Here is a 54,593-nt window from a genome sequence, read left to right on the forward strand (position 1 = left end):
CCGTACATCTGGCGCTTGACGAGCTTCAGGCGGTTGACATGCCCTTCGGTCTGGCCGTTCGACCAGGGCTCGGTGACGGCAGCGCGCACGGCGGCGAGATCCCTGGCGATGCCGCGGGCGAAGGACGCGATCAGGCTGGGTTTTGCGTCGCAGAGCCACGGATCGAGGTCAGCCTCGGCCTTGCGCTGGATGATGGACTGGAAGCGGTCGACCAGGGTTCGCGCTTCGGCCAGGGCTGGCGCGCCTTCCTCGATCGCGGCGACTGTGAGAGTCTCGGCCTTCGTGAGATGGTCGCGCTTCAGCGTCATGAGATGGGCGAYGGTACGGGCAGACGGTGGTCTGCGAAGCKCAGCGCTCGTCATGCGTTCCGACCGGCGTCGGCGCGTTGCCCAYTCTCGAACGACGCGTTCTGAACCACTGAAGCCGAGCGCTCGCAGGCGACGCCAGAGTTCTGCGCCGTTACGACAGCCTGCCCCCCACTGCGCGTCGAGAAACGGCAAATGCGGGTCGAGCGAGCCCTGTCGAGTACGGAACATATCCGTGCGCTGGCCTCGCACGATCAGGCGCACCAGCTTGCGGCTGCGGCCCGTTCGACGGACGATCTCCTTGATCGAGGCRCCGTTGGCTACCAACTCCGCGACRATGGCGTTCGTTTCCTCGCGCCGAAGGTAGCCTTCGTACTGGAGATGTTCGGCATAGGTGAGGAGCTTGGGATCCACGACCGTTGCGCCGAGGGCGGTGCGGATCGGCTTCATCGACTTCGATACCGCTTCGAGGAAGCTGCCGCTGGCGTTCTCCATCAGGTGCCAGCGATCAGCGACCTGGATCGCATCGGGCAGTGCCCGCGCTGCCGYTTCTCCGTAGCCGCCACCTCGGTCCCGCGAGACCATGCGAATGCCGGGATGGGTGGCAAGCCACGCTGCGACAGTCGCAATCTCGCGGTCGGGCAGTAGCTTCACGATCCGACGGCGTTCCAGATCGCAGACGATCGTGCCGTAGCGRTGGTTGCGGCGGAAGGCCCAGTCGTCGATGCCTATAATGCGAAGGGGCTCGGCTCGTGCTTGAGCCCGACGTCGCACGACGCGCAGCAGCGTATCGTTGCTGACTGGCAGCATGAGCCGTGCGGCGAAGACAGCGCCGGGTCTTCCGCCAAGGGCGAGACCGAGGTGATGGACGATCCCGTCCATGCGTCCGGTGCGGCGCGAGCGCTCCGGTGCCGCCGCCCCGAAGCGCTCGGCAAAGATCTGTCGCCGACAACCCCGTTCGTCACATCGGAACCGCCGCGTCGCCAACCGAAGCTGGACCGCATGTCCGCCAAGGGGCAGATCAGCGACGCGCCGATGGTAGCGGCTGTGAACCCGATGCGAGAGACCATCGCAAGACGGGCATGCTGCCGATGACGCTCGCGCCGAGGCGGTGACGATCAAGACGCCGTCCGCGAGTTCCTGATGATCGACGGCGAGTCCGGCTGGAACAACGGTTGAGAGCGAAAGGCGGCACGACATGGCAGCGATCTCCAACGTAAATCGCCATTTCCGCCGCCAAACTGCATCAGTTGTGAGTCAGACCCAAACAACGGTTGAGAGCGAAAGGCGGCACGACATGGCAGCGATCTCCAACGTAAATCGCCATTTCCGCCGCCAAACTGCATCAGTTGTGAGTCAGACCCCCTTTTGCACGCCGATCCGGGGTCCCGTTCCAACGCCGTTTGACATCGTGGGGCATCGCGCGCCAGACCACGCCGAAGCGCAGGCCGTTGAACGCCTCGCGCAGGGTGTGCTCGCGCTGGCCAGCATCCTCGCGCAACAAGGTCAGGTAGGGGGCGACCAGCGCCCATTCTTCGTCGCTGACATCAGACGGGTAGGCAGGGCGGGACGGCATCCCGCCAGAACTGGCGCACACATGGGTCCGTAACAGCCTCTAGGCAAGCCAACGAATGTCCATTCATTTCATCGGATCGCTCAAGCGCGGCGGTCCGGGATCGCCAACCGACGAAGCTTATATTCCCGGCTCCGCCTCCTGAACGGACGTCCGCTTAGCCCGACAGGCGCTTGAAAGCGGCCAAACTGTCATCCACCATTCTTCGACATTGGTGTGACGTGAACGAACGACGGCTTTCAGGATCGCCGATCGGCCGGACTAACGACCGATATGGGCGCTCTGCTGCCGTGATGGCGCCGCCGGATCGCCGTAGTCGTTCACGTATGGATTTTGTCGCGTAAACGGTTGTTTGTGCGATTAATGCGTGACAGTTAATAGCTGCGGCAGGCTCGCAGCACTGCGAAAGCGGCTTTGCGCACGCTACAAACGTGACAAGTCAATCAAGTTTTCCCTTGAAGGGCTCCCACTTTCCCGAATGACAACTCATATCCTCATGCTGCCGGTCACACTGTTCCGGATCGACGGCGAGTTCGCCGTCCTGCCGAGCGACGAGCTCGACAGCGCCGATGTCGAGACGCTCGTCGAGTACGATCCCTTCGACTTCGGCCCGGCTCATTGAGCCGGGTCCGCCCTTCCGGGCGCGTGCCGCCGGCGTTCGGACGGCCGCAAGGGAGACTTCGCCGCGGGCCGGACCGGGCCGGGCGGTTCCCGCCAGCCTTGCCTGCCCACGCCCTTGCCCCCGTCCGCTCGCCGCGGCGGGGAGAAGCGGTTTCCGCAATTCTGCGGAAAGGATAGGCTGACAAGAAAGGGGACCGGGCTTGAAGAGCACCGGGAAGTGGACATGGAGAAAAGGGATATCGAAGATCTGCGCGGCCGGGTGGCCTGCGCCGCCGTGCTGGAGAAGGCCGGCTTCGCCATCGATGTGAAGGAAAGCACCCGACGCGCGGTCAAGCATCGGCGCGGATGCGAGATCGTCATCGTCATCCATGACGGGCGCGGCTGGTTCGACCCACTCTCCGACGCCAAGGGCGACCTGTTCTCGCTGGTCATGCATCTCGACGGCGTCGACTTTGCAGAGGCCGTGACGCGGATCGCTGACCTTATCGGCTTCGTTGCGAGCGACCCGGCCTGGAAGCGCCAGTCCCGTACGAGCGATCTGGAGGCCAATGTTCCCGACCGCTGGACGACGCGGCGCAAGCCGTGGACCGGATCGGCCACCTGGCGCTACCTCTCAGAGGTACGGTTTCTCCCGGATGCGATTATCGGCGCCGCGCTCGGCCAGGACGTCCTTCGCGAAGGACCCGCGGGTTCCATGTGGGCGGCGCATACCGACGCGGCGGGCGCCGTGACCGGCTGGGAGGAGCGGGGTCCCGACTGGCGCGGCTTTGCCAGCGGTGGCGCCAAGACGCTCTTTAGGCTCGGCCCAGCGGATGCCGAACGCTTCTGCGTCACGGAGGCGGCGATCGACGCGATGAGCCTGGCGGCGATCGAGGGCTTGCGTGAGGGCACGCTCTATCTCAGCACCGGCGGCGGCTGGTCGCCGGCGACGGAGGCAGCGATCGGCGAACTTGTCGTGCGGGCCGGCGTGCAGCTCGTGGCCGCGACGGATGCCAATAGCCAAGGCGAGACCTTCGCCACCCGCTGCCAGGACATCGCTGAGGCTGCGCATTGCGGCTGGCTGCGATTGCGGCCCTCGGCGGAAGACTGGAACGCGGTGCTTAAGATCAGGGTGATGGAGCGGCGGGAAAGACGGGAGGAAGGGCAAGGCAGAAGGGGAGGGGAAACTCGGCTGCCGCATGCCCGTCGGCCGCGTCAAGGGTGAAGCTTCGCCCGGCTGCGCCGGCCCTTGACCCGACCGGACGGAATGGCGGCCGCGGGGGAGGGGTCCGGAAGGGCTGAAGAGGGATAAGCGATCAGGTGGATCGCTTGGCGCTTGCAGCCCGGACAGGCCGAAGGAGCCGCCCCCGATGCAAAGCCCATCTTCCCGTTCCATCAAGATCTTCCATGGCGTTGCGACGCGCCATGAGATGTACCGCCTGTTCGACCGCCATGCCCAGGACCCGGATACGGAACGCCGTCACTCGGGCGCGCTGCACGCCGGCGAATGGTTCGAGATCGGCGAGGCCGAACACGACCATATGTTCGAGATCCTGCCCCCGCTCTGGATGCGCGGCGACATGTTCGCCATGCGGGAGTTCCTGGTCGGCAACGTCACCAGCGTCTTCTTCACTCTGAGCGTCGACGGCCGCATTCGCTGGTTCCACGGATATTGCGACCTTTCCGACCGAGCCTCGCCGGATCGTATGAAGACCGTCATCGTCGAGCGCGAGACGAGGCCGGTCCGGGCGATGACGCGCGAGGAGCGCCTCGAGCATATCTGGAGCGCCACGCATGACGACTATCGCGGCTATGCCGGCGCGCGGTGGCCGCAGGTGCTGCGCGGAACGCGCACCCTTCTGCTCTATGGCGGCCGCGAGGGCAGTTTCCTCAAGCGTCTCGGTGATCTGACCGAGGCTGAGATCGCCGCCAAGCTACCGGTGCAACTCCGGCATCTACCCGACGCTGTCGCTGCGTGACTCGGTTGCCGTCGCAGTCTCTTCTCCCGCCGGTCTCCGTCCGCCGAACCTGAACCAACCCGTCATCACACGTCGTCGCCTGCCGGTCTCTCCGGTGGAACGACGATGCGCGCCTTCATTCCAGGAGATATTCCATGTCACACGACGATCCCTTCACGCTCGATCTCTTCGGCAGCTCGTCCCTGTCTTCCGGCTTCGATCTTGGCGTCACCGCCTTCGCGCCGGGTCCGGATTTAGCGTCCGACGACGACGATCCGCCACCCGCCACGCCGAGCGCGGCACTCACGCTCCCGGTAAGCCGCCGGACGACGGTTGCCGTCTCACGGGAGCGCGGCGAGAACTTCCACCTCGATGGCGTGCGGGGCCTTGCCCGCTCCTGGAAGGCGCGTGCCCGCGATGCGCTGGCCGCCATACGGCTTGCCGCCGGGATCGAGGGCGCGGCGCGCCCGGCCACCCGAGCGGAACAGGAGAAGCTGATCCGGTTCACCGGGTTCGGCGCCTCGGAGCTTGCGACCCGCATCTTCCGCCGCCCCTGCGAGGATACTTTCGCCAAGGGGTGGGAGGAACTCGGCGCGGAGCTGGAGACGGCCGTCTCGGCCGCGGACTACGCCTCGCTTGTCCGCTGCACGCAGTATGCCCACTTCACGCCGGAGTTCATCGTCCGCGCAATATGGGCCGGGCTCTGGCGGCTGGGATGGCGGGGAGGGCGGGTGCTGGAGCCGGGGATCGGCACGGGCCTGTTTCCGGCTCTGATGCCGCAGGTGCTGCGGTCGGTCAGCCACGTCACCGGCGTCGAGCTCGATCCGGTAACGGTGCGGATCGCCCGGCTTCTCCAGCCCCGCGCCCGCATCCTCGCGGCCGACTTCGCGCGCATCGACCTGCCAGCGACGTTCGATCTCGCGATCGGCAACCCACCCTTCTCGGATCGCACGGTCCGCAGCGACCCGGCCTTCCGCACGCTCGGTCTCCGGCTGCACGACTATTTCATCGTAAAGGCGATCGACCGCCTGAAGCCGGGCGGGCTTGCCGCCTTCGTCACTTCGAGCGGTACGATGGACAAGGCGGATGCGCGCGCCCGCGCGGCGATCGCCGGGCAGGCTGATCTCGTCGGCGCGATCCGCCTGCCCGAGGGCGCGTTCCGGGCGGATGCCGGCACGGATGTCGTGCTGGACATCCTGTTCTTCCGCAAGCGCCGGGAAGGTGAGACCGCCGGCAACGATGCCTGGCTCGATCTCGCCGAGGTCCGCCCCGCATCGGACGAGGAGGGCGCGATCCGCGTGAACCGCTGGTTTGCGCGGCATCCGGATTTCGTGCTTGGCGACCACGCGCTGACGTCGGGACCATTTGGCGAGACCTACACCTGCCAGCCCCGACCGAATGTCGATCTGGCAACCGCTCTCGACGCCGCCATCCTCTCCCTTCCGGACGCTCTTTACGACGGCGAACCCGAACCGATCGATCAGGGCGAAGACGCTGACGTCACCGAGCCCGTCCGTGTCGGCACGGTCGCCGAAGGCGCGACGATCCGCGAGGGCAGCTATCTCGTTGATGTCCGGCACGGCCTGATGCAGATCGTGGACGCCATTCCCGTCGCGGTTCCCACGCGCCGGGGCCGAAGCGGCGACGGCCTGCCGGAAAAGCATGTCCGGATCGTCCAGAAGCTGATCCCGATCCGCGACGCCGTGCGCGAGGTGCTGAAGGCGCAGGAGATGGACCGGCCATGGCGCGACGCGCAGGTCCGTCTTCGTATTGCCTGGAGCGCGTTCGTGCGAACCTTCGGCCCGATCAACCTGACGGTGGTCTCGAGCCACGAGGACGCCGAGACCGGCGAGGTGCGCGAGACGCACCGCCAGCCGAACCTCGCTCCTTTCCGCGACGATCCCGACTGCTGGCTGGTCGCCTCGATCGAGGACTACGACCTCGAGACGAACACGGCAAAGCCCGGACCGATCTTCACCGAGCGGGTGATCGCGCCGCCCGCGCCGCCGGTCATCGCGTCCGCGGCCGATGCGCTTGCCGTGGTGCTGAACGAACGCGGCCATGTCGATCCCGACCATATCGCCGAACTGCTGCATCGACCCGTCGAGGATGTGATCGCGGACCTCGGGAATGCCATCTTCCGCAACCCGTCTGACGGATCCTGGCAGACGGCCGACGCCTATCTCTCTGGACCGGTCCGCGATAGGCTGAAGGCTGCGGAAGCGGCCGCGGCGCTCGATCCAGTCTATGAGCGCAACGTGACTGCCCTCGAGGCCGTGCAGCCTGCGGATCTTCGGCCCTCGGACATCACCGCGCGTCTCGGCGCGCCGTGGATCCCGGCCGCCGATGTCGTCGCCTTCGTCGCCGAGACGATGGGCGCCGATATTCGCATCCACCACATGCCGGAACTTGCGTCCTGGACGGTCGAGGCGCGGCAGCTCGGTTACAGCGCCGCCGGCACGTCCGAATGGGGCACCGACCGCCGACATGCCGGCCAGCTTCTCTCCGACGCGCTGAACTCATCCGTCCCGCAGATCTTCGACATCGTGAAGGACGGCGAAAGCGAGAAGCGGGTGCTGAACGTCGTCGACACGGAGGCGGCGAAGGAGAAGCTCTCGAAGATCAAGACCGCGTTCCAGTCCTGGGTCTGGTCCGATCCCGATCGCACCGACCGGCTGGCCCGGATCTACAACGATCGCTTCAACAATATCGCGCCGCGCGTCTTCGACGGATCGCATCTGCAGATGCCCGGCGTCAGCGGCGCCTTCCAGCTCTACGGCCATCAGAAGCGCGGCATCTGGCGGATCGTGTCGGCGGGCTCGGCCTATCTGGCGCACGCCGTCGGCGCGGGAAAGACGATGACGATGGCCGCCGCCATCATGGAGCAGCGAAGGCTCGGCCTCATCGCCAAGGCGATGCTGGTCGTGCCCGGCCATTGCCTGGCACAGGTCGCCCGCGAGTTCCTGGCGCTCTATCCGAACGCCCGTATCCTCGTTGCCGACGAGACGAATTTTACGAAGGACAAACGGGCGCGGTTCCTCAGCCGGGCCGCGACCGCCACCTGGGATGCGATCGTCATCACCCATTCGGCCTTCCGCTTCATCGCCGTTCCCTCCGCCTTCGAGCAACAGATGATCCAGGACGAGCTTGAGCTCTATGAAAGCCTGATGGCGAAGATCGACAACGAGGACCGCGTCTCGCGCAAACGCCTGGAACGCCTGAAGGAAGGGTTGAAGGAGCGTCTGACCGATCTCGCCACGCGCAAGGACGATCTACTGACCATCGGTGAGATCGGCGTTGACCAGATCGTCGTCGACGAGGCACAGGAGTTTCGGAAGCTCTCCTTCGCGACCAACATGTCGACGCTGAAGGGCGTCGATCCCGGCGGCTCGCAGCGCGCCTGGGACCTGTTCGTCAAATCGCGCTTCGTGGAGACGAAGAATCCCGGCCGGGCGCTGGTGCTCGCCTCCGGCACGCCGATCACCAACACGCTCGGCGAGATGTTCACGGCCCAGAGGCTGATGGACGGGCAGGCGCTCGCCGCGCGCGGCCTGCACGAGTTCGACGCCTGGGCGAGCACGTTCGGCGACACCGCGACGGAACTGGAATTGCAGCCGTCCGGCAAGTACAAGCCCGTCACCCGCTTCAGCCAGTTCGTCAACGTGCCCGAGCTGATCGCCATGTTCCGCTCCTTCGCCGACGTGGTGATGCCGGCGGACCTGCGCCAGTATGTGAAGGTGCCTGCGGTCTCGACAGGTAGCCGTCGGATCGTCACGGCGCAGGCGACACCGGCGTTTCGCGATCACCAGCGCCGGCTCGATGCCCGAATCACCGCTATCGAGGAGCGCGACCGACCGCCGCAACCCGGCGACGATATCCTGCTCTCCGTCATCACCGACGGGCGCCATGCGGCCATCGACCTGCGTCTGGTCGATTCCGACCACGACAATGAGCCGGACAACAAGCTGAACCTGCTCGTTGCCAACACCCTGCGCATCTGGAGGGAAACGGCGGACAACGACTATCTCCGCGCCGACGGCAAGCCCTACGACCTGCCCGGCGCTGCGCAGATGATCTTCTCCGACCTCGGCACGCTCGGCGTCGAGAAGAGCCGGGGCTTCTCCGCCTATCGCTGGATCAGAGACGAGCTCGTCCGCCTCGGCATTCCGGCCGCAGAGATCGCGTTCATGCGGGACTACAAGAAATCCGAGGCCAAGCAGCGGCTGTTCGGTGACGTCAGGGCCGGGAAGGTGCGCGTGCTGATCGGGTCGTCGGAGACGATGGGCACCGGCGTCAACGCGCAACTTCGGCTGAAGGCGCTGCATCATCTCGACGTGCCGTGGCTGCCCTCGCAGATCGAGCAACGGGAGGGTCGCATCATCCGCCAGGGCAACCAGCATGAGGAGATCGACATTTTCGCTTATGCGACGCTCGGATCGATGGATGCGCAGATGTGGCAGAACAACGAGCGGAAGGCCCGCTTCATCGCCGCAGCCTTGTCCGGCGACACGTCGATCCGGCGGCTTGAGGACATGGGCGAGGGGCAGGCCGGCCAGTTCGCCATGGCCAAGGCCATTGCGTCCGGCGACGAACGATTGATGCAGAAAGCCGGGCTGGAAGCCGAGATCGCCCGCCTCGAACGGCTGCGGGTCGCCCATGATGACGACCAGTTCGCCATCCGCCGCCAGATCCGCGATGCGGAACGCGACATCGTACACGCGACCCGGCGCATCGCCGAGATCGGCGAGGATCTCGAGCGGCTGGTTCCAACTGCGGGCGATGCCTTCGCGATGTCCGTCGCCGGCAAGTGCTATACCGAGCGCAAATTTGCCGGACGGGCGCTGATGAAGGAGATCCTAACGCTCGTCCAGCTTCAGGAGGAGCACGCGAGCGTCATCGCGTCGATCGGCGGCTTCGACCTCGTCTTCTCCGGCGAGCGGCTCGGGCGCGACGGCTATCTCTACAAGACGGCGCTACGGCGCACCGGCGGCGACCACGAGGTCGGTCTCGACATCACGATCACGCCGCTTAGTGCGATCTCGCGGCTGGAGCATGCCCTAGCGAACCTCGAGGGCGAACGTGAGGGCCATCGATCCCGGCTTGGCGAGGCCGGGCGGCGGCTGGCATCCTACAGGACCCGCGTTGGCGAGGTATTCGCTTATTCGGCGGAACTGAAGATCAATCGGGAGCAACTTGCCGAGATCAAGACATCGCTGGCCACCGATGTCGATGGGGCGGCCGATGGAAAGCGCTTGCAGCATAGGCCGTAAGCAAGATTGTCTCCCTGCTCAGCGCAATTCCTCCATCAGCTCCGGATGCCGGTCGAGAATGCGGATCAACTGGCTGGTTGGGCCGCTCGGCTCGACCAGGCCGCGCTCGTATTTGTCGAAGGCATTTTCCCCAACTCTCAGCAGGTTGCCCGCTTCCCGCTGCGATAGCTTCAGCTTGGTGCGCACGCGCCGGATCGTCGCCGGCGACGGCAGGCCTTCTATCCGCTCTTTCAGGGAGCGCAAGGCTGCATCGACGACGGCCATGTCATCGCCGACATGGACGCCGTCGTCGCCTTCCGCCGGATAATAACCCGGCAGTGTGACGGTGACGGTCTCACCCTTGTAGGTGACGACGAAGGGCCGCACTGCACGATGCAGGGTCTCACCTGTCTCCGGCGAGACCATCGTCTCCGGCAAAGCCTGTTTTACAGCAACCATGATCATTTCTCCTTGAACGACATGACCGTGAACTCCGTGACGACATCGGCTTGGAACTTTACGTACAGAACCATGCCGCGCGCCGGGACATGATAGACGTCCTGCCAGACGCGATGATCGGCAAACGTTGTCATCGACTTGTAGAACATGCGCCGATCCATGCCGGCGATCGTTTCGACAATGCCGCCTCGATCGAAGCCCAGCGCCAAGGCATCCCGCAGGGCCGACGTCGTCATCGCCAGCGTGGCGACCGATCCGAGCGCCAGTTTTATCGCTTCGTGATCATAAGTGGACGCTGTTTTTCCATGATAAAGCTATGCCACCATAAAGGGGGCAAGGCAAGATAATTCCAAGGTAGAGCCGGAAGACGAAAAGAGAACGAAACATTGCTTACAAACCGTCTTCGCCGCCGCTGATGCGGACGCTTGGGAACCTTTGAACGTGGAGTTCCGGTGCAACGCTGAAGGTTCCAACCGTCTCGGAATCTCGGCCAATTTCTTGAACAGAGGGCGTGTCGGAAATCCCGGGTCTACTCCGCTGCAAGCGCGAGATCGTTCGGCGGAGTGCTTTCGATCCGCGCAAGCGACGCCCTGATCTCCAGCCAGTTCGGCCCGGTGTAGCGCTCCGCCCACACCCTGGCTTCCTGATGGGTTTCGAAGGCCAGCACCTCGTCGTGTCGTGCGGCATACCGCGACAAAGCCTTCGCGAAGTTGATCGGTTCTGGATCGTCCAATCGGGCGCTTGCCCCTACGATGTAGCTGTCCGAACTCCACCACACGAGCGGTGGCAGTTCCTTCGGGAGTTCGACAAGGAGCAATGGTTTCATCGGGATCCTTCGCAACTCCGGCCGATCGATAGAAATTCTGGAGTAATATGTTTCGTTCGGGAAGCCTTGTGTCTCGGCGCCCGGAATGTCCTTCCGAGGTAGGCGGAAGCGTTGAGGGGCCAGAAGAAAAGAAGGAGGGAGCGAAACCTCCTCGCAGACCGGCTTCGCCGCCGCCGCTGACGCTCAACCCTCGTCCTCGCGATCCCGGCCCGTCGTCCGGCGCAGGGTTTTGGCCCTGCTGGTCCGGCCGGGCAGGGATGCTCGGTCTTCAGGTTGCGGCAGCGCGTGCCGCCCTACGGTTCGGGGGATGTCTTCGAGAAGAAGACGAGGAAGGGCCGCCAGAGGGCGGTCCGGAAACCCCGGACAGGAGAGCAAGTCATGCATCTGATAAAGGTCGATCCGCGCGCGCTGAAGGAAAACCCCGATCGCGCCCGTCAGACGAAATCCAACCAGCAGGCCGATGCGCTGATGCTGGCGACCATCAAGGCCGTCGGCATCGTGCAGCCGCCGCTGATTTCGCTGGAAACCGGCGGCGGCAACGGCTACATCATCGATGCCGGTCACCGGCGCGTCAGGATGGCGATTGCCGCGGGCCTCGACGAGATCGAGGTCCTCGTCGCCGAGGCTGCCAACGACAACGGCGCGATGCGCTCGATGGTGGAGAACATCGCCCGCGAGCCGCTGAACCCGGTTGACCAGTGGCGGGCGATCGAACGGCTGGTCGCGCTCGGCTGGACCGAGGAGGCGATCGGCGTGGCGCTGGGCTTCCCGGTGCGCCAGATCCGCAAGCTGCGGCTTCTTGCCAACGTGTTGCCCGCCATGCTCGACCAGATGGCCAAGGGTGACATGCCGGACGAGCGGCAGCTTCGAACGATCGCCGCGGCCTCGCGCGAGGAGCAGGTGGAGGTCTGGAAGAAGCATAAGCCGAAGAAGGACGATCCCCAGGTGACTTGGTGGAGCGTGGCTCAAGGGCTGACGAAGACGCGCATGCTGGCGAAGGATGCCAGCTTCGACGAGGATCTCGCCAAGGCCTACGGTATCGTGTGGCAGGAAGACCTGTTCGCGCCTGCCGATCAGGACAGCCGGTACACGACCGACGTCGAGGCCTTCCTCGGCGCACAGAACGAGTGGATGGCGAACCATCTGCCCAAGCGCGGCACGATCGCCGAGACGACGCAATGGGGCGAGGTGAAGCTGCCGCCCAAGGCCGAGCGCGTCTACGGCAAGCCCACGAAGTCCGATCACAGCGCCTGGTATCTCGACCGTGACGGCAAGGTCCAGTCGGTTGCCTACCGTATGCCCGAGCCGAAGGTGCCGAAGGGCAAGGCGGCGAAGGCCGACGACCATGCTTCGAACGACGAGCCCGTCGTGACGACGAAGCCGCGATCCGACGTGACGCAGAACGGCCGCAGCATGATCGGGGACTTCCAGACCGATGCGCTGCACGAGGCATTGGCCCGCGCGCCGATCGAGGACGACACGCTGATGGCGCTCCTGGTGTTGGCGTTCACGGGCCTGAACGTCTCGGTCCAGTCGGGCTCCGGCGCCATGAGCTATGGCGGCAAGCGCTTCGCCCGCCATGCGGTGCTGCTGATCGGGGAGGACGGCACGCTCGCCTTCGATCCCGACACGTTGCGCATTGCTGTGCGGTCGATGCTGATCGACGTGCTCTCGGCCCGCGTGAACCAGACGAACAGTGGGATCGTCGCGCAGATCGCCGGCGATGCGATCGGTGCGGGTACGTTCCTGCCGAACATGGGGACCGAAGCCTTCCTGTCGTGCCTGTCGCGTGGCGCGCTCGAAGGCGCATGCAAGGACACGCCCGTCCTGCCGCGTGCCCGCGTCCGCGACACGCGCGCGGCTCTGGTGGAGCATTTCGGGGAGGCGTCGTTCGTCCACCCGTCCGCGCTCTTCGTGCCGGACGCGGAGGCGCTGGCCGACTGGATGGCGCGAAACCGTGCGGCGGACGACGGGGAGCACAGGGCGGAGAACGATGCCGACGAACTCTCAAACGATCCGGCCGACTTCGACGGCGGCGACGCTGCGGACGACGCCAGCATCGTCACCGACGACGAACGGGATGGCACGGCGGCATCCGACGAAGGCGAGGCCTTCCGGGAAGCCGCCGAGTAGGCGCGCGTTTCCTTCTTCTTCTTTCCGAACGAATAACCGCCGCCGGCCGCAAGCCGGCGGCGGTTCCGTTTCAACCGTCATCGACAGGAGGACCTCATGTCCGCACAGCACATCCACGACCTCGCGCCGCTCGGCGCGATCATCCGCTACGCCGACGGCACGGCAAGACCGCCCGCGCATCACAGGCGCAAGCTCGCGCTCTGGGAGAAAACCAACAATGTCGGGCGTCTGATCCGCAAACAGCCGGGAGGCCATCGCGGGATCGAGGGGTTTGCGGCGACGTTCACCCTCCACAAGGGCGATTTCGGTCAGGGCGGGGTCATCCTCGTCCGGGTGCACGAAACCTTCGATATCCGCAGCCGCCTGACCTTCACGATCGTCGAACGTCCCCTGATTGGTACGGTGCGCGTTCTTTCCGGCGAAGGCGACGATCGGGAGCTTCTGCATCTCGCCGACGATCTCACCGCGGCGGAGCGGTGGCGTGAGCTCAATGGCTATCGCCAGACGGTGCTCGAGCCGGTCACGGCCGACGAGCGCGCCGCCGATGTTGTCGAGGGGAGGGCTGTGGCATGACCGGCGCAACGTTGGACGCCGCCTCCGACGCCGTCGTTACCTTCGGGCGCACGGCCGACGGGCTGCTGGCCGCCCGCGTCGCGGACGACGCCTTCGGCATGGTTCCCGGCCGGAACGGCGGCTTCTATCTGACCACCGGCTGGCGGCTTTCCGGGGCCATCGAGACGTGGACACGGTCCGACGTCTATGGCCATGGCGGCGATCTCGCCGATGAAGCCGACTTCCGCCTTCATCTCGACCGGCATCTCGAAGATCGCCGCGAGCGCCTGGCGCTCGGTCGACGCGACGTTCGCATACCGGCGAGCACGCCATGGGTCGCGTCGCAGGGCGCCACGATCTATGCCGAGGGCGTGGTCTGCCATTCGACTGCTGGGCATGGCGGCTTTCATCTCTCCGCCGAGCGCAATGGCAAAGTCCCGTCCGTGCTGCGCTCCTCCAGCGGATGGTATGAGCATGACTGCGAATGGGCGATCGTCGCGCTGACCTTCCCGGATCTGTTCACGACCCAGGAGCGGCACCTTGCCGACCGCACGGTGTGCGATCGCTGGCCGGATGCTTGGGAACGCCTCTCGGGACGAACCCTCCAGCCGGGGGAGTCCACGGTGAAGGACCGTCATGCCTTCGAACAGGCGCATGCCGGCGACTGGATCGTGATCTCGGCCATCCGATCGGACCATGCGCCGGGGATGACCGAGGTGATCGCCACGATCGGCGGCAGGCGAACGTCGAACGTCCCCGAGCGTCGGTTTCCCGTTCCGTCGGACGAGTACGGCGGTAGCGGCGGCCGCTTCGGTTTCGTCATCGATGAAGAGCGTCATCGCGTCTATGACGGGCCGTCCGGGTTCGTTGGATGGCAGGGGAGGTGTGCGCCATGATGCGGCACCATCCTCACCCCGGACGGTTCGATCCCGGCGCGCTCGCCCGCATGGAGGAGGCACGCCGGCAGACCCGGCGCCAGCTGGAACCGATCGAACGGCAGATCGTCCGCGCCATGACAGCGGCGATGCCCGCGCTACGCGACAGACGCCGGCGTTCCTGTCGCGACAGGTCGCCCGACCCGGCCGCCTTCATGCAGCGCTATCGTGAGATCCTCGCCGCCATCACGGCCGAGCGGCAACCCGAGATCGATGCTCTGTCGCGCTAGCTCGCCCGGCAGGATCAGGCCATCGAGCATTGGCGAAGTTGCCTGCTGGCAGCGCAGTCCGCCGCGTGAAAGCCGTGCGATATGATCTTCGTCGTTGGCAGCTCTGAGGGAAAAACACCATGCCGGTGCTAACGATCGAGACGGCCTATTGCATTGTGCCAGAGCCGAGGCCGGTCAGCGTCGGGCGGCGGGTGGCCTGTGCTGGCTGTATCGGTGCCCCCATCTTCCGACTTCGCCATCTTGACCGGCAGTGCGGAAGCGCTGCGCACGCCCGGTTGCGGCGGGAAGGCGCCTCCGAGCGAGGCGGGTTGGCGCGAAGGTCAGGTCGACCGGACCTTGATGACCTTTTCCGCGCGCGACTGCCCGAGGCGGCTGGTAGCGTAGAGCAGCGCCGTGACCACGCCTTGGTGTGATCCCTTCTCGATCCCGGCTTCCCATTCCCGACCCATGTCGGTCTCCCCTTCGGTTTGTTGCGGTCTGAACCGGCGGCCGTGGGCTTCAAGGCCGCGTGCCGCGCCGCGGGGCGGCCTGGTCCCGCCGATCTCGCAAAGCGCACCCGCGTCCCGCGCGAGGGCTTGAAGAGCCCTGCTTGGCCGCAAGTCCGCTTCGCTCGCTCAGGCCGAACCCGGACCCTGAAGCCCCCGTCTTCCGCCGGTTCCTGTTGACCGCACCGAAGGGAAGACCGGCAAGGGCCGGAGCCGCTTCGGAAAAACCTCGAAAGGATCACACCATGGCCAAGGCCGCCCGCTCCACCGCTTCCTCCAACGCCCGCGTCGTCCAGCTGCGCAAGGGCACCACCCTCGAGATGGTCCGGCTCGCCTGCCCGGACGCAAACCAGGCCGGCCTCATCTCGGAAAGCTTCGGCCTGCCGCTCCTCGACAGCGATGGCATCCGCGACCTGCACGAGCGCCTGCTGATCGAGACCGCCGAGGCGATGCGGGAGGGCATCAGCGACCGGGCGATGCAGATCCACCTCCAGCGCATCGTCGGCGCCTATGTTGGCTCGGCTCATGGCGCCGGGCAGTTCTACTCCCGCGCCGTCACGGAGGCCCGCGACCTCACCGCCAAGCTTGCGAACGATACGCGCGACGAGGATCTAGACGGTCCCGCCGGCTTCCAGAGCGCCGCCCAGCGCAAGCGCGAGTTCGCCGCCGACATGGCGCTTCAGTCCCACAGCCTGCGCATGGCCGCCGAAGGCGCGGTCGCGGCCTACGAGCAGATCGTCGGCGAGCGCTGGAAGCCCTTCGAGCGCCAGATCGAGAACGCTGGCGCGACCGTCGATCGCAAGGCTGCCGATCTCCAGATGGCGGCTCTCGGCTGAGCCGCCGCGGCGGGGCTTCGGCCCCGCCTTTTCCCAATCCTATCGACGCCTGTGATGCCAACTACCTTCGTCATCTTGGCAATGTGGATTTGATCATCTACATTATCTCGTGAACATATCTACATCGAGGCCGTTATGCCGATCAACGTCAACAATCCCGAGGCGGACGCCCTGACGCGCAAGTTTGCGCAGATGGTGGGCCTCAGCATCACCGAGGCGATCGTCATTGCCATGAAGGAAGCGATCGAGCGCCGCCGCAACAGCGAGACGCCGCTTCAGACGGCCGCGCGGCTGCGGGAGAAGCATGGTGTCGCGCTGACGGAGGAGGCACGCAAGCCGCTCGACAGCCAGGCCTTCGACGAGATGTGGGAGGATCGCTGATGTATGTTGACGCCTGCGCAATCATCGCGCTCCTGTCCGACGAGCCGGAGGCGGAACGGGTGTCCGCGGCGCTGGCGGGCGCCGCCAAGCGCATTACCTCGCCGGTCGCCATCCTCGAAGCTGTTCTCGGCCTCGCTCGTCCCGACAAATTCGGCCTGAGCGTCGAGGCGGTGGAGCCGATCATCCTCGAATTCCTGGAGGCGCGCGGCATTGATATCCGCGATCTCCCGCCGGCCAAGCGCACGGTTGCCCTGTCGCTTTCGGCCGCGCATCGCTATCGCGCCGGGCGGCACGGTCTCAATCTCGGGGACTGCCTGCACTACGCTTGCGCCAAATATTATCGCGTGCCGATCTTGGCGACGGCGGACGAGTTCAGAAAGACCGATCTCGACGTCGTGCCGTAGGCTGCAATTCAGGTATCCTTGCGCCCCGCGGCTCACCGGCTCTCGCCAGTGTCCTCGCCGGGACGTTGACAGGCTCGTGATACGACCCGCGTGCTCCGCATCCTCTTCCAGCGGGGAACGGCACGCTCCTGCAAGACGGACGGAAGCAGCCGCATCCACCGCTTTCCTGCCGGAAGGTCCATCACCGGAACTCTGCGTGTCTTCTGCCGCTTGCCCGGCTCCGACGTTCCAGAGAGGGCGACGGCATCCTCCCTCACCTCCGATACGGGATCGTTCGCGACGAATACGTTATCCGCCTGGACAGATACCGCTGTCGCATCCGTGAGCTCCTTTTCTTCCGGGAGCCGCGGCTCGACCGGTTCGCGAAGGACATCGGGCGTCTGGGAACCCGCAGGCGAGGGTGACAGCACAGGCAGGATCCGCGCCTGTCCGGCTGTTCGCGGCGCAAATAGCCTTTCGGCCATGGCGCGGGCATCGTGATCCGACGATGCGCCAGCTCGTATCCCCGTTTCGGCGCGCGGCTTCGCCGACAAGAGGTCGCCTTCCGTGATCCAGCTTGCCTTTGGCGCCGCTGACCTGTTGAGCAGATGCCGTTTCGACCGCTTCAATTCGACGGTGAAGCCTCCTTTTGCGCGTGACATTCGGTCCTGCAATTCCTCTTCCAGGTGTGGATGGGACGATCGTTTGAGATGCCGCCCTGGACATCGCCGGGCCTGCCACTCCGCGTCCTCGATGGAGCTGGAAGTATGGTCAGCACCAACAGGGGCTGGGCGGATGTAACGACGCCCGGAACCAAGGTGCTTCTCAGCGCGTGGCTCTGAGTGATTCATCTGAACGTAGTCGTTGACTGTCCCTCCAGCAAGTAGGTCTTCAAATGCTGGGCCTGGATCCAAGTAAAATGGGAAGAGGAACAGAACGGAAAAGAAGCCGGACCCGTTTCGCGGCTCCGTCCCGGCGGGCGGTCCTGCCGGGGTCGGGCGCCGGCGCAACGGCTTCGCCGTCCTCCTCTTCGTTCCGGCCCTTCGCGTCCTTCGCTGCGCTCGGCCGCGTTCGGGTGCGCCTTCTCCCTGAACGCCCCGGCTGACGGACCTCCGTGACGGAGCCGCGATCGGCGCGGCATCCAGACGGAGGTTCAGGACATGAAGAAGAAACAGGATGAAGCCGGGCGCGTCGACATCTACGCGCGGATCACCGACCGCATCGTCGCGGATCTGGAAAAGGGCGTCAAACCCTGGATGCAGCCGTGGAGCACGGCGAACGCTTGCCGCCGTATCACCCGGCCGGTGCGCCATAACGGCGAGCCCTATTCGGGCATGAATGTCCTCCTCCTCTGGTCGGAAGCCATCGCCCGCGGGTTCTCGTCCCCGGTCTGGATGACGTTCAAGCAGGCGATCGAGCTCGGCGCTCATGTCCGCAAGGGCGAGAGCGGCGCCACCGTGGTCTTCGCCAGCCGGTTCAAGAGGACGGAAGGCGACGGCGCCGGCGGCGAGGTGGAACGGGACATCCCGTTCATGCGCGCCTACACCGTCTTTAACGTCGAGCAGATCGACGAGCTGCCGGAGCGCTATCATGCACCGGCCCAGCCCGTCCTTGATCCAGTCGCCCGGATCGCACATGCGGACCGCTTCTTCGCCCAGACCGGAGCGGTGATCCGGCACGGCGGCACGAAGGCCTTCTTCGCGCCGGACGCCGACATCATCCAGATGCCGCCCTTCGAAGTCTTCCGAGACGCGGCCTCCTACGTCGCCGTCCTCAGTCATGAGGCAACCCACTGGACGGCACCGGCCCACCGCGTCGGGCGTGATCTCTCGCGCTATCACAAGGATCGCAGCGAACGCGCCCGCGAGGAACTCGTGGCCGAGCTCGGAAGCTGCTTCCTTTGCGCCGATCTCGGCATCGTGCCGGAACTGGAGCCCCGTGAGGATCATGCGAGCTATCTCGACTCCTGGCTGAAGGTCCTGTCCGGCGACAGAAAGGCGATCTTCCAAGCGGCCGCTCATGCGCAGCGTGCCGTTTCCTTCCTGCACGGCCTGCAGCCAGCGGCTCGGGAAGAGCGGGAGGCGGCCTGATGTTTCAGCCTCCGGCTTTGGCCGGGGGAGGGGAGGGCGCCTCCGCGCCTCCATCTCCTAACCTGCGCGTTCTCAGCCTCGGCGCCGGCGTGCAATCGACGACGCTTGCGCTGATGGCGGCCCATGGTGAGATCGGGCCGATGCCCGACTGCGCCATCTTCGCCGATACCGGCTGGGAGCCGAAGGCGGTCTACGACCATCTCGCTTGGCTGATGTCGCCAAACGTCCTGCCGTTTCCGGTCCATATCGTCTCGGCCGTGAACATCCGCTCCAGCCTCATGGAAGCAGCAGGCGGCTAACGCTCGGCGTCGATTCCGGCCTTCACGAAGATCGTGACGCCGGCGGGGACCGAGGTGTCGGTCCTCGACGAAAACGAGGATGGCGACCTAGTCGAGGTTTCCATACGGCGCACGGCAACCGAGACGATCTCCATCGGCATGATCCGCCGCCAATGCACGGGCGATTTCAAGATCGTGCCGATCCGCCGGAAGGTCCGCGAGCTTGCGGGTCTCACGCGCCGGCGCTCGCCCAAGCATCCCGTCGTCGAGCAATGGCTCGGCATTTCGCTGGACGAGGTCGTGCGCATGAAGCCCTCGCGCGAGGCGTGGCAGGTCAACCGATGGCCGCTGATCGAGCGGCGCATGACCCGGCACGATTGCCTGCGCTGGCTCGACCGGCAGGGCTATCCCCGTCCGCCGAAGAGCGCCTGCATCGGGTGCCCGTTTCATTCCGACGCCGTCTGGCGGACGATGCGCGACGAGAATCCCGAAGCCTGGTTCGACGCCGTCGCGGTCGATCGGGCCATCCACACGGGCCTGCGTGGCATCCGTGGCGAGGTCTACCTGCACCGCTCTGCCGTTCCGCTCGACGAGGCGGACCTCTCCACCGCCGCCGACCGCGGGCAGTTCGGTCTCTGGCCGAACGAATGCGAGGGAATGTGCGGTGTCTGATCAAATTTTGCTGAATCACATGAATTACGTATAGTAGGTACTTTCTTGGAGGCCCACAATGAAGCAGTTCACCTTTTCCGACGTGAACCGGGCGTCGGGTGAAATCCTCGAAGCCGCGCTCATCGAACCTGTCGCCCTGACCAAACATGGCAAGGAAAAGCTGGTGATCATGACGGCCGAGCGCTACGGCCAGCTCGTCGGCGATCCGCACACGGTCGCCTATGGATTAAACGACGCTCCTCAATCCGTTTACGACGAACTCATGACCGGTCTGGACGCCCTGCTTGCCGGCGAAGACCGTCATGCTTGAGCCGGCGACATCGTTCGCTTCTACTATCTCTGGAAGCGCCAGGCCGACAAGGACGAGGAATCTGGCCGCAAGGCTCGCCCCGTCTGCGTCGTCGTCCAGACACCGAACCGACCTGGAAAGGTCTTCCTGTTTCCGATCACGTTGCAGCATCCCGATCCTCCACGAGTGAGCCTTGCCATCAGTCCGATGGAGTGCCGCCGCGCCGGGCTCGACTTTCCCTGCTGGATGATCCTGGACGAGTACAATCGTGTCGATCTCGACAAAGCCTTCGATTTCGAGTCCACCGCATCGATCGGCGCGCTGAGCCATGCCTTCCTGAAGACCGTCGCGGCCGCGATCAGACAAGCCGCCGCCAGCCGTCCATATCCAGCGTCAATCGCTCCTGACGACCCCGCCCCGACGGCGAGCCTCACGATGTCAGGCGTTCGGGTGCGGATCTGGAGAGCGAGCGACATCTCTGGTCTCGTTCGCGACCAGGATATGAGAGGCAGAAAACGCGAATCCCGGCGAGCGCGCTTGCGAGGTCAACGCGTTCGAGAGGCTTCCGCGGCTCTGTTTTCTCCCGCTATGTCCGAATTTCGGCGTCAGCGGTGCGATCGATGGGGATCGAGGTCGGCAGTTGTACGACGGGAGCCAGGGCCTGTACCAACGATGGCCGCGACACCGGTGGATTTCAGGCCACCGAGGACAGACGCCACGACCGGCATCCCTCCGGTTCCCATGATCGGCGCGCCCCGGCCCGTCCTCGATGTGTGGGTGTGACCGCGGGGCGACTTCGTCTCGATCGCCTGACCGCAACGGCCTTCTGCGACTTTCTTCCCCTGCTCGCTGCGCTCGCATTCCTCGCGGTCCAAGAAAGCCGATCTCGGCCGTCCTTCATTCCATTCCGGCCCCTTCGGGATGCGGTGGCGATCGCCAGCGGTCTTTTACACCCCATCGAGGTCGCGCAGGGGCGCGGCCCGAGGAAACCAAAAGGATCACGACCATGGCAGTCATCGGCGAATTCACCACCAGCGGCAACACCATTCTGGGCACCGTCCGCACCCTCACCGTCGGCTTCAAGGCCCGCCTCAACCCCATCGACCGGACCTCGCGCGATGCGCCCGACTTCCGGGTCATGAGCGGCACGGCCGAGGTCGGCGCTGCCTGGAAGTCCACCTCCAGCGACGGCGAGCCCTACATCTCGGTCAAGCTGGACGATCCGAGCTTCCCGGCCCCGATCACCGCGGCCCTCTGGCCGAGTGAGACCGACGGCGACTACGCCCTCGTCTGGTCCCGCCAGAAGCGCGACGGCTGACATCGCAAAGGCCTCGCCCGCGAGGGCGGGGCCGCACCTTCACGAGGATCGGCAACTGGAGCATCGACATGACCGAGCTTTCCACATCCACCTGCGCTCCCAAAGCCGAGGACATCACCTGCTGGCCCGACGGCGACGGGGCTCATCTAGGCGAGGTTTGGCGCCGCGCCTTCGATTGGAAATCGGATGATTACGATGTCGTCCTGCTGGAAGACACCGTGCGCCTGCGCGAGCTTGGCATCCTCGACGAGCTAAGCTGACCACTGTCGTCCCATCGTTCAGCGGCGACGACGGTCCACCCCTTTGCCCGCCGAGCGATATGACCGCGAATGCTGAACCCGCATCTGGCCGAGACCATGATCGAGTCCTGAGTGGCGCCGCTTCGCAGCGCGGGGGTGCCGAAGGGTGCCAAACTGGACCTTTCCCTCCCTGATAGAGCGGTAGTGTACGGCTCGGCGTCGCGCCTCAAGGACGCACGGTTCCCCCAAAATGCTGCGCATTTCGGCTCCCCCATGCGCCGGCTCCGCCGGTCGCGTGCCCGCGATCCTTGACCCGCTTCCTTCTCCCACGTCGCCGGACCTCCTTATCAACGAAGGAGCTTCCCATGACCTACGATATCTTCCTCGACATCGCTGAACTGCGCGCCGAACTGGCTTCCTGCTATCTCACCAAGCGCGAGCGTGCCGAGAGCGTGAAGCGCCTCGCGATCCTCATCAAGCAGGCGAAGGAGACGGAGGCGTAAGCCTCCCTTCCCATGTCGGGAACGATGCCGCCGGCGGTTGGACGCGCAGTTGTTTGATCCGCGGGATACAGTCACCGGTGCCTTCCGCCGCACGCGCCCTAGGCGGCATCCCTGTTCCGACCTACAAGCGGAGCGGTCTCCGCCCGCGCTGAGAGGGGGCGGTACCCTCGGCGCTTTTTCTGGAGGAGGAGGTCGAGAAACAGAACGACGGCATCCTTTTCGCGCGCGAAGTGATGCACCATCGTCCGCCCTCTCGACCCGATCCGGCCCCAGCGACGCACGAGGCAGACATCGCCGAACAGCGTCGGTTCGATCGAAAGGGCGTAGTAGCGCGCCATGTTCTTCAATGCGTCCGTACGTTCGATATGGAGGCTGTAGCGCTGAGCGATCATGCCCGAGAGTCCCGCATGTCGGCGCATGCGTCCAACGACAGTTTGGAATCGATGAGGTCGGATCGATTCATCTTCGTGACGAATGTTCGGGTCATCAGGGACTCGCCCCGGTCATTTATGGGGCGAGGGAGATGGCTTGACACGGCCGCACACCGAACCCGCCGATGCCGGCAGTCCGTTCGATGCCGATCCTCTTCCGAAACGGTCAATATGGCTTGGCGCGAACCCAAACGTGTGCTCGACCGACGGCGATCGGTGGAAGGAGACCGTCCCGGTCACAAGTGACGGGCAAAGACCGGAAGCTACGCCATGTTCATTTTCGCAATGGCCACGAGCGAGCGGCGTAGCGCATCGATATCGCTTTCACGAAGGTTTTCGGCGAGCTCCTTCTCCACGGCTTCAACGCGGGCGCGGCAGGCTTGGAGCAGACTGTGTCCCGATGGCGTCAGGTCGATCTGGAGGATACGACCATGCACCTCGTGGGCGCGCCGCTCGATATGGCCGGCACGTTCTAGGTTGGCGATGATGACGCTGGTGGTCTGAGGCGTCAGTATAGCTAGACGGGCGAGGTCGGCGTTCGACTGGCCAGGATAAGCCTTCAACATCGTCATCACAGCGAACTGAGGGGCCGTGATCCCCAAATCTGCGAATTCGCGATCCTGGCGGAGCCTGTAGGCTGCCGCTGCCTGGCGCAGCAGATAGCCGAGATATCCGTCGTCGCCTCGCTTTCCGACTCCAGCTGCGGGCGGAGTGGGATATTCCTCGCTTGAGCTCATTGTCAGTCCTCTGATATATTGTCAGGGGACTGATAATAGATGTTGTGTGGTTAGGAAAGGGTTTGCGATATGCCAAAGACGATCTTTCTGGCGGGCGCGTCCGGCGCCGTCGGGCGTCGGCTCGTGCCGATGCTTCGATCGAAGGGGTGGCGTGTCGTCGGGCTCACGCGCAGTCTTGCGAAGTGCGAAGCGCTTACCGCGTTGGGTGCCGAGCCTGTGGTCGCCGACGTATTCGACGCCGAGGCGCTTCGCAGGGTCGTTGTCGGTGCGGGTCCGACCGTGGTCATCCACCAACTGACCGACCTTCCCCCGAAGCTTGATCCGACGCTCATGGAAGACGCGACGGCTCGCAACGCCCGCATCCGCGAGGAGGGTACACGTAACCTCGTCGCTGCGGCGATCGAGGCTGGAGCCCGGAGGATCGTCGCGCAAAGCGTGGCTTTCGCCTACGCCGATGGGCCGTTGCCACATCGCGAGGACGATGCTCTCGCTCTTCAGGCCGCAGGACGCCAAGGAGTTTCCGCTCGTGGCGTGGCAAGCCTGGAGCGTCAGGTTCTTGACGGACCGCTCGAAGGCTTGGTGCTTCGCTATGGTCGGCTCTATGGATCTGGAACGGGGTTCTATACTGCGGCCGGCACGGCTTCCGTTCATGTCGATGCCGCAGCCTATGCGGCTGTCCTTGCCGCAGAGCGAGGCGAGAACGGCCTCTACAACATCGCGGAGGACGATAGCGTGGTGTCCAGCGAGAAAGCGAAACAGCAATGGGGTTGGTCAGCGGCGTGGCGCTACAAGGAGACGGGAACGTGAATCCTAAGCTTCGTTCTATTGCACGCGCTTTTCCTCGTCGAACGAACGGGTGTCAGATGGAAGCGCCACCGTCGATGACGATATCCTGACCGACGACATAAGCGGCGGCATCGGAGGCCAGCCAGATCGCGGTCGCGGCTATTTCCTGCGGGCGTGCGACGCGCTTCGACGGATTGGTCAGTGCGATCCGTCCGTCCCGTGCGGCTCGATCCTCACCGGGCCGCAGCGACATGGGCGTATCGACGGGACCGGGGCAGAGGCAATTGATCCGAATTCCGAAGGGTAGGGCTTCGACCGCGGCGGTGCGGCTGAGCGAACTGACGGCTGCCTTGGATGCCGCATAGGCACCCATCGCGGGCCGGACGAGCCTGGCGCCGATATTGGAGCCGATATTGACGATCGTGCCCCCGCCGCTCGCCTTCATGGTACGGATCTCGTGCTTCATCGAAAGCCACAGGCCGAACGTGTTGACCGACAGCACGCGCTGGAAGGCATCGGCCTCCATCTCGTCGAGGGCACCGGACGCGATCGTTCCGGCCGCATTCACCGCTACGTCGAGGCGGTCGATACCGTCGAACACACGGGCCATGGCCGCCTCGTCGGTGATATCCGCCACCACGCTGCGTGCGTCTCCGCCCGTGTCACGAACAATTTCTGCCGTATCTTCCAACTCGGCTTTTCGTCGACCGACAAGAAGGAGCTTTGCGCCCTCTCGCGCAAAGGCTGTCGCGATGCTGCGGCCGATGCCGCCACCTACTCCGGTCACAAGGACGAACCGTCTAGGAAAAAGCGACAGGGTCATGCCGTTTCCTTTTCTGTTATGATCGGCACAGAACTACGGCACTGGCGAAGCGCTGTCGAGGATTATATGTCAATCGACACAGAAATGGGTTCCATATGGCAGAGCGAGGGCGACCGCGTCGCTTCGACCGAACCGAGGTCCTGGACCGTGCGCTTATGGCGTTCTGGCGGAATGGTTATGAGGCGACCTCTATGGCGGATTTGGTCGAGGCGATGGGCATCAACTCGCCCAGTATCTACGCCGCCTACGGCTCGAAGGAGGCGCTGTTTTCCGAGGCAGTTCATCGCTATCGCACCCATCATGCCGCCGGCTTGCTTGATGCGCTGAACGGGGCGCCGGATGCAGTGAGCGGCCTGGCGGCCATGTTCGAGGCGGCGATCGATCTCTTCACCCGGCCCGGCCATCCGAAGGGATGTTTCATCGTTGCGGCGGCGGGAGGCAACGCGCCAGAGGCGGCCACGATACAGGCGGAGCTCGCGGGACTGCGCCGGGAGCGAAGCGACGAGATCGCTGCACGGATCGAGCGGGACGGTGCAGAGGGGCGGCTGCGGCCGCGATACCCGGCGCAGCCTCTGGCGGACATGTATGCGGCGATCCTTCAGGGAATCTCCATCGCCGCCCGCGATGGTGTATCGAAGTCGCGGCTGTCCGAGCTCTATAGGCCCTCACTGGTTCTGCTTGGATAGTCTGTTGCGTTCGTCCGAAGCGAAGATGCCGTCGTCGCGGCAAGCACCGCAGAGAAGGGGCGAAACCGGCCGCTTGACGAACAATCGCTACACGGGCAGGTCCGGCATGGCGCCGTCCCTGACATTCCAGACCCAGGATGCCATCCCGCTTTCCTTGGCGAGGGCCTCGCGAGCCTCGCCATAGGCCTCGTCCGCATCGTCGGGCACGATATACATGGCGATCGGCGGTGCGCGGTCGGGACGCAGCACGAGGCTGGCCATCGGCGTGGAGCGCGGCTGGTTGTAGCGCAGGCTTTTCACGAAGCTCGCTCCGCGCAGCGTCAGAGCGCCGAGCAGCGTTAGGTCGTAGCGGCTGTCGAACGGAATCCACCGATCTGTGACCACCATCAGCGCGATCTCCTCGACCCCCGCGATGCCCGCGGCGTCGATGCCGAAGGTAGCCGCCGCGATTAGATGACTGCCTTCCGTCGCATTCCACAGAGACAGTTCCGTTTCGAAGACCCGGTTCATGCGCCGATGAAGGTCGTCCGGCAGCATGAACGGGTATCGCGGCGCGTGTTTCATCGTCATCCGGGCGCCGGCCGCTACCGGAGCGAGTGCTTTCACCTCCCCGATCAACAGCGCCAGGGAGCGGCGCTTGCCCTGCGACCGGACGGCTTGGTTGAGGAACGTGTCGCGGCGTGCGGCGATGTCGGTTTCCTTGTCGGCGTCGAAGAATTCCGGGATGTAGAGCATGTCGGCCAGCCCCTTGCCTTTGGCGGTTTTTCCTTCGGCCGCTTGCATGAGGTACTTTCGGATAACAGCCCAGTTGCGGCGTTTCTCCATAGCCGGACGCCAGCGATTGAACTCCGCCTGGTCCCAGAGAAAATGCAGGAGCGCGCGCAGCGACAGGCGCGAGCCGTTGGTCTTCACGCTGTCGGCCTCGGGCTCACTGCGCGTCGCCTCGGATGCGTTGCGGCCGGTCAGCTTCGTCAAACTGAAGCCGAGCTTCAGCTGCGTCTCGCCGGTCTCCTCGCTTTCGACGATCGCCTTGCCATCGACCTCGCCAAGCCCGGACAGGGCTGCCGGCACCTCGTAGGAGTCGCAGTCGATGCCATGACGGGCGCCGCTCCCCGGCATCCGCTTCAGGATATGACCCTTCCCGCTGCGGGCGACATACATCGGCACACCGTCCGGCTGGCAGAGGCAGAGAGGACGCTCGCCATTGTCGAACGCCGCGCTCAGGTGCTTGGCGAAGTCGCTCGTGTCCGCCGTCACGTCCGATGCGCCGATCCTGATCCGCCTCATCGTCTTGCCTTTCTTGGCGTCATCCCCAACCTGCCGTCCTGCATGTCATGTCTCGAAAGCGTAACGGCTATCGATGGCGGTTCGTGAGGCGTCGTCACGATCCACCACCGTCGCACCATCCGAACCTCGGTCCGTCCCAACGCCGTGCCAGACCTTCCTCGACCAGCATCTCCCCGAGCGAGGTCCCGGAGCGGACAACGGTGCGCAGCTTGCGACCATATCGATCCCGGTCGCGCCTGCCTGATGTCATCGAGAACGGCCCGGCATTCAGCAGGGCGACGAGGCAATCTCGCGCTGCTTCACCGACCTGTCTTTCCGCCGGGCATGCTGGTTCGGAAGTTTCCGGAGCATCGATGTCGGCAATGCGGATCTTCTCGCCCTTGAACCAGAAGGTATCGCCGTCAACCACACAATTGACGCGGACCGGTTCGGCGCAGAGGGAGAACATCGCGGAGCCTGGATCCAATCGCGACCGGATCGGGATCGTCCGGAAATCCTCCTCCCGGCCCACGATTGTCTGAGGTCTTTTGAAACCGTCGTCGTAGGCGATCCACGCGCCACCGAGTGCGACCAAGCTGAACATTGCGAAGGCGACATGCGGGGTTTTCATAATCTTCCTTCCGGATGGAATCTGTTTCTCCCCACCAGCGGTTTCATGTCATTGCGCCGGAACCAGATTGCGCGCCCGCAGCGCAGCGGTCCATGGCCCTGGACGACGACGATCTGCTCGTCCTTACGCATGGACTGGGTGATCTCGTGCGGCATGATCAGGGGCCGGCGCTGGAAGTTGACGCTCTCGGATCTGCTGGATCCCTTGCCGGTGTTCCAGCCGACATTGCGCGAGCGGCCTTCGACTTCCACGGTCATCTCGCCGCATTGCGCCGAGACGTTTCGAGCGGTGTCGAGTGCCTTGATCGCGGCATAGGAAGCGAAGGCGCAGCCGTCGATCCAGGAGGTCGCGCCGTCGCGACCGAAGTGCTTTTCGAGCTGGCCGAACGACTGGTACATCAACATCAGCGTAATGCCGTATTTGCGGCCGCGGTCTCGGGCTTCCTCCAGAATGCGCATGTAGCCGAGGAGGTCGACCTCATCGAGCATGAAGAGCGCGCGGCGCTCGAAGCGACCATCGGCCTGGGTCATCGCGTTGATCAGCGAGCCGATGATGACGCGGCCGATGCCGGGATAGCTGCGCAGGATCGCGGCGGGGATGTTGAGGAAGACGTCGACGTTCTTCGTGATGATGTCGGACGAGTGGAAAGCCGCGCCGCAGACGAGCGCCGCATAGTTCTCGAGCGACAGCCACTGCGTGTCCTTGGAGGCGGTCGAGTAGACGCCAGAGAAGGTCTGCTCGGTCATGTTGGTGAAGACGCCGAGCGTCTCGCGGATGAAGGCGCTTTGCGAGGTTTCCTGGATTTCGCGCAGCATGGCGAGGACGGAGGGCTCCGGCTCGGAGACGATCTGGCGCAGGCTTCGCAACGTGCGCAGTCCGTCATATTCCGGCGAGAGCATGACGTGTGCAAGGAGCCCGGTCAGGAGGTTGTGGGCCTGGTTTTGGAAGTAGGAGCCGGTGGAGGTTTCGATCCGCGAGCTTTCCGAAAGCAGCATATGCGCGACGGCGACGATATCCTCCTCCTTGGTCGTCGACGTTTCGATCCAGTCGAGGACGTTGAAACCCATCACGGGGTTCGCCGGGTCGAGGACCTTGCAGTCGCGCTTGAGGGTGCGGTTTCGGTGTTCCACGACCATCGGCGCGACCTCGGTCGAGGGATCGAGGCAGATGACGGGACCGGTGTAGCGTAGCGCCGTCGGTACGACGTTGCTCGTAGTTTTGAAGCCGCCGGAACCTGCGAAGAACAGCATGTGGGTTGAATCGAAATCCTGGCGGTAGGTAAGGAGCGGTTTCGATCCGCCCTGTCCCCACGTCGCGCGATCTCTGGGATCGAAGGGCACGTCGCGAATGGTCTCGCGATCGACACGGGCGCGTTCGCCGACGACGATCTCGCCATCGGGCGGAAACACGCGGGCGGCCTCGCGCAGGGTCATCCAGTCGGCATCGCCGAAGATGCCGCGACGTGCACGTTTGACCGGGTCGGGAACGACGATGGAGAGACGGGTCGTCAGCGCGACGATCATGAAGCCGGCGATGGTGCCCGCCACCGCGAAGGCATCGAGATAGGGAAGCACGTCCGACCACGGTATGCCGCCCTCGATGACGGATGGAGACAGCCGTCCGAACTCGCGAAGTGCGTAGAAGCCCGCAACGCCCATCCAGCATGTGAGCGTCACCATGGCGACGGGTTTGCGCTTGTGGAGTGGCATCACAAGAACAGTGACGAGGCCGGCGAGGGGAGCGAAGAGAAGGTTCGGCAGGGGCGAGGCTCGCTGGAACCAATAGGAGGCCTGTGGGTCGAATCCGGCCGCCAAGGCCTCCCATCGCGTCGCGGTAGTCGCAAGGGTCGCGGCAGTCACCAGAAGAGGCACCATCGCGGTCGCAGCCATCACCAGCGCTTGCTGCTTCAGCCTCCGCCGCCGCATCACACCCCTTCCTTTCCGGAAGCCTTTTTTTCTTCGTTTCCTGCGGTCTCCGGCCTGTCGGCGTGAAACGCCTTCCGCCCGACAGCAACAAGCCGCCGATGCGCGGCGGTGTCTGTCCCGATGGACGCGGCTTCCATGAGAACACCGAGCAAAAAAGCCCGGTCCGCCTCTCGCAATCCCGCCTTCACGACGAGACCACCGAGGGTGATTTTCTCCCGGGCATCGCGCTTGCGCTCGTCGGTCATCGCGTGGCGGCGCTTGCGTTCGAGCTGCAGAATACGCCGGTCAAGCCGTATCACCGGATGCGGTGGGCGCTTTGGCTCCATCTTTGCGAAACCGCGCGGCCATCTCGGCGAAGGCGGTATCAAGTGCATCGTCGGGAATATCGAGTTCTGCGAGACCGGCCTTGATGGCCGCCCGGGCGAAACGCTCGTTCTCTTTTAAAACGACTTGTCTGCGGCGTTCTCTGAGGCGCTCGATTTCTGCGTCGATTTCGCAAACACTGAATCTTCTGCGTACGGATCGCTTGTCCACGACGAATACTCCCTCTTCAACGCTAGTATAAAAGCATCATATGATGCTATAAAATCAACGTCAATCGGGGGCGTTTGATGTGTCCATTCGGACTCAGAGCCCGTCAGGGCTCATCCCGAGGGCGGCATCGGGCCTTCGGTCCGATCTGTTCGAGGGCGCAATATACGTCGACGTGGCCGACATTCTTGGGAGGTGCGATCGCGTGGCGATCATGTTCGTCAGGGCGCAGGTGATCGGACGAGGAGCGGGACGCAGCGTCGTCTCGGCCGCCGCCTATCGTCATCGTACCCGGATGATGGACGAACGGGTGGGCACGCAGTTTCGCTACGAGGATGGCGCGGCGGAGCTGGTGCACGAGGAACTGGCGCTGCCGGCGGAGAAGCCGGCCTGGTTGTGCAGGGCGATCGACGGACGATCGGTCGGGGGCGCCAGCGAGGCGCTGTGGAATGCGGTTGAGGCGTTCGAGACGCGCGTGGATGCGCAACTGGCCCGCGAGATGATTTTCGCCCTGCCGGAGGAGCTGTCGCGTAAGGAGAACATCGCGCTGGTGCGCGAGTTCATCGAACAGAACCTGACGCGCCAAGGCATGGTCGCCGACTGGGTCTATCACGACAAGGACGGGAATCCACATGTCCATGTGATGACCACGCTACGACCGCTCACGGAGGATGGGTTCGGCGGGAAGAAGGTCGCCGTCATGGGTGAGGACGGCAGTCCGCTGCGTGTGGTCACGCCGGATCGACCGAAAGGCAAGATCGTCTACCGCCTCTGGGCGGGCGACGCCGAGACCATGAAGGGCTGGAAGCTCGCCTGGGCTGAAACGGCCAACCGGCATCTGGCGCTCGCCGGCCACGACATTCGCATCGACGGGCGTTCCTACGAAGAGCAGGGGCTGGAGGGTCTCGCCGGCAGGCATTTCGGTCCAGCGCGTGCCGCGTTGAAGCGCGATGGCCGTCTGACATTCTCCGCGCCCGCCGAAATGGCGCGACGCTTTGCGGTCGCCGATCAGATCGCCGCCGATCCGGGCATCCTCCTGAAGCAGCTCTCGGGCGAGCGCTCGACCTTCGACGAGCGCGATATCGCCCGCGCCCTGCACCGCCATATCGACGATCCCACGACCTTCGCCAATGTCCGCGCCGGGCTGATGGCGTCGAGCGATCTTGTGACCCTGCGCCCAGCCGAGCGGGAGCCTGGAACGGCCAAGGTCCTGGCGCCCGCCGTGTTCACGACGAAGCACATGCTGCGCACCGAGTTCGAGATGGCGCGCTCGGCGGATGCGCTGTCGAAGCGCGGCGGTTTCGCCGTCTCGAACAGGACGGTCGGGCGCGCCATCGCGGAGGTCGAGACGCGCGATTCCGACCGCCCGTTCCGGTTTGATGAGGAACAGGTAGACGCCGTGCGCCATGTCACGGGCAAGGCCGCGATCGCTGCCGTCGTCGGTCTTGCGGGTGCAGGCAAATCGACGCTTCTCGATGCCGCGCGGATCGCCTGGGAGGCCGATGGCCGGCGTGTCATCGGCGCGGCGCTGGCGGGCAAGGCGGCGGAGTCGCTGGAACAGAGTTCGGGTATCGCCTCGCGCACGCTGGCCTCCTGGGAGCGTTCCTGGTCAAACGGCCGCGATCTCCTGGGCAAGGGCGACGTTCTCGTCATCGACGAGGCCGGCATGATCGCATCCGAGCAGATGTCCCGGTTCCTAAAGATCGCCGAGGAGGCGCAGGCGAAGGTCGTTCTCGTCGGCGACGCGATGCAGCTCCAGCCGATCCAGGCGGGCGCCGCCTTCCGCGCCGTGGCGGCGCGTGTCGGGCACGCCGAGCTCAGCGGTGTCCGCCGTCAGCGTGAGGACTGGGCGCGTGAGGCGACACGCGCTTTTGCCCGCGGCGATGTCGAGGACGGGCTCGCCCACTACAGCGCCCGCGGCCATGTCGTCGAAACCGACACGCGCGAGAATGCCGTCGCCCGGATCGTCGCGGACTGGTCGAGCGCCTGGGACGAGGCGAAGGCGAAGGCCGCGCGTGAGGATCGGCCACTGGTGGGCGACGCGCTTCTCGTTCTGGCCCACACCAACGACGACGTGAAGGCGCTCAACGCGGCCATTCGCAACGTGCGGATCGAGCAGGAGGAACTGACTGCGTCTCGCACCTTTGCAACGGAGCGGGGCGCCCGTGACTTCGCCGTCGGCGATCGGATGATCTTTCTGGAGAATGCCCGCTTCGTCGAGCCGATCGTGCAGCATCTGGGCTTGCAGTCCGTTAAGAACGGCATGCTCGGCACGGTGCTGTCGACCGTGAACGACAAACGCGCCGATTTTCTGACCGTGCGGCTCGACAGCGGGCGCGATGTCGCCTTCTCGACAGACACCTATCGCAACATCGACCACGGTTATGCCGCAACGGTTCACAAGAGCCAGGGCGCGACCGTCGATCGCACCTTCGTCCTGGCGACCGGCGGCATGGACAAGCATCTCACCTATGTCGCAATGTCCCGCCATCGCGAGCGCGCCGATCTCTACGCCGCGACGGAGGATTTCCCCGCCGCTGCAGTTCGGGGACGGACACAGCGTCCTGATCATGCCGCCGGCGTTACCGGCATTCTGATCGACACCGGCATGGCAAAGTTCCGCGACGATCCGGACGTGGAGCCATCGCCCTATGCCGATCTGAAGCTCCCTGACGGACGCAGCAATCGTCTGTGGGGCGTCAGCCTTCCGGACGCCCTGGACGGGGAAGGCGTCGATATCGGCGACACCGTCACTCTCACCAAGAATGGCACCGAAACGGTCATGAGGACCGTGCCTATCATCGACGAGGAGACCGGCGTCAAGCGGTTCGAGGAGCGCGCCGTCGAGCGCAATGTCTGGAGCGCCGTTCTCGTCGAGAGGGGATCCGAAGATGTCGATCTTTCCATGGATGCGGACGTCGTCGTCCATCCGAAGATCTTTCGACCGCTCGTCGATCGTCTCGGCCGCTCCGGCGAGAAGACCACAACGCTCGACTTCGAACACGAGGAGACCTACCGAGCTCTGATCCGCGACTATGCCGATCGCCGCGGCGTCGATCAGGTGATCGACCTCGCTCGCCATGTCGAGGACGGCATCCGGGTTCAGGTCAAGCGGTTCAGTGTCGGTTCCGAACAGGTGCCTGGAGCGTCCGCTGTCGTGTCATCGCTCGGGTCGGGATCGTCGGCGTCGGCGTCGGCGACGGCGACGATCGGCGGGCCAGGGGCCAGCGGGGTGGTCGCGGCCGTGTCGGCGAAGGGGAGTCCGGAAGGGGAGGGTGCGGAGATGACGGAGGGTGCCGCCTATCTGCTGGCGCCCGTGATCCGCTTCGAGCAGAGCGTCGAAGACGATGCACGCGCAGCGCAACGCGCGGCATCCGCCTGGAAGGAGCGCGAGGCCGTCCTGCTGCCGCTTCTCGCCCAGCTCTATGTCGAGCCGGAGGCAGCACTCGCCCGTCTGGGCGACAAGGCGACGCGGCCGGAGACCGATCCGCGCGTGTTCGGAGAACGGATCGCTGCCATGCCGGTAATGCTCGGCGCGGTCAGGACGGATGTGGCATCGAAGGAGCGCGCCTCCGTCGTTGCAGACCTTGCGGTTTCGGCAAGGGCGCTCGCGACCGCCTTCCGCGCCGACGAGGGGCGCTTCATCGCCCGCGAAGAGCGCTGGCGCGGCCATATGGCGATCGGCGTGCCGGCGCTGTCCGATGCGACGGTTGCACGGCTTGACGAGATTGAGGCGATCGGCCGGGCCGGGGGCATGGGTGCCTACCGCACGGCCTTCATGTTCGCCACGGAGGATCGCCGTACCGTGCAGGAGATCAAGGCCGTCGCCGAGGCGCTGACCGCCCGCTTCGGTTGGAGCGCCTTCACCGACAAGGCCGACGAAACGTCGAAACGGATCGTTGCCGAACACATGCCCGACATGCCGGAAGCGGACAGGACCAAGCTCGAGCAGCGGTTCACTGCGGTTCGGCGCTTTGCAGCAGAGCAGCATTATGCAGAGAAGCGCGATCCCTCCCGCATCGTGGCGGCGGCCGCGCACGATCCCGTTTCCCATCCTGACGCCGTCGGTCCCGCCGCGCTTCTCCTTCCGGCCGTCACCGCCTTCCCAGCAAGTGCCGAGGAGGAGGCGAGGACCCGTGTGCCAGTGTCCCCGCTCTATCGTGCCGAGCGTGATGCCCTGGCTGCAGTCGCCACGCGCATCTGGCGCGACCCGCAGGCGGCGGTTCTCGCCATTGAGGAGAAAGTGCGCGCAGGCGCCAGCCCCGCGGCGCTCCAGAACGACATGGCTGCGCGCCCGGCGACGTTCGGTGCCTTGCTCGGTTCGGATCGGCTGGTCGACCGGCTGACGGGACAGGGACGGGAGCGTAAGATGGCCGTCGCCGGCGCGAAGTACGAGGCCTGGAAGGCCCGCTCGCTGGCACAGGCCTTTGCGACCGTGGTCACGTCCGAGACCAAGGCCATCGAGTCAGAGCGGAGCCGCATGGGCGTGCCCGTTCCAGGCCTCTCCCGCGACGCCGAGGCCGAGTTGAAACGGCTTGTCGCGCTCGTGTCACGACAGCCCAAAGACTTCGACGGCGCGGTCCTGGCGCTCGCGCCGACGATCAAGGCGGAGTTCGCCGCGGTATCCAAGGCGCTCGACGCTCGTTTCGGCCGAGGTGCCATCGGCCGAAACGAGAAGACCGTGATCGCTATGGTGCCGTCGGCACAACAGGGCGCCTTTAAGACTATCCAGCCGCAGCTCAGGACGATCCAGCGCGCCGTGGCCGCGGACATCGGGCATGCGATCGCGAGCGAACGGAGGCTGCGCGCGATCGACCAGGCGCGGGGCATCGATCGATGACCGGTGATCGACGGCCGACGGCAATAACGGATGCGACCATGAGGACAAGGAGAGACCAATGACGGAACAGGCAGTGGACTTCGACGCGATCGTGCGGGCCGACCTCGCGATCGAGATCATGAACCAGGGGCGGAGCCTCCTATCGGCCCGGCTGCACGACATCGACGACGGCGATCCGGTCGAAACCGAGCGGTTACGGTCGCGCCGGCGTGATCTGCTCGCGCTTCAGCACGGCGTCGTCGTCGGGATGCCCGAGACCGTCGAGCCGCTGATCGCAGAGTGGGGTCCAAGGGTCCGGGACGAGGAGCGGTTCTGGCGGGAGCTCTGAGCGATGTCCGAGCCTCGCGAAACCCACATCCTGACCCCTGCCGAAAACGAGCGCATCTTTCGAGCCGACATCGCGCCGGACTACCTGCCCGGCAATCTCGCACGGGCGGAGCGCCCGACCCTGGTCGTGCTCGGAGGGCAGCCCGGCGCCGGCAAGACCGCGATCCTCACCTCCAGCCAGCGCGAACTGGCCGAGACAGGCCCGGCGGTTCGGATCGTCGGCGACGATCTGCGTGCCTATCATCCGTCCTTTGCGGTCCTGCAGCGCCGTGACGCTGAGACCGCCTCGCAGTTCACCCAAGCCGATGCAGGACGCTGGACGGAGAAGCTTCTGGCGGAAGCGCTCAAGGCACAAGTCCATGTCGTGTTCGAGACGACGATGCGCACGCCGGAGGCCGTGGCGAAGATCATGACGCTCGGTCGCGAGGCCGGCTATCGTGTCGAGGCCCGGACGGTCGCGGTTCATCCGCGGGTCAGCTGGCAGGGCTGCCACACTCGTTTCGAGGAGATGCAGCATGCTGGCGAGCCCGCTCGCATGCCGCAGCGTGAGGTGCATGATGCGGGAGCTGCCGGCGTCGTCGCCAGCCTGACCAGGATCGAGGCCGACAAGCTCGCCGATCGCGTCCAGATCCGACTGCGCACGGGAGACATCGTCTATGACAATGCGCTTGAGGCCGGGCAATGGCGAAAACCCGCCGAGGCTGCCATCGTTATGGAGCGAGAGCGAGAGCGTCTTCTGGCCCAAGGCGCGATCCAGCGCTTCGCCGACGACTGGAGTCATGTGCTCGCCCGTATGGAAGAGCGTGCCGCGCCCGACGAGAAGCGAGCCGCCGTCGAGATCCAAGCGAGGGAGGATGTAGCGCATTTCCGGACGCAGCGGCGCGATGCCGACATGGTGGACGGCAGGACCCGCGGCCGTTTCGTGATGGAACGCGCGCCGGACGCGCTGGCACTGTTCGTCGAACTCTACGACAATGCCGTACGGGATGCCTCGCGTCGTCCGATCGGCAATGTCGAAGCCCACGCGGCAGGTCGGCTGACCCAGAGCTATGCCGCCCCGAAACTCGTCGAGACCTCGCGCGAGCTTGGGCTGCTGCCCGAGGATGGTCGGATTGTCGCGACGCGGGCGCTGGTCCAGGACAAGCGCGCCAGCCGGGAGTTTCCGGCAGCGCATCGCATGCCTGCCGATCTCGCCGTCGAGGCCGGGGACGGCGCTTGGAGCCGTCTCACCGATCTCTTCACCGTTCCACTCAACCGTATCGCCATTGATCGCGACGTGTTCGCCCCGACCGATCGGATGTCGCGGATCGCCAACGTGGCCGACGCCTGGATGGAAGGCGCCGGCATGCGGGCAAGTCTTGCCAGAGGCGCGAACGTCGTCGCATCCGGCGTGATGTCGGCCGGTGAGGCGATGACGCGGATCGTCGAGCCCGGCTACCGCGAGGCTGCCCGCCACGCGCAGGAGAAGCTCGAGCGCAATGTCTCCGTCATGGAACGCGCCGCACTCTCCGCAATGATCGTCGTTGGAGCTGGCCAGTCGGCGCGGGAGGTTCGCGATGATCTCCGCCTGCGGGTGCAGGACATCGCTCATCGTGCGACGGCCAAGGTGATGCTGGGGCAGGCCCTGTCAGAGACCGACTTTCAGGATCGGCTCAATCCGGCCCGGCGGCGGGACGTCAACGACCTCGTGGCAGGTGTCGCCGACAACGAACGCAAGCTTGGCGCCGGGTATCGGCTGAAACCAACCGGGGAGCGCATCCTGACATCCGGCGTGCTCATCCCGGCCCGCGAACTGCCGGATCTTGACGAGCGGGAGATAGGGCAAAAGCTCGACGCATCGGCGCGGCTCGAGAAGAAGCGCGGCGAGATCGAGCGTCTCGCGCGTCTCGTCTACGGGGACACGGCCGTCGCGTCCCTGACGCGGCAGATCGGATCGGCGTCTGAGGGCGCTTTAGCCGCCGAGGACGTGCGTAACGGCAAGCTTGGACCCCTGGCGGGTGAGAGTGGAAGCTGGTTTCGGGCGGAAAGCTTCGCACGCCAGACCGCAAAGGCGCACGCTCCGCACCTGGCGGCCGCCCTTGCGGACTACGGGCAGACGGTGGAATTCGAGCGGCATCAGGTGATTCTAGCCATCGTGAGGAGCAGTACCGCCAGCGCCAGGAGGTAAAGGGATCGTCGGCAGCTCTGGCCAAGATGCTTGAAGCGAGGCCGGACGAACAGTCTCGTCAGCTGCGGGAGAGCCCGGAACTCAGGCGTGAGCTTTCCAGCCTGATGCTCGCTTTAAACCGGCGGCTTTCTCTCGAGGACCGCTCGATATTGCATGCGAGCGACATCGTCCAGATTTCGAAAACCCTCGGGGTGACGCCCGCGCAAGCAGCACAGTTGCGCTGGGTACAAGTTCGCGGCGTCCAGGCGGAACGGATGATCCCGGATCGCTTACGTTTTCGAGGTCCGGAGAACCTTTCGCTTGAACGCTGAATGTTTGTAGATCAGAATTTTGGTAGGACTGTTTTCGCGTCGGAGGTGGTCAAGTATAAAGGTTACGTACTCGACCCGCAGGGCGGCTGCTTCTTGTTCTAGACCCGCGTTAAAGGAAAGGACGATTTTCGGGTATGCTGCCGCCGTTCGATTTGAATGGCGCCAGCGTAGCCGACTGCAGAGTTTTGTCTGTTGAATGGTGAGAGAGACACTTCCAATATTTCGGGAGATTCCCGGTCAGCTGTCGGCGCGTCCACGCCGCTATGCGCAGAACGAGTTCGAGGTGGCGGCTTTCAAAAGAAGCTTCCCGGCCGAGTTGGCGGCCATCCAGGCCAAACTCCCGCAAGGTACCTAGATCGAGCCATGGTGGGCTGATGGTGAGGCCGTCAAGCAATCGATCCGGTGAATCGAGTGTAGGCCGAACCGCATAGGGCAGAAGAATAAATGCATCCGCCGTTGGGCAAAGCACGGCGAGAGGCCTTCCGCCCCACACGACCAGCGCACCATGTGGATCTACATCTTCGGTGCCGTCTGCCGATGAAGGGAAAGGGTGCCGATCTCGTCCTGCCCTACCGCGAACTGAGGTGGACCTGATCGGATCGTGTCCCAGAAAGTGTTGCGGATGGAAATGATCATCTGCTGTTGCCGCTCAGGTTTGCGGTGCGAGCCCAAACTCTGAACCGAGATCGTCATGTTGACCGACGAGGCGACAGTACGTGCGGGCTGCAGGAGAAGCTCCCATGTTGAGGTGTCGCTCGAGACAATCGGTCTGTCATCCATTCGAACGGGCGCAATCGGCACGGGCGGCCGAGGGACCCACGCGCGACGTCATCACGCGGGATCGGCAGGGTCGCCCAGCGAGCCGGCGACAGCGTCCAGCCAGGCGGCAGCCGCCTCCGCGCCCGGGTCGGGGATACCCAGGGCGCGCTCGCCGAGATAGCTGGATCGACCGCGCCGAGGCAAAATTGCGGCCGTGGCCTCGGCACCGGTCCGCGCGGCCTCGACGGCCTCGAAGAAGCTCGCCTCGTCGCTGCCGGAGAAACGGTCGGCGGCGGGCAGCAAGGCATCGAGCATCGTCCGGTCGCCGACCTTCGCGTCGCCGATCTGCGCGATGGCCTGCGCTCCGGCCCGCAGCGCTTCGCTCCAGTCCTGTGCGCGGACGGCCGTGCGTCCTTCGAGCGTGTTGGCCGCCCGCAGAAGTCCCGCCGCGTAGAGCGCGCCGGACGTCCCGCCCACGGTCCGCCGCAGGCTGGCCGAGAGGGCGCGCAGGACGGCGGCGGCCGTCAGGTCGCGGTAGGTGTCGATCTCGGCCAGAATCGCCTGGGCCCCCCGTGCCAGATTGGCGCCGAGATCTCCGTCGCCGACCTTACGGTCGAGGTCGGTCAGTCGGGTCTCCTCGGCGACCAGCCGCTCGGCGGCGGCGCGTATCGCCGAAACGATCCGTGGGTTCGGCGCCGCCATCCGCTGCTCGACCGCTTCCTCGCGCGGGCACTCGATCGTCGGCAGAGCCGCGCTCGGCTTCGTTCCCGTCCCTGGCCAAGCCGGGGCCGAGGCCGGCGCATCCAGGGCCGACAGCAGGCCCGGGTCGAGGCGCATGGCGGAGATGGAGCATCCCGCCATTTCGATCGCGGTGAGGAAGGTTCCCGTCCACATGCGCTCGACCGACGTGCCCCGAGCCGACGCCGCCTTCAAGGCTGCACGCGCGACGAGGTCCATTTCCATGGCGGGGGTTCCGCCGAGATTGTTGGCCAGCAGCGCGACAGTCTCGCCCTCCCGGAGGCCGAGACTGTCCAGGACGCGGTCGACGAGGAGGCCGACGAGATCGTCGACCGGCCGCAGAGCGACGCGTTCCACGCCCGCCTCGCCATGGATGCCCAGCCCGAGTTCGATCTCGTCCTCGCCCAGAGTAAAGCTCGGCTTTCCCGCCGCCGGAACGATGCAGGGGGTGAGCGCGACTCCCATCGTGCCGACCGCATGGGCCGCGCGCTCCGCCTCGGCTTCCACCTCCTCCAACGTGCGTCCCGCCGCCGCCGCCGCGCCCGCGACTTTGTGGACGAGAACGGTCCCGGCAATGCCGCGGCGACCGGCATTGTCGCCCCCTGCCGAGAGCGACACGTCGTCGGCGACGACGACCATCGCCACCGAGAGGCCCTCACTGCGCGCGAGTTCGGCCGCCAAGCCGAAGTTCAGGCGGTCGCCCGTGTAGTTCTTGACGATCAAAAGCGTGCCGCCCGTTCCGGTGACGGCGCGGATCGCCGCGAGCACGGCGTCCGTCGAGGGAGAGGTGAAGACGTCGCCGCAGACGGCCGCCGTCAGCATGCCCTCGCCCACGTAGCCCGCATGGGCGGGTTCGTGGCCGGAACCGCCGCCCGAGACGATCGCCACCTTCCCGGACCTTCGGAGGGCTTCGACGTCGCTTCGCAGAATCACGCGATGGCCGGACAGGACGGCGAGACCTTCGTGGGAGAGCACGATGCCCTCGATCATCTCGTCGACGACGCGGGACGGATCGTTGATCAGCTTCTTCATGGACGCTTCCTATCCGAAGGGCGGTCAGGCTGCGAGGACCGAACGCTCGCTGGTGGGGTCGAAGGCGTGGAGCGACTGCGGGCGGTGGCTGAGGACAAGATCCTGTCCAACCCGGAGCGTAGGGTCCTGCTCGAACTGGGCGATGATCAGATCGTCGCCGACACGAAGCTGGATCATCACCTGGGAGCCGAGCGGCTCGATGAGTTCGACCGTTCCGCGGATTCCCTCCGCGTGGCCGCCTGCAACCGGGGCCAGATGCTCGGGACGCACGCCGACGACCACCTTGCCGCCGCTGCGGCCGGCTAGCGCCTTCCCGACCTCGTTCCCGGTGCGCAAGCGGAAACTGGCCCCCTCGACCACGCTGCCATCGGTTTGCGACAGCCCGTCGAGAAAGTTCATGGGAGGAGAGCCGATGAACCCCGCAACGAACCGGTTGACGGGACGGTCGTAGATGATCTGCGGAGGGGCGATTTGCTGAACCCGTCCGCCATGCATGACGACGATGCGCTCGCCCATCGTCATCGCCTCGAGCTGGTCGTGGGTGACGTAGAAGGTGGTGATCTTCAGCCTGCGACAGAGCTTCGTGATCTCCGCCCGCATCTCGATGCGAAGCTTGGCGTCGAGGTTCGACAGCGGCTCGTCCATGAGGAAGATCCGGGGCGCACGCACGATCGCGCGCCCCAGGGCGACGCGTTGGCGCTGACCGCCCGACAGCTCTCCCGGCAGCCGCTCGAGCAGGGGCGTCAGACCGAGGGCCCCCGCGGTGCGTCGCACCGTCTCCTCGATGGCGGCCTTCTTCATGCCCTTCACCTTCAGGCAGAAGGCCATGTTCTCGTAGACGCTGAGATGGGGATAGAGCGCGTAGTTCTGAAACACCATCGCGACGTCGCGCTCGCGCGGCTCAAGATCCGTCACGTCCTGTCCGTCGATGGTGATCGCCCCTTCCGTCGCGTCCTCCAGCCCCGCCAGGATTCGCATGGTCGTCGTCTTGCCGCATCCCGAGGGCCCGACGAGGACGACGAACTCGCCGTCGCGTGTTTCGAGATTAAAATCGGACACCGCGACGAATTCACCGAAGCGTTTGCCGACGCCCGTCACCCCAATCACTGCCATATCTTTTCCTCCTCGATGATCCCGTCGGTCCGTGCCGTCGTGGATCAGCTGACATTCGTTGCGGTTGCAGGGGCGAAGCTGCGGACGGCGGGACGCGCCAAGGCCGAAAGGCCGCGCGGGCTGATCGCAGCCCATGCGATGAGGGCGGCTCCGGCTCCGGTCAGTTCGTTCTCGTCGAAGCGGTGGATCGTCCTCCCGAACATGTCGGCCCGCATCTGCAGGAAGCGGTCGGAGCGCGACCAGCCGCCGGTCGTGTAGACGTCTCCCGTCGCGCCCACGGCCTCGATCAGGGAGGCGCTTCGCCGGATCGTCCCGCGGACAGCCTCCTGCGTTGCGACGAGTGCGGCGTTGCGATTCGAAGCCGACGGAAGGACCGCGTCTTGGCCGACCAGGGAGCGTTTTGCGGGAGCCGGGACGGGCTTCGGCGTCTCGCCCGACAGCAGGGCGGAAACCAGGTCCCCGTGGACGCCGCTCCGGTAGGGCGCCAGGGCCGAGGCGAGCTCGAAGACACCGAGGCACGACAGGCCCGGGCTGCCGAGGACCGGAACGGAGAAGGCCAACCTGGGATCCAGCGGTCGAACCGCTCCGGGTTCGGCTTCTCCGTAGACGACCTCGGCCGTGCCCATCGAATCGACCACGGCATCCGGCTCGAAGCGCCGGATGTAGGAGGCCGCGACCGGATGGTCGTGCCCACCGGCTACGACGACGGTTTCGGCATCGGCGGCGCCCGTCCGGCGCAGCCGCCCCGGGCGCATCGTTCCCACGACCGTCCCGGCCGGCACGACCGGAGGAAGGCGCGGTGCTTTTGCGGCCTCAAGCATCGGTGCGTGCCAGTTGCGGCCATAAACGTCGTAGGCAGCGGTTCGGGCAGCCAGCGTTTCGCTGACGAACGGCGTGCCGCTCCATGCAACGGCAGGATAATCCGTCAGCGCGATCCAGATTCTCCCATCCGCGATGTCCTGCGGCCGATGCCGGGACAGCCATAGCCACTTGGCTACCGTCCGGAACCGGTCGATATGAAGACCGAGCCTCTCCGAGGCGGCGTCGCCACGGGCGAGTTCCCCCGCTTCGGCACGGGCGCGCTCGTCGAACCAGGGAACGGCGGTTGCGACGGGGACGAGGTCGCCCGTCAGCGGCAGGCCGTCTTCGCCTACGCCCGCGGTCGCGACGGCGCGAAGCGGCAGTCCTTCGCCGACCTCTCTCCATCCTTCGACGATCAGGTCCTCGGCGGACCGCAGGAGGTCCTCGGCCGACGTCGCGGGCCCGATGCCGTCCTCGATCCTCGGTGTGGCGACGGCTTTGGCCCACCGCACGCGGCCCTCTGTGTCCACGAGAACGGCCTTGAGGTTCGTGGAGCCAATATCGAGTCCGCAGCACAGTTGCGTCATCTCGACGGGCCCGGGAATGTCAGAAGCGTCTTCACGGATGCGCCCTTCGCCATGTTGTCGACGGCCGCGGCGAAGTCCCAGGCGCTATAGGTGTCGGTGACGAGCGCCGACGCCTCGTCGCGGATGTCGGGCATGAACTCGACGGCGGCCGGGAACTTGTCCGCCAGCGAGTTCGAGCCGACGATGCGCAGTTCCTTCTCGTAGATGAGGAACGGCGGCAGGCCGACCCGATCCTCCTCGTTGTGGACGCCGACCTGCACGAGCGTGCCCGTCGCGTCGAGACGGCCGACGCCTGCGACCAGCGCGGGTGCGACGCCCGCCGCTTCGAAGACCACCTCGAAGAGGGAGGAGCCAAGTCCGTCCGGCATCGCCACGTTCTCGATCCCCGCCTTGCGGGCGACCGCGTGCTTGCCCACCGCGGGGTCGCAGACCGTGACCGACGCCGCCTCGAGCTTGCGGCATACGACGGCAAGAAGGAGGCCCATCGTCCCGGCGCCCATGACGAGCACCGTGCGGTCCTTGACGCCGCCGGAAGCCGCGACCGCGTTCAGGACACAGGCCAGCGGCTCGATCAACGCCGCCACGGAGTGGCCGATCGATTCCGGGACGCGATAGGCGTTGCGGGCGGGAACGGCGACGAAGTCCGCGAACGCTCCCGGCCGGGCGACGCCGAGCGGGAAGAGGTTGAGGCAAAGGTTCGGACGGCCGGCCTTGCACCAGCGGCAGGTACCGCACGTCCCGTTCGGATCGACGGCAACGAAGTCGCCTTCCTTGATGTCCCTTACATCGGAACCGACGGCCGTCACATGTCCGGCGAACTCGTGACCCGGAATCACCGGATAGCGCGTTCCCGGAAAACCGTGCCGAACGATGTGGAGATCGGTTCCGCAGATGCCGCAGCAGACGGGCGAAACGATCACCTCGCCGGGAGCCGGCGTCGGCACGGCGACGGCGATCACGCTGATCGAATGATCCTCGCCGACCTCGATGGCGCGCATGGCGTCTCGCCCGTTCCGTTCGAACAGTTTGTCCGTGAGGCTCATTTGACCGCTCCGAAGGTGAGGCCGCGCGTCAGGCTCTTCTGGGCAAGCCAGCCGGCTGCCACGACGGGGATGTTGACAAGGATGGCGACCGCGGCGACCTGCGCGTTGTAGAGCTGTCCGAAGCTCAGGAACTTTTGCAGGAAGACCGGCAGGGTGCTGTTGGTGGTGGTCAGGTTCACCGCCAGGAAGAACTCGTTCCAGGCGAAGATGCCGCAAAGAAGCGCCGTCGAGGCGATGCCCGGTCGGATGAGCGGCATGACGATGAACAGGAGCTCTCGGAGCTTGCCGGCCCCGTCGACGCGCACCGCGTCGAACACGTCCCTTGGAATCTCCGCCATGAACGAGCGGATCATCCAGACCGCGAGAGGCAGGTTCATCGAGATGTAGACGATGACGAGCAGCGTCGTGCTGTTGAGCAGCCCCACCGTCCGCGCCACGAGGTAGAGGGGCACGATGCCCGCCGCGAGCGGCATCATCTTGGTCGAGATCAAGAAGAAGAGAACGTCGCGCCACTTGCGCACCGGGCGCACGGACAGGGCGTAGGCTGCGGGTACCGCCAGCACGATCACGACGAAGGTCGACACGAGCGTGGCGACGAGCGAGTTCACGAGGAAGTCGACGAAGCCGCTGGAGAACGCTCGGGCGTAGTGCTCCAGAGTCGGCTCGAAGAAGAGCTTGGGCGGGAACGCGATCGCGTCGTTCTCGGTCTTAAAGCTCGTCAGGAGCATCCAGGCAACCGGGGCAAACATCAGCAGCGTACCCGCCCAGGTGAGGAGCGTGAAGACCGCGGCGGAAAAGCCCTTGCGTTCTCGGGCGACGGGACGGGCCATCAGCGGCCTCCTTCCTTGAACAGGCCGGACACGACCCTGAGAAGCGGGCTGACGAGCAGGATCGCGATCACGAGCGTGACGATCGCGTAGGCGGAGGCCCGGCCGAGGTCGAAAGCGCTGAAGGCCTGGAGATACACGTAGTAGGAGAGGTTGGTCGTCGCGTAGGCGGGACCGCCGCCGGTGAGGATCGTGACGGCCGCGAAGTTTTCGAGGACGTACATCGCCGTTAGAAGCCCCGTCAGCTCGATGAAGGGCCTCAAGTGCGGCAACTCGAGCCGGCGAAAGACATAGAGGCGGCTGGCGCCGTCGACGGCGGCGGCCTCGCGCACCTCTTCGGGAAAGGATTGGAGCCCGGCCAGAAGGATCAGAAGCGCGAAGGCCGACCACTGCCAAGCGGTGACGAGGATAATGGAGAGCTTCGGATACTGGGTGAGCCAGCCGACGCGTCCCAGTCCCAATTCCCAGGTCGCCCAGCCGAGCAATCCGAAATTGGCGTCGTATATGGCGGTCTTCCAGAACAGCGCCGCCGCCACGGGCATGAGGAAGAAGGGCGTGATCGCGAGCGTGCGCGCAAGCCCGCGTCCCCAAAAGGCTCGATTGAGACCGAGGGCGAGGAGGCCGCCGACGAGGAGCGACAGCGCGACGATCGACCCTGTCATGATGGCCGTGTTGGCGAGCGCGCGCAGGAAAACGGCGTCGCCGAATGCACCAATGAAGTTTCTGAACCAGACGAGCCGCGGCGGGTTCAGCGAAACCATGTTCCAGCTCTGGACGCTGTAGTAGAGCGTCAGCACGAACGGGATCTGTGTCACGACGAGGACGAACGCCATGGCCGGCAGGAGCGGCAGGCGCCGGTTCCAGCCTTCGCGGCGGCGCGACGCGGAAACGGGAGGACGGCTGGCCGGTGCCGAGGATGTCATCGATATATCGGTCATGGAGCGGGACCTTTGCCGGAGTGCCCGGAGCCGCGGGGAGCGGCTCCGGACATCGGGATCACTTGATGTAGCCGGCATCCGTCATGATCTGACGGATCTGGTCCTCGCTGGTCTTCAAGGCCTCGTCGACGGTCTGCTGGCCGCTGATCGCCCCGGATATCTGCTGTGAGACGAAGTCGCCGATCTGCTCGAATTCAGGGATCGAGACGTATTGCACCCCGGTATAGGGCACGGGATCGACCGTCGGCTTTTGCGGGTTTGCCTCCTCGATCGACTTCAGCGTCAGGTCAGCATAGTCCTTCGCTGCCGCTTGGTACTCGGGGATCGCGTAGGTCGACTTGCGCGAGCCGGGCGGAATCTGGTCCCATCCCGCTTCCTTGCCCGCGAGCGCGATGTACTCGGGGCTCGTCACCCAGGAAATGAACTTCCAGGCCGCATCCTGGTGCTGGCTCGTCTCCGGGATCGCTAGACCCCATGCCCATAGCCAGCCGCTGTATTCGGTCTCCTTTTTCGGAGCGAGTGCGAACCCGACATTCGGCTTCAGTTCGGCCGAAGACTGGTCGAGAACGGGACCTGCGAAGACCGTGTCGTCGTACCACATGGCCGTGCGCCCTTGTGAGAAGAGCTGGAGGCATTCCTGCCAGCCGGCGGTCGCCGCGTCCTGCTGGCCGTGCTCGCGGATGAGGTCCACGTAGAACTCGATCGCTGCCTTGGTCTTCGGCGAGGTCAGTTGGGGCTGCCAGTTCTCGTCGAACCAGCGACCACCGAACGTGTTGATGACCGTGGTGAGCGGCGCAAGGTTCTGGCCCCAGCCCGGAACGCCCCGCAGGCAGATGCCGGAGACGCCCTTGGCATCGTCGTCGAGCTTGGCGGCGAACTCCGCGACCTGGTCCCACGTCGGATGCTCGGGCATCGTCAGGCCGGCGGCCTGGAACAGATCCTTGCGGTAGAACATGAAGGATGAGGAGCCGTAGAACGGCGTGGCATAGAGGCTGCCATCCTTGGATATGAGGTCGAGGATCGGCTTGTTGAGGTCGTCGAGCTTCCAGTCGGTCGCCGAGGGGACGTATTTTTCGCTGAGGTTGACGATCCATCCCTTCTGCGCCCAGAGCGGCACCTCGTAGGCGCCGATCATGACGACGTCGAACTGGCCCGACTTCGTCGCCACGTCGCGTAGGACCGTCGGGCGCAGCTGGTTCTCGGGAAGGATCTGGAAGTTAACCTGGATGTCCGGGTTCGTCTTGTAGAACTCACCAATGAGACGCTCGGCGACCTGCATCTGCGGGTTCGCCGCCATCGCGATCGTCAGCGAGGTCTTCTCCTGCGCCGAGGCCGCGCCGGCCGCGATCAGCGCCCCAGTCGCGGCGTAGAGACAAAGCTTCGCCATCCGAGCGCGAAGGGCGCGCCCGCTCGAGATCCTGTTCATGTGCTTCCTCCCAGAAGAACCGCCTTGATCGGCGGGTTTAAGCGTCTTGCGGATCTGCCTCCGCTTCGACCGTGACCTCCACCACGTCGTTGCGAATCCACGACGTGTAGTAATCGAAGTTCCGTCCGTCCTTCGTCCAAGAAATCGACGTGACCAGGAGCAGCGGGGCGCCAATCTTCACCTCGAGCAACCCGGACAGTTTCTCGTCTGCCAACACTGCGGCAACGGACCGCCGTGCGCCGAACACGGAGAAGCCAGCTTCCACGAGCGTCCTGTTCAAAGAGGCGCGCCCCTCAACGACACCGCTCGGAATCAACAGCTCCTGGACCATCGGCAGCATGTAGTTCACCGAGTAGAGGGCCACTCGACCGTCAAGGCGACGAAGTCTCGCCAGGACGAATCCTTTTTCGTCTGCGCCAAGCTTCAATGCCTTTGCGATCTCGGGAGGAAGAACCTCCAGGGTCGCTCGGATGGTCTTCGTCTCCACATTCCGATTGTTGTGGGTGACCTCTGTTTCGAAGAAGCCCGCCGGCACCTGGAGGCGCCAGCCCCTTTGTTCCGGATCAAGGACGAAGGCCCCCCGTCGGGGCACCATTTTGATGACCTTCTTTTCCTGCAGGCTTCTCATCGTCTCGCGCACGGTCGAGCGAGACAGGTCGTACCGGCGGCACAGTTCGCTTTCCGATGGAAGCCGCTCGCCTGGCGCCAGCGTACCGTTCTGGATCTGCTGCTCCACCAGTCGGTGGAGCTGGAGATAATAAGGTTCCGAACCGAGGCGGTCGATCGCGGCTTGCTGGCTCATCAATTCTTGTCCGTGTTGTCCGTACAGTACGGCTTGTTGCGACCTCGGCGCAAGCCCTATTCGGGGACCTGCTCATATTGGTCGAGGACAAAGATAGTATGTCTCGGAGCAACGGTGGACATCCGATGTTCCATCGGCCGAATGCGTCTGGAGATCAGTCGTCGAAGCGAACGCTGCGCGTCAGCTTGGCCACCTCGCCCAGCACCCGCTCAGCCTGGCTGCGTTCGCGCTGCCAGATATTCCGCCCGACGATCACGCCGCGCGCTCCGGAGCGGATGGTCTGGGCGACTGCGTCGATCGTCTCGCTTGGATCGCCGGCCAGCGGTCCGCCCGCAATGACCAAAGGCACCTTTAGCTCGTCCACCAGTCGCTTCGTGCGCTCCTCGCCGGGGAAGGCGATCTTAATGATGTGGGCACCGAGGTCGTAGGCGATGCGCGCGACCTTTTCCTCCTCGATGATGACGTCCTCCGAGCGAGGGGCGCCCATGATGACCGGCTCGAGAACGAGCGGGATGTCCCAGTGGTCGCAGGCCGCGATCACTTTGCCGACGCGTGTGCACATGGCCACCCGTTCCGCCTTGGACATGTTCCAAGGAAACAGCATCTTGACGGCGTCGACGCCCATCCGAACGGCCTCCTCGACCGTCGTGATCAGGCCGTGAGATCCGCTGCCGTCGAGTTCGCGGAATTCATAGTAGGTGTCGATGGTGAGAACGCGCGTCAGGTGAGGGCGGGCAGCGAAGAACTTTTCTGTCTGCTTGACCTGACCGGGAGTCATCATGAAGCCGGTGACGTCGTTGTCCGCCCAAGCAGCGAACGGAGCCGAGGGCGTTTCCAAGCCCTCGATGCGGTCGAAGATGAGCCCATGGTCGACCGGCATGATGATCGCGACGCGGTCGCTCGGCAGCGTACGACGCAGGCGGAATTCCATCGACATTGGGTCTATCCTGTTCTTGAGCCCGCAACTGAGCTCTTCTCCCCAGGACGCATGTACCACACGTCCGTATTGTCCGTACAGACCGGACAAGGACAGGTCTAGGTTTGCCCGCGTGCTTCGTCAAGTCGTAAATTTCGATAATGAGGTGTGGCCACGCGTGGGTGCTATCGGCGACAGACATGGCGACAGACGCACTGCCGACCGGGCAAATGCGTCAAGGGCAACAACGTCGCGATGAAGATCATGCAGACCGGTTGCGCTCCCGCGCTGAATCGTCCCGCTGGGCTGGTGGCTGCCGAGACAATCGAGATCATGTAGAGGACCACGCGGTAGACGCTGCCAGCTGTTTCCGGCGAAGGCGCGACAGCTACGTGGCCAGTCCCTGGAGTTCGCTACGGTCGAATGGGTCGTTTGGGCCGACAGCCGCCGGCTGCGCGAACCGATCGGCCATATCCCGTTGCCTACCTCAGCCTTCGCTTCGGGCGAGCGGCGTCGAGATGCCGGCCGCCATTCTTGGAACCCCGGATGGCGAGTTCGATCGTTGGTAATCTTTTCCTTTTCGGCAAATTCACTGTGATAGATCCTGACGCCGATGGTCCAGTGCGGGATTTCATCGACCGTATCGGCTCAGCGCTATAACGCACTTTGATCCCCTGACGAGGTTCCATAACGAATCTTATGCAACTGGCGCTTCTATATATCATTCCAGTGACTTGGCGCGACGAACCCCTCGAATCCATCTGAGTGTTCCCGCTCTTGCCCGCTACAAGACGCTGTGGGAACCCTATCCTCCGGATATAGCATTTCGGTTTTGCGATCCATGATCGGGTAGCGATGCGAACAGCGAAGCCGTCTGCCACACCGAAAATGAATCTCCAGCAGAGACATTCGTGAGGAAAGAAGCGGCGACGAGATAATCCCCGCTTCCTGCATGTGGAAGAGCTGACCTCAGCCTCTGCGAATTCAAGCTGTGGGCTTGCCCCACATTTGTGGAGAGCGTTTTCGGTTCTACGCGGCCCGCCTTTCGAATTGAAGCGGGCTGATGAAGTTGAGCGCCAAATGGCGCCGGACGGGGTTGTAGAAGCCGTCGATGTAGCGGCCGATCGCGGCTGTCGCCTCAGCTCGGTTCTGGAAGGCGGCGCGCCAGACGAGTTCGGCCTTGAGCGTCTTGAAGAAGGTCTCGACCATGGCGTTGTCGTAGCAGTTTCCCTTGCCCGACATCGAGATCCGAATGCCGTGCCGGCGCAGTTCGGCTTGGTAGTCCAGGGAGCAGTACTGGCTGCCGCGGTCCGCGTGGTGAACAAGACCGGCAGGCGGACGCCGTACGGTGATGGCTCGGCGCAGGGCTGACAGGGCCAGTTCCTTGTGCAGGCGATCGCCGGTAGCCCAGCCGACGACGCGTCGGGCGAACAGGTCGATGACGACGGCAAGGTACAGCCAGCCCTCTCGCGTCCAGACGTAGGAGATGTCCGCACCCCACTTCCGGTTCGGACCGGTCGCCGTAAAGTCCTGGTCAAGGAGGTTCGGCGCGACCGGAAAGGCATGCAGGCTGTCCGTGGTGCGTTTGAACCGTCGCTTCTGCCGCGCCTTCATACCGTTCTCGCGCATCAGGCGGGCAACGCGCCGGCGCCCGATCCCTAAGCCGTTGTCGCGGAGTTCGTGCACCATGCGCGGGCTGCCATAAGTCTCGTTCGATAGAGCAAAAGCCGAGCGGACATGCGCGAGCAGTATCAGGTCGGTACGCTGACGGTGACAGGCCGGGCGGTCCTTCCAGGCGAAGTAGCCGCTCGGACTGACGCCAAGGACCGCCGCATCGATGAGGCGGAACCTCATCGACTTCCCTCCTTGGCGAAAAAAGTCGCGGCCCGCTTCAGGATCTCGCGCTCCTGACGAAGGATCTCGTTCTGACGGAGTTCGGGAGGATGGCATGCGGGGACAGCCTGGGTTCTGGGACGTCGACGAGCGCTATGTCCGGCTGAGCGAAGCGGGTGATCCGCTGGAGAAGCTGAATGCGATCGTGCCCTTTGAGGTATTCAGGAAACCGCTGGCAAAGGCGCTGAGGCGATCGGACGGGGCAAAGGGCGGCAGACCGCCCTATGACGCAGTGCTGATGTTCAAGATCCTGGTGCTTCAGGCCCTCTACAACCTCTCTGACGACCAGGCGGAGTTCCAGATCCAGGACCGGCTGTCGTTCATGCGCTTTCTCGGGCTTGGGATGGCGGAGAAGGTGCCGGACGCCAAGACGATCTGGCTGTTCCGCGAGCACTTGGCCGAGGCTGGCGCGATCAAGACCCTGTTTTCCCGGTTCGACGAGCACCTTGCCAGGGCTGGCTACCTCGCCATGGGCGGGCAGATCGTGGATGCCACGATCGTCGCGGCGCCCAAGCAGAGGAACACCGAGGATGAGAAGGCAGCCATCAAGGCCGGCGAGGTGCCGGAGGCCTGGAAGGACAAGCCGGCCAAGCTTGGGCAGAAGGATCGCGATGCCCGCTGGACGGTGAAGTTCTCCAAGGCCAAGCCGGCGGCGGAGGGAAAGGCCCAGCACATTGACATTGCGGTGCCGGCCTTCGGCTACAAGAACCACGCCTCGATCGACCGGCGCCATGGCTTCATCCGCGGATGGTCGGCAACGAGCGCAGCGGCCTGGGACGGGGCACAGCTTGCGAATGTTCTCGATCGCTCAAACACCGGATCGAAGGTCTGGGCCGACACCGCTTACCGGTCGGCCAAGAACGAGGCATGGCTGGACGAGAACGGCTATGTTTCCGACATTCACCGCAAGAAGCCGAAGGGGCGAGCGATGAGCGAGCGCACGTCACGCGCCAATGGCCGGCGCTCGAAGGTTCGCTCCGCGGTCGAGCACGTCTTCGCCCGCCAGAAGGGGCCGATGAAGCTGTTCATCCGCACCATCGGCATCGTGCGCGCCGAGGTGAAGATCGGCATGGCGAACCTGGCCTACAATCTCACGCGCTTCGTCTGGCATCAGGGGCGCGGTGTGCCCGCATGAGGTCAAAATCGCCGCCAGGAGCGCCAATCGGCGTCTCCTGAGCGAGACATCATCAACCTCGTCGGCTCGCGTCATCGCCAAAGGCTGCGTCAGCCCCCCCAAACGCAAAGCGACATCGTTTTTCGAGGTGCCCAGCTTCATCTTGTGGCGCGTCGCTTCGGCTGTGACGGGCTGGACTGCCGCCAGAGGATCTTTGCCGAGCGCTTCGGTTCGACCGTGCCGGAGCGAGCCCGTCGCACCGGGCGGATGGATGGGATCGTCCACCATCTCGGCCTTGCTCTCGGCGGAAGACCCGGTGCCATCTTCGCTGCCCGGCTCATGCTGCCGGTGAGCAACGACACCCTGCTGCGCGTCGTGCGGCGCCGCGCTCGTTCCCGTCGGCGGAAGACCCGGTGCCATCTTCGCTGCCCGGCTCATGCTGCCGGTGAGCAACGACACCCTGCTGCGCGTCGTGCGGCGCCGCGCTCGTTCCCGTACCGAACCCGAGAATCCACGCCACGACGTGCCGGGTCGTCACGGAGGCCTTCGCCGAGGAACGCATGGTTCTTCGACCGCTGCGGCGGGCTCCGTTCCGGTCGGTCCTGAAGCTCGAGCGGCGCATCAGCCGGGAGGGCATGGTCAGCGTCGGTTGCAACTTCTACTCCGTGCCCGACGCCACACGCCGCCGCACCGTCGAGGTCCACACCTTGGCCGACAAGGTCCGGATCTTCGAGGACGGCACGCTGATCGCCGCCCATGCGGTTCTCGAAGGCCGTCATGGCCGCCGCATCGAGCCGGACCGTCGCACGATCCATGCCGGGCGCCGCCGCTATGACGCCCAGAGCGAGCTCGGCCCAATCCTTCTCGGTGCCGGCGACAAGGTCGCCCAGCGTCCGCTCGCCTCCTACGACGCCATCGGCCAGGCGCTGGCACAGGAGCAGCGGGCATGACCCACTCACTGGACGCCACCCCCTCCACGATCGACCGCATCCGCCACGATCTGGTCGACCTGAAGATGCCCCGTGCGGGTCGAGGTCGTTCCGGACGCGACGTAGGCTGGGACAGCTTCGAAGTCGTCTTCGTCAAGATCGCGGCCCGGCTTCGGGCGAGGGGCTACGACGACGCGATGCGGATGTCTCCGGGGCAGCTGGTCTTCCACTCCCGGCTTCTCGACGAGCTCGACGATGCGGACTTCACCGAGGCAGCCCTGGCGACGCTTCTGGCGCAGGCCGCCGCGCAAGGTGCCGAACGCTGACGATCAACAAGACGAAGCGACGAGGCCTCCGGCCCCTATCGGACGAGCTGACGCAGGAGCTTCGCCACCTCGCCCCGCCGTTCCATCTGCGGCAGGTGGCCGGTCTGCGGGAAGACGTGCAGCGCGATCGTGCCGGGCAGGCCTGTGAAGTGCCGGATCGGCACGACCCGGTCCTCGGCCCCCGCCACAATCTTCACGGGCATGGCGAGATCGGCGAGGCGGCTGCGCACCTCGAAATGCTGCGTGCCCTGCGAGAAGAGGCCTGCCGCCATCGCCGTCTGCGCCTCGNTTCACGGGCATGGCGAGATCGGCGAGGCGGCTGCGCACCTCGAAATGCTGCGTGCCCTGCGAGAAGAGGCCTGCCGCCATCGCCGTCTGCGCCTCGGCATGACGGCCGTCGGCCCGGCCGCGCGCGGTCGCGCGCACGAAACCCTCCGGGATCGCCGCGGGATCGGCAACGAGATGGCGGAGCCAGGTGCGGATCGGCGCCTCGTCGGTCGCCCGCGCGAAGCCTTCGATGAAGCCGGTGTCGATGTCGGGGCCGAAGCCGGCCGGCGCGATCAGCATCAGCGAGCGTATGTCGAGGCCGAGCCCGGCCGCCACCGCCACGGCGACAGCCCCGCCCAGCGAATGGCCGACGAGATGGCAGGCGCCGATGCCCTCCGCGCCGAGCGTCTCTTCCACACCGGCAACGAGAGCGTCGAACCCATCGGCTCCCCCCCCCCCCCNGAGCCCGGCCGCCACCGCCACGGCGACAGCCCCGCCCAGCGAATGGCCGACGAGATGGCAGGCGCCGATGCCCTCCGCGCCGAGCGTCTCTTCCACACCGGCAACGAGAGCGTCGAACCCATCGGCCCGCGCCTCCAGCGACGCGCCGTGCCTGGCGAGATCGACGCCGAGGATGGGTCGTTCGACCTTCGCAAGCTCCGCCAAGAGCGGCCGCCAGCTCGCGCTTTCCGAGCCGAAGCCGTGGATGAGGACGATCGGCGTCCCCTGCCCTTCGCGCAGGGAGACCAGATGAAGCGGCGCCGCGCCGCTCTCCGGCGAGCGCCGGGGCGTGGGTGCCGAAGCGGAGGCGGGACGGGCGGCGACAGGCGCCGGCGTCGGCGCATCCGGGGCGCGGGCGGAAGCCGGGGCGGCCTCGGCGACGGCCTCGACATCCTCGCGCTGGATGCGGCCCTGCGGCCCGCGTCCCGTGAGGGCGGCGAGGTCGATGCCGCGCTCGCGCGCCAGGCGCCGGGCGAGCGGCGTCGCGCGCACGCCGCGGCGCGTCTCCGCGAGTGCGCCCGGCTCTGCCGGTGCGGCTTCCTTCGTCCCGCCGGTCAGCGCGGCGACCTCGCCGGCTTCCGCCCGGCGGGCATCGAGTTCGACGTCGGGATCGGGGCCGACGAGCGGCTGCGGCGTCGGCTGTCCGCTCGACGGCGCAGCGGCCTCGCCCTCGGCATAGATCCAGGCGACGGGCGAGCCGACGGAGATGTCGATCCCCTCGGCGCCCGTCACGTCGCGCAGCGTGCCGGAGGCCGGCGCGTCGATCTCCATGGCGGCCTTGTCGGTCTCGATCTCGAAGAGCGGCTCGCCCTTCTTGATCCGATCG

47 protein-coding genes and 6 pseudogenes are annotated in these 54,593 nt (G+C 65.4%); 28 read left to right on the top strand and 25 right to left on the bottom strand.

Annotation, left to right across the window (positions count from 1 at the left end):
• Together ASG62_RS11440 and ASG62_RS11445 are read right to left on the bottom strand one after the other, a co-directional pair.
• Positions 1-1,505: ISL3 family transposase (locus ASG62_RS11440; protein ID WP_057180398.1), on the bottom strand; the 1,505-nt coding region annotated here is incomplete at its 3' end.
• Between the two features lie 205 nt (positions 1,506-1,710).
• Positions 1,711-1,881, bottom strand: a pseudogene (locus ASG62_RS11445) (transposase); the annotation flags it as partial.
• 475 nt (positions 1,882-2,356) lie between these two features.
• On the opposite strand from ASG62_RS11445, the gene ASG62_RS27190 reads away from it, so the two are divergent.
• From ASG62_RS27190 to ASG62_RS11465, 4 genes are all read left to right on the top strand, one after another.
• On the top strand, positions 2,357-2,500 hold the full coding sequence (locus tag ASG62_RS27190; protein WP_056690962.1) for a hypothetical protein: 144 nt from the start codon (positions 2,357-2,359) through the stop codon (positions 2,498-2,500).
• Positions 2,501-2,722: 222 nt separating this feature from the next.
• On the top strand, positions 2,723-3,703 hold the full coding sequence (locus ASG62_RS11455) for a DUF3991 and toprim domain-containing protein (protein ID WP_056690959.1): 981 nt from the start codon (positions 2,723-2,725) through the stop codon (positions 3,701-3,703).
• 145 nt (positions 3,704-3,848) lie between these two features.
• Positions 3,849-4,457 (top strand): DUF1419 domain-containing protein, encoded by a 609-nt coding sequence (locus tag ASG62_RS11460; protein WP_056690956.1) that lies wholly within the window; start codon positions 3,849-3,851, stop codon positions 4,455-4,457.
• A 134-nt stretch (positions 4,458-4,591) separates the two neighbouring features.
• Positions 4,592-9,706, top strand: coding sequence for an N-6 DNA methylase (locus ASG62_RS11465; RefSeq protein ID WP_056690953.1), 5,115 nt, complete (start codon positions 4,592-4,594; stop codon positions 9,704-9,706).
• An 18-nt stretch (positions 9,707-9,724) separates the two neighbouring features.
• On the opposite strand, the gene ASG62_RS11470 is transcribed toward ASG62_RS11465, so the two are convergent.
• From ASG62_RS11470 to ASG62_RS11480, 3 genes are all read right to left on the bottom strand, one after another.
• On the bottom strand, positions 9,725-10,150 hold the full coding sequence (locus ASG62_RS11470; protein WP_244487489.1) for a type II toxin-antitoxin system MqsA family antitoxin: 426 nt from the start codon (positions 10,148-10,150) through the stop codon (positions 9,725-9,727).
• Positions 10,147-10,380, bottom strand: coding sequence for a type II toxin-antitoxin system MqsR family toxin (locus ASG62_RS11475; RefSeq protein WP_244487488.1), 234 nt, complete (start codon positions 10,378-10,380; stop codon positions 10,147-10,149). The genes ASG62_RS11470 and ASG62_RS11475 overlap by 4 nt, the downstream gene beginning before the upstream one ends.
• Before the next feature lie 293 nt (positions 10,381-10,673).
• Positions 10,674-10,970 (bottom strand): hypothetical protein, encoded by a 297-nt coding sequence (locus ASG62_RS11480; RefSeq protein WP_056690943.1) that lies wholly within the window; start codon positions 10,968-10,970, stop codon positions 10,674-10,676.
• Positions 10,971-11,348: 378 nt separating this feature from the next.
• On the opposite strand from ASG62_RS11480, the gene ASG62_RS11485 reads away from it, so the two are divergent.
• The 4 genes from ASG62_RS11485 (at position 11,349) to ASG62_RS11500 (ending at position 14,820) form a co-directional block, all read left to right on the top strand.
• Complete coding sequence (locus ASG62_RS11485; RefSeq protein ID WP_056690941.1) at positions 11,349-13,103, top strand: ParB/RepB/Spo0J family partition protein; 1,755 nt, start codon at positions 11,349-11,351, stop codon at positions 13,101-13,103.
• 96 nt (positions 13,104-13,199) lie between these two features.
• Complete coding sequence (locus tag ASG62_RS11490) at positions 13,200-13,676, top strand: hypothetical protein (RefSeq protein ID WP_056690937.1); 477 nt, start codon at positions 13,200-13,202, stop codon at positions 13,674-13,676.
• Positions 13,673-14,551, top strand: a complete 879-nt coding sequence (locus tag ASG62_RS11495) for a DUF7007 domain-containing protein (RefSeq protein ID WP_056690935.1) — start codon at positions 13,673-13,675, stop codon at positions 14,549-14,551. Before ASG62_RS11490 ends, ASG62_RS11495 begins: the two co-directional genes overlap by 4 nt.
• Entirely contained in the window at positions 14,548-14,820 is a 273-nt protein-coding gene (locus ASG62_RS11500; RefSeq protein ID WP_320409372.1) for a hypothetical protein, read from the top strand. The genes ASG62_RS11495 and ASG62_RS11500 overlap by 4 nt, the downstream gene beginning before the upstream one ends.
• A 320-nt stretch (positions 14,821-15,140) precedes the next feature.
• Here ASG62_RS11500 and ASG62_RS27835 read toward each other — a convergent pair whose 3' ends face one another.
• Complete coding sequence (locus ASG62_RS27835; RefSeq protein ID WP_274532616.1) at positions 15,141-15,269, bottom strand: hypothetical protein; 129 nt, start codon at positions 15,267-15,269, stop codon at positions 15,141-15,143.
• A 281-nt stretch (positions 15,270-15,550) separates the two neighbouring features.
• On the opposite strand from ASG62_RS27835, the gene ASG62_RS11510 reads away from it, so the two are divergent.
• The 9 genes and pseudogenes from ASG62_RS11510 (at position 15,551) to ASG62_RS27195 (ending at position 22,294) form a co-directional block, all read left to right on the top strand.
• Positions 15,551-16,141, top strand: coding sequence for a hypothetical protein (locus tag ASG62_RS11510; protein WP_056690932.1), 591 nt, complete (start codon positions 15,551-15,553; stop codon positions 16,139-16,141).
• Positions 16,142-16,276: 135 nt separating this feature from the next.
• Positions 16,277-16,522, top strand: a complete 246-nt coding sequence (locus ASG62_RS11515) for a type II toxin-antitoxin system VapB family antitoxin (RefSeq protein WP_056690929.1) — start codon at positions 16,277-16,279, stop codon at positions 16,520-16,522.
• Entirely contained in the window at positions 16,522-16,926 is a 405-nt protein-coding gene (locus tag ASG62_RS11520) for a type II toxin-antitoxin system VapC family toxin (protein ID WP_056690926.1), read from the top strand. The genes ASG62_RS11515 and ASG62_RS11520 overlap by 1 nt, the downstream gene beginning before the upstream one ends.
• A gap of 1,139 nt (positions 16,927-18,065) precedes the next feature.
• The gene (locus ASG62_RS11525; protein WP_056690924.1) at positions 18,066-18,995 is read left to right on the top strand and encodes an ArdC family protein; all 930 of its coding nucleotides are present in this window, start codon (positions 18,066-18,068) and stop codon (positions 18,993-18,995) included.
• Positions 18,995-19,945, top strand: a pseudogene (locus tag ASG62_RS11530) (hypothetical protein). Before ASG62_RS11525 ends, ASG62_RS11530 begins: the two are co-directional and overlap by 1 nt.
• A gap of 58 nt (positions 19,946-20,003) precedes the next feature.
• Positions 20,004-20,255, top strand: coding sequence for a type II toxin-antitoxin system Phd/YefM family antitoxin (locus tag ASG62_RS11535; RefSeq protein ID WP_056690922.1), 252 nt, complete (start codon positions 20,004-20,006; stop codon positions 20,253-20,255).
• Between the two features lie 985 nt (positions 20,256-21,240).
• Entirely contained in the window at positions 21,241-21,552 is a 312-nt protein-coding gene (locus ASG62_RS11540; RefSeq protein ID WP_056690919.1) for a DUF736 domain-containing protein, read from the top strand.
• 68 nt (positions 21,553-21,620) lie between these two features.
• Positions 21,621-21,812 (top strand): hypothetical protein, encoded by a 192-nt coding sequence (locus ASG62_RS11545; protein WP_056690916.1) that lies wholly within the window; start codon positions 21,621-21,623, stop codon positions 21,810-21,812.
• Between the two features lie 344 nt (positions 21,813-22,156).
• Positions 22,157-22,294 (top strand): hypothetical protein, encoded by a 138-nt coding sequence (locus ASG62_RS27195; protein WP_164470467.1) that lies wholly within the window; start codon positions 22,157-22,159, stop codon positions 22,292-22,294.
• A gap of 98 nt (positions 22,295-22,392) precedes the next feature.
• Here the strand turns inward: ASG62_RS27195 and ASG62_RS11550 are convergent, their stop codons facing one another.
• Positions 22,393-22,686: a WGR domain-containing protein gene (locus tag ASG62_RS11550; protein WP_056690913.1), complete on the bottom strand. Its 294-nt coding sequence runs from the start codon at positions 22,684-22,686 to the stop codon at positions 22,393-22,395.
• Positions 22,687-22,988: 302 nt separating this feature from the next.
• Positions 22,989-23,462, bottom strand: a complete 474-nt coding sequence (locus ASG62_RS11555; protein ID WP_056690911.1) for a MarR family winged helix-turn-helix transcriptional regulator — start codon at positions 23,460-23,462, stop codon at positions 22,989-22,991.
• 69 nt (positions 23,463-23,531) lie between these two features.
• Between ASG62_RS11555 and ASG62_RS11560 the strand changes: the two genes are divergently transcribed.
• On the top strand, positions 23,532-24,269 hold the full coding sequence (locus ASG62_RS11560; protein WP_056690908.1) for an NAD-dependent epimerase/dehydratase family protein: 738 nt from the start codon (positions 23,532-23,534) through the stop codon (positions 24,267-24,269).
• Between the two features lie 52 nt (positions 24,270-24,321).
• On the opposite strand, the gene ASG62_RS11565 is transcribed toward ASG62_RS11560, so the two are convergent.
• Entirely contained in the window at positions 24,322-25,071 is a 750-nt protein-coding gene (locus ASG62_RS11565; RefSeq protein WP_056690906.1) for an SDR family NAD(P)-dependent oxidoreductase, read from the bottom strand.
• Positions 25,072-25,166: 95 nt separating this feature from the next.
• On the opposite strand from ASG62_RS11565, the gene ASG62_RS11570 reads away from it, so the two are divergent.
• A complete protein-coding gene (locus ASG62_RS11570) occupies positions 25,167-25,757 on the top strand; it encodes a TetR/AcrR family transcriptional regulator (RefSeq protein WP_056690903.1) in 591 nt (196 codons plus the stop codon).
• Positions 25,758-25,844: 87 nt separating this feature from the next.
• Here the strand turns inward: ASG62_RS11570 and ASG62_RS11575 are convergent, their stop codons facing one another.
• The 5 genes from ASG62_RS11575 to ASG62_RS25505 form a co-directional block, all read right to left on the bottom strand.
• Positions 25,845-27,044, bottom strand: a complete 1,200-nt coding sequence (locus tag ASG62_RS11575; RefSeq protein ID WP_056690899.1) for a DUF1173 domain-containing protein — start codon at positions 27,042-27,044, stop codon at positions 25,845-25,847.
• Positions 27,045-27,138: 94 nt separating this feature from the next.
• A complete protein-coding gene (locus ASG62_RS11580; RefSeq protein ID WP_082537015.1) occupies positions 27,139-27,654 on the bottom strand; it encodes a thermonuclease family protein in 516 nt (171 codons plus the stop codon).
• Complete coding sequence (gene traG / locus ASG62_RS11585) at positions 27,651-29,579, bottom strand: Ti-type conjugative transfer system protein TraG (RefSeq protein WP_056690896.1); 1,929 nt, start codon at positions 29,577-29,579, stop codon at positions 27,651-27,653. The genes ASG62_RS11580 and traG overlap by 4 nt, the downstream gene beginning before the upstream one ends.
• Positions 29,579-29,824, bottom strand: a complete 246-nt coding sequence (locus tag ASG62_RS11590) for a conjugal transfer protein TraD (protein ID WP_056690893.1) — start codon at positions 29,822-29,824, stop codon at positions 29,579-29,581. Before ASG62_RS11590 ends, traG begins: the two co-directional genes overlap by 1 nt.
• Positions 29,825-29,864: 40 nt before the next feature.
• Complete coding sequence (locus tag ASG62_RS25505; RefSeq protein WP_082537014.1) at positions 29,865-30,113, bottom strand: TraC family protein; 249 nt, start codon at positions 30,111-30,113, stop codon at positions 29,865-29,867.
• A 202-nt stretch (positions 30,114-30,315) separates the two neighbouring features.
• Here ASG62_RS25505 and traA point away from each other — a divergent pair, with 202 nt between their 5' ends.
• The 5 genes and pseudogenes from traA to ASG62_RS27565 form a co-directional block, all read left to right on the top strand.
• Positions 30,316-34,950, top strand: a complete 4,635-nt coding sequence (traA, locus tag ASG62_RS11595) for a Ti-type conjugative transfer relaxase TraA (RefSeq protein ID WP_056690891.1) — start codon at positions 30,316-30,318, stop codon at positions 34,948-34,950.
• A gap of 58 nt (positions 34,951-35,008) precedes the next feature.
• Entirely contained in the window at positions 35,009-35,278 is a 270-nt protein-coding gene (locus tag ASG62_RS11600; protein WP_056690889.1) for a hypothetical protein, read from the top strand.
• Positions 35,279-35,281: 3 nt separating this feature from the next.
• Positions 35,282-37,444, top strand: coding sequence for a zeta toxin family protein (locus tag ASG62_RS11605; RefSeq protein ID WP_056690887.1), 2,163 nt, complete (start codon positions 35,282-35,284; stop codon positions 37,442-37,444).
• A 26-nt stretch (positions 37,445-37,470) separates the two neighbouring features.
• Entirely contained in the window at positions 37,471-37,755 is a 285-nt protein-coding gene (locus ASG62_RS11610; RefSeq protein WP_056690884.1) for a hypothetical protein, read from the top strand.
• 238 nt (positions 37,756-37,993) lie between these two features.
• A pseudogene (locus tag ASG62_RS27565) lies at positions 37,994-38,325 on the top strand (hypothetical protein); the annotation flags it as partial.
• Between the two features lie 261 nt (positions 38,326-38,586).
• Here ASG62_RS27565 and dhaL read toward each other — a convergent pair.
• The 10 genes and pseudogenes from dhaL to ASG62_RS11665 form a co-directional block, all read right to left on the bottom strand.
• Positions 38,587-40,284: a dihydroxyacetone kinase subunit DhaL gene (gene dhaL, locus ASG62_RS11620; RefSeq protein ID WP_056690878.1), complete on the bottom strand. Its 1,698-nt coding sequence runs from the start codon at positions 40,282-40,284 to the stop codon at positions 38,587-38,589.
• Positions 40,285-40,308: 24 nt separating this feature from the next.
• Entirely contained in the window at positions 40,309-41,397 is a 1,089-nt protein-coding gene (locus ASG62_RS11625; protein WP_056690875.1) for an ABC transporter ATP-binding protein, read from the bottom strand.
• Between the two features lie 44 nt (positions 41,398-41,441).
• Positions 41,442-42,785 (bottom strand): FGGY-family carbohydrate kinase, encoded by a 1,344-nt coding sequence (locus ASG62_RS11630; RefSeq protein ID WP_056690872.1) that lies wholly within the window; start codon positions 42,783-42,785, stop codon positions 41,442-41,444.
• Entirely contained in the window at positions 42,782-43,828 is a 1,047-nt protein-coding gene (locus ASG62_RS11635) for an alcohol dehydrogenase catalytic domain-containing protein (RefSeq protein ID WP_056690868.1), read from the bottom strand. The genes ASG62_RS11630 and ASG62_RS11635 overlap by 4 nt, the downstream gene beginning before the upstream one ends.
• Positions 43,825-44,658 (bottom strand): carbohydrate ABC transporter permease, encoded by an 834-nt coding sequence (locus ASG62_RS11640; protein WP_056690865.1) that lies wholly within the window; start codon positions 44,656-44,658, stop codon positions 43,825-43,827. Before ASG62_RS11640 ends, ASG62_RS11635 begins: the two co-directional genes overlap by 4 nt.
• Positions 44,658-45,593 (bottom strand): carbohydrate ABC transporter permease, encoded by a 936-nt coding sequence (locus tag ASG62_RS11645; RefSeq protein WP_056690862.1) that lies wholly within the window; start codon positions 45,591-45,593, stop codon positions 44,658-44,660. The genes ASG62_RS11640 and ASG62_RS11645 overlap by 1 nt, the downstream gene beginning before the upstream one ends.
• A gap of 58 nt (positions 45,594-45,651) precedes the next feature.
• Complete coding sequence (locus ASG62_RS11650) at positions 45,652-47,019, bottom strand: ABC transporter substrate-binding protein (RefSeq protein WP_056690857.1); 1,368 nt, start codon at positions 47,017-47,019, stop codon at positions 45,652-45,654.
• Positions 47,020-47,056: 37 nt separating this feature from the next.
• Positions 47,057-47,821: a GntR family transcriptional regulator gene (locus tag ASG62_RS11655; RefSeq protein ID WP_056690855.1), complete on the bottom strand. Its 765-nt coding sequence runs from the start codon at positions 47,819-47,821 to the stop codon at positions 47,057-47,059.
• Positions 47,822-47,975: 154 nt separating this feature from the next.
• Positions 47,976-48,758: a class I fructose-bisphosphate aldolase gene (locus ASG62_RS11660; RefSeq protein ID WP_056690852.1), complete on the bottom strand. Its 783-nt coding sequence runs from the start codon at positions 48,756-48,758 to the stop codon at positions 47,976-47,978.
• Between the two features lie 1,008 nt (positions 48,759-49,766).
• A pseudogene (locus ASG62_RS11665) lies at positions 49,767-50,668 on the bottom strand (IS3 family transposase); the annotation flags it as partial.
• A gap of 17 nt (positions 50,669-50,685) precedes the next feature.
• Here ASG62_RS11665 and ASG62_RS11670 point away from each other — a divergent pair.
• The 4 genes and pseudogenes from ASG62_RS11670 (at position 50,686) to ASG62_RS11680 (ending at position 52,999) form a co-directional block, all read left to right on the top strand.
• On the top strand, positions 50,686-51,765 hold the full coding sequence (locus ASG62_RS11670; protein WP_056690850.1) for an IS5 family transposase: 1,080 nt from the start codon (positions 50,686-50,688) through the stop codon (positions 51,763-51,765).
• A 132-nt stretch (positions 51,766-51,897) separates the two neighbouring features.
• Positions 51,898-52,134: pseudogene (locus tag ASG62_RS27570) on the top strand (ISL3 family transposase); the annotation flags it as partial.
• Between the two features lie 170 nt (positions 52,135-52,304).
• Positions 52,305-52,694, top strand: coding sequence for a Mu transposase domain-containing protein (locus ASG62_RS11675; RefSeq protein WP_056690849.1), 390 nt, complete (start codon positions 52,305-52,307; stop codon positions 52,692-52,694).
• Positions 52,691-52,999, top strand: coding sequence for a hypothetical protein (locus tag ASG62_RS11680; RefSeq protein WP_056690846.1), 309 nt, complete (start codon positions 52,691-52,693; stop codon positions 52,997-52,999). The genes ASG62_RS11675 and ASG62_RS11680 overlap by 4 nt, the downstream gene beginning before the upstream one ends.
• A 729-nt stretch (positions 53,000-53,728) precedes the next feature.
• On the opposite strand, the pseudogene ASG62_RS28020 reads toward ASG62_RS11680, so the two are convergent.
• Positions 53,729-54,586, bottom strand: a pseudogene (locus tag ASG62_RS28020) (alpha/beta fold hydrolase); the annotation flags it as partial.
• Positions 54,587-54,593: the final 7 nt, after the last annotated feature.

The organism is Aureimonas sp. Leaf427 (genome assembly GCF_001425485.1).
Taxonomy (GTDB): domain Bacteria; phylum Pseudomonadota; class Alphaproteobacteria; order Rhizobiales; family Rhizobiaceae; genus Plantimonas.

Bases quoted from the DNA above. Each gene is read 5' to 3' on its own strand.
- ASG62_RS27190 (WP_056690962.1), top strand. From the start codon at position 2,357: ATGACAACTCATATCCTCATGCTGCCGGTCACACTGTTCCGGATCGAC.
- ASG62_RS11455 (WP_056690959.1), top strand. From the start codon at position 2,723: ATGGAGAAAAGGGATATCGAAGATCTGCGCGGCCGGGTGGCCTGCGCC.
- ASG62_RS11460 (WP_056690956.1), top strand. From the start codon at position 3,849: ATGCAAAGCCCATCTTCCCGTTCCATCAAGATCTTCCATGGCGTTGCG.
- ASG62_RS11465 (WP_056690953.1), top strand. From the start codon at position 4,592: ATGTCACACGACGATCCCTTCACGCTCGATCTCTTCGGCAGCTCGTCC.
- ASG62_RS11470 (WP_244487489.1), bottom strand. From the start codon at position 10,150: ATGATCATGGTTGCTGTAAAACAGGCTTTGCCGGAGACGATGGTCTCG.
- ASG62_RS11475 (WP_244487488.1), bottom strand. From the start codon at position 10,380: ATGACGACGTCGGCCCTGCGGGATGCCTTGGCGCTGGGCTTCGATCGA.
- ASG62_RS11480 (WP_056690943.1), bottom strand. From the start codon at position 10,970: ATGAAACCATTGCTCCTTGTCGAACTCCCGAAGGAACTGCCACCGCTC.
- ASG62_RS11485 (WP_056690941.1), top strand. From the start codon at position 11,349: ATGCATCTGATAAAGGTCGATCCGCGCGCGCTGAAGGAAAACCCCGAT.
- ASG62_RS11490 (WP_056690937.1), top strand. From the start codon at position 13,200: ATGTCCGCACAGCACATCCACGACCTCGCGCCGCTCGGCGCGATCATC.
- ASG62_RS11495 (WP_056690935.1), top strand. From the start codon at position 13,673: ATGACCGGCGCAACGTTGGACGCCGCCTCCGACGCCGTCGTTACCTTC.
- ASG62_RS11500 (WP_320409372.1), top strand. From the start codon at position 14,548: ATGATGCGGCACCATCCTCACCCCGGACGGTTCGATCCCGGCGCGCTC.
- ASG62_RS27835 (WP_274532616.1), bottom strand. From the start codon at position 15,269: ATGGGTCGGGAATGGGAAGCCGGGATCGAGAAGGGATCACACCAAGGC.
- ASG62_RS11510 (WP_056690932.1), top strand. From the start codon at position 15,551: ATGGCCAAGGCCGCCCGCTCCACCGCTTCCTCCAACGCCCGCGTCGTC.
- ASG62_RS11515 (WP_056690929.1), top strand. From the start codon at position 16,277: ATGCCGATCAACGTCAACAATCCCGAGGCGGACGCCCTGACGCGCAAG.
- ASG62_RS11520 (WP_056690926.1), top strand. From the start codon at position 16,522: ATGTATGTTGACGCCTGCGCAATCATCGCGCTCCTGTCCGACGAGCCG.
- ASG62_RS11525 (WP_056690924.1), top strand. From the start codon at position 18,066: ATGAAGAAGAAACAGGATGAAGCCGGGCGCGTCGACATCTACGCGCGG.
- ASG62_RS11535 (WP_056690922.1), top strand. From the start codon at position 20,004: ATGAAGCAGTTCACCTTTTCCGACGTGAACCGGGCGTCGGGTGAAATC.
- ASG62_RS11540 (WP_056690919.1), top strand. From the start codon at position 21,241: ATGGCAGTCATCGGCGAATTCACCACCAGCGGCAACACCATTCTGGGC.
- ASG62_RS11545 (WP_056690916.1), top strand. From the start codon at position 21,621: ATGACCGAGCTTTCCACATCCACCTGCGCTCCCAAAGCCGAGGACATC.
- ASG62_RS27195 (WP_164470467.1), top strand. From the start codon at position 22,157: ATGACCTACGATATCTTCCTCGACATCGCTGAACTGCGCGCCGAACTG.
- ASG62_RS11550 (WP_056690913.1), bottom strand. From the start codon at position 22,686: ATGATCGCTCAGCGCTACAGCCTCCATATCGAACGTACGGACGCATTG.
- ASG62_RS11555 (WP_056690911.1), bottom strand. From the start codon at position 23,462: ATGAGCTCAAGCGAGGAATATCCCACTCCGCCCGCAGCTGGAGTCGGA.
- ASG62_RS11560 (WP_056690908.1), top strand. From the start codon at position 23,532: ATGCCAAAGACGATCTTTCTGGCGGGCGCGTCCGGCGCCGTCGGGCGT.
- ASG62_RS11565 (WP_056690906.1), bottom strand. From the start codon at position 25,071: ATGACCCTGTCGCTTTTTCCTAGACGGTTCGTCCTTGTGACCGGAGTA.
- ASG62_RS11570 (WP_056690903.1), top strand. From the start codon at position 25,167: ATGGCAGAGCGAGGGCGACCGCGTCGCTTCGACCGAACCGAGGTCCTG.
- ASG62_RS11575 (WP_056690899.1), bottom strand. From the start codon at position 27,044: ATGAGGCGGATCAGGATCGGCGCATCGGACGTGACGGCGGACACGAGC.
- ASG62_RS11580 (WP_082537015.1), bottom strand. From the start codon at position 27,654: ATGAAAACCCCGCATGTCGCCTTCGCAATGTTCAGCTTGGTCGCACTC.
- traG (WP_056690896.1), bottom strand. From the start codon at position 29,579: ATGCGGCGGCGGAGGCTGAAGCAGCAAGCGCTGGTGATGGCTGCGACC.
- ASG62_RS11590 (WP_056690893.1), bottom strand. From the start codon at position 29,824: ATGACCGACGAGCGCAAGCGCGATGCCCGGGAGAAAATCACCCTCGGT.
- ASG62_RS11600 (WP_056690889.1), top strand. From the start codon at position 35,009: ATGACGGAACAGGCAGTGGACTTCGACGCGATCGTGCGGGCCGACCTC.
- ASG62_RS11605 (WP_056690887.1), top strand. From the start codon at position 35,282: ATGTCCGAGCCTCGCGAAACCCACATCCTGACCCCTGCCGAAAACGAG.
- ASG62_RS11610 (WP_056690884.1), top strand. From the start codon at position 37,471: ATGCTTGAAGCGAGGCCGGACGAACAGTCTCGTCAGCTGCGGGAGAGC.
- dhaL (WP_056690878.1), bottom strand. From the start codon at position 40,284: ATGAAGAAGCTGATCAACGATCCGTCCCGCGTCGTCGACGAGATGATC.
- ASG62_RS11625 (WP_056690875.1), bottom strand. From the start codon at position 41,397: ATGGCAGTGATTGGGGTGACGGGCGTCGGCAAACGCTTCGGTGAATTC.
- ASG62_RS11630 (WP_056690872.1), bottom strand. From the start codon at position 42,785: ATGACGCAACTGTGCTGCGGACTCGATATTGGCTCCACGAACCTCAAG.
- ASG62_RS11635 (WP_056690868.1), bottom strand. From the start codon at position 43,828: ATGAGCCTCACGGACAAACTGTTCGAACGGAACGGGCGAGACGCCATG.
- ASG62_RS11640 (WP_056690865.1), bottom strand. From the start codon at position 44,658: ATGGCCCGTCCCGTCGCCCGAGAACGCAAGGGCTTTTCCGCCGCGGTC.
- ASG62_RS11645 (WP_056690862.1), bottom strand. From the start codon at position 45,593: ATGACCGATATATCGATGACATCCTCGGCACCGGCCAGCCGTCCTCCC.
- ASG62_RS11650 (WP_056690857.1), bottom strand. From the start codon at position 47,019: ATGAACAGGATCTCGAGCGGGCGCGCCCTTCGCGCTCGGATGGCGAAG.
- ASG62_RS11655 (WP_056690855.1), bottom strand. From the start codon at position 47,821: ATGAGCCAGCAAGCCGCGATCGACCGCCTCGGTTCGGAACCTTATTAT.
- ASG62_RS11660 (WP_056690852.1), bottom strand. From the start codon at position 48,758: ATGTCGATGGAATTCCGCCTGCGTCGTACGCTGCCGAGCGACCGCGTC.
- ASG62_RS11670 (WP_056690850.1), top strand. From the start codon at position 50,686: ATGCGGGGACAGCCTGGGTTCTGGGACGTCGACGAGCGCTATGTCCGG.
- ASG62_RS11675 (WP_056690849.1), top strand. From the start codon at position 52,305: ATGGTTCTTCGACCGCTGCGGCGGGCTCCGTTCCGGTCGGTCCTGAAG.
- ASG62_RS11680 (WP_056690846.1), top strand. From the start codon at position 52,691: ATGACCCACTCACTGGACGCCACCCCCTCCACGATCGACCGCATCCGC.